Origin of the sequence: Nonomuraea sp. NPDC005650, assembly GCF_040605375.1 — a bacterium.
Lineage (GTDB): Bacteria > Actinomycetota > Actinomycetes > Streptosporangiales > Streptosporangiaceae > Nonomuraea.
Map to the genome: position 1 here is coordinate 226,122 of NZ_JBEXCR010000018.1, position 40,557 is coordinate 266,678.

General features: G+C 67.4%; 49 protein-coding genes (1 of these 49 cut by a window edge). 6 read left to right on the top strand and 43 right to left on the bottom strand.

Annotated elements, in window-relative coordinates:
* The 3 genes in view from ABZS69_RS30410 to ABZS69_RS30420 are tightly spaced (each overlapping or abutting the next) and all read left to right on the top strand, a layout consistent with a single transcriptional unit that may run on beyond the window.
* Nucleotides 1-343, top strand: the 3' end of a protein-coding gene (locus tag ABZS69_RS30410) for an ABC transporter permease (RefSeq protein ID WP_355378574.1). 515 nt of this gene lie to the left of the window's left edge; the window shows 343 of its 858 coding nt (coding positions 516-858); its start codon lies beyond the left edge, outside the window; it ends in the stop codon at nt 341-343.
* The gene (locus ABZS69_RS30415) at nt 340-1,254 is read left to right on the top strand and encodes an ABC transporter ATP-binding protein (RefSeq protein WP_355378576.1); all 915 of its coding nucleotides are present in this window, start codon (nt 340-342) and stop codon (nt 1,252-1,254) included. The genes ABZS69_RS30410 and ABZS69_RS30415 overlap by 4 nt, the downstream gene beginning before the upstream one ends.
* A complete protein-coding gene (locus ABZS69_RS30420) occupies nt 1,254-1,970 on the top strand; it encodes an ABC transporter permease subunit (RefSeq protein ID WP_355378577.1) in 717 nt (238 codons plus the stop codon). The genes ABZS69_RS30415 and ABZS69_RS30420 overlap by 1 nt, the downstream gene beginning before the upstream one ends.
* 47 nt (nt 1,971-2,017) lie before the next feature.
* Here the strand turns inward: ABZS69_RS30420 and glmM are convergent, their stop codons facing one another.
* From glmM to rplM, 3 genes are read right to left on the bottom strand one after another with little or no spacing between them, the layout of a single operon-like run.
* Nucleotides 2,018-3,370 carry a phosphoglucosamine mutase gene (gene glmM / locus ABZS69_RS30425; protein ID WP_355378579.1) on the bottom strand — a complete coding sequence of 451 codons (1,353 nt, stop codon included), beginning with the start codon at nt 3,368-3,370 and terminating at the stop codon, nt 2,018-2,020.
* A gap of 1 nt (nt 3,371) precedes the next feature.
* On the bottom strand, nt 3,372-3,896 hold the full coding sequence (rpsI, locus tag ABZS69_RS30430) for a 30S ribosomal protein S9 (RefSeq protein ID WP_355378581.1): 525 nt from the start codon (nt 3,894-3,896) through the stop codon (nt 3,372-3,374).
* A gap of 26 nt (nt 3,897-3,922) precedes the next feature.
* Nucleotides 3,923-4,366, bottom strand: a complete 444-nt coding sequence (gene rplM, locus ABZS69_RS30435) for a 50S ribosomal protein L13 (RefSeq protein WP_192789911.1) — start codon at nt 4,364-4,366, stop codon at nt 3,923-3,925.
* A 385-nt stretch (nt 4,367-4,751) separates the two neighbouring features.
* Between rplM and ABZS69_RS30440 the strand changes: the two genes are divergently transcribed.
* The 3 genes from ABZS69_RS30440 to ABZS69_RS30450 all read left to right on the top strand — a co-directional run bounded on the left by ABZS69_RS30440 (nt 4,752) and on the right by ABZS69_RS30450 (nt 8,860).
* Entirely contained in the window at nt 4,752-5,432 is a 681-nt protein-coding gene (locus ABZS69_RS30440) for a CAP domain-containing protein (RefSeq protein ID WP_355378582.1), read from the top strand.
* Nucleotides 5,433-5,456: 24 nt separating this feature from the next.
* A complete protein-coding gene (locus ABZS69_RS30445) occupies nt 5,457-6,719 on the top strand; it encodes a hypothetical protein (protein WP_355378585.1) in 1,263 nt (420 codons plus the stop codon).
* 104 nt (nt 6,720-6,823) lie between these two features.
* Nucleotides 6,824-8,860 (top strand): hypothetical protein, encoded by a 2,037-nt coding sequence (locus ABZS69_RS30450; protein ID WP_355378587.1) that lies wholly within the window; start codon nt 6,824-6,826, stop codon nt 8,858-8,860.
* Here the strand turns inward: ABZS69_RS30450 and truA are convergent.
* The 40 genes from truA to ABZS69_RS30650 all read right to left on the bottom strand — a co-directional run bounded on the left by truA (nt 8,825) and on the right by ABZS69_RS30650 (nt 40,433).
* Nucleotides 8,825-9,721 carry a tRNA pseudouridine(38-40) synthase TruA gene (gene truA, locus ABZS69_RS30455; RefSeq protein WP_355378590.1) on the bottom strand — a complete coding sequence of 299 codons (897 nt, stop codon included), beginning with the start codon at nt 9,719-9,721 and terminating at the stop codon, nt 8,825-8,827. The genes ABZS69_RS30450 and truA overlap by 36 nt on opposite strands.
* 73 nt (nt 9,722-9,794) lie before the next feature.
* A complete protein-coding gene (rplQ, locus tag ABZS69_RS30460; RefSeq protein ID WP_355378592.1) occupies nt 9,795-10,337 on the bottom strand; it encodes a 50S ribosomal protein L17 in 543 nt (180 codons plus the stop codon).
* A gap of 131 nt (nt 10,338-10,468) precedes the next feature.
* A complete protein-coding gene (locus tag ABZS69_RS30465; protein ID WP_103960866.1) occupies nt 10,469-11,485 on the bottom strand; it encodes a DNA-directed RNA polymerase subunit alpha in 1,017 nt (338 codons plus the stop codon).
* Between the two features lie 96 nt (nt 11,486-11,581).
* Entirely contained in the window at nt 11,582-12,208 is a 627-nt protein-coding gene (gene rpsD / locus ABZS69_RS30470) for a 30S ribosomal protein S4 (protein WP_355378595.1), read from the bottom strand.
* Between the two features lie 23 nt (nt 12,209-12,231).
* Entirely contained in the window at nt 12,232-12,636 is a 405-nt protein-coding gene (gene rpsK, locus ABZS69_RS30475; protein WP_020542285.1) for a 30S ribosomal protein S11, read from the bottom strand.
* A gap of 42 nt (nt 12,637-12,678) precedes the next feature.
* On the bottom strand, nt 12,679-13,059 hold the full coding sequence (gene rpsM / locus ABZS69_RS30480) for a 30S ribosomal protein S13 (protein ID WP_125644650.1): 381 nt from the start codon (nt 13,057-13,059) through the stop codon (nt 12,679-12,681).
* Nucleotides 13,060-13,281: 222 nt separating this feature from the next.
* Entirely contained in the window at nt 13,282-13,395 is a 114-nt protein-coding gene (rpmJ, locus tag ABZS69_RS30485; protein ID WP_003956441.1) for a 50S ribosomal protein L36, read from the bottom strand.
* A gap of 25 nt (nt 13,396-13,420) precedes the next feature.
* Entirely contained in the window at nt 13,421-13,642 is a 222-nt protein-coding gene (gene infA, locus ABZS69_RS30490; protein WP_012887858.1) for a translation initiation factor IF-1, read from the bottom strand.
* Nucleotides 13,643-13,934: 292 nt separating this feature from the next.
* Nucleotides 13,935-14,336, bottom strand: a complete 402-nt coding sequence (locus ABZS69_RS30495; RefSeq protein WP_355378598.1) for a hypothetical protein — start codon at nt 14,334-14,336, stop codon at nt 13,935-13,937.
* Nucleotides 14,337-14,439: 103 nt separating this feature from the next.
* A complete protein-coding gene (locus ABZS69_RS30500; protein WP_355378601.1) occupies nt 14,440-14,871 on the bottom strand; it encodes a DUF1707 domain-containing protein in 432 nt (143 codons plus the stop codon).
* 18 nt (nt 14,872-14,889) lie between these two features.
* The gene (gene map, locus ABZS69_RS30505; RefSeq protein ID WP_355378603.1) at nt 14,890-15,699 is read right to left on the bottom strand and encodes a type I methionyl aminopeptidase; all 810 of its coding nucleotides are present in this window, start codon (nt 15,697-15,699) and stop codon (nt 14,890-14,892) included.
* A gap of 112 nt (nt 15,700-15,811) precedes the next feature.
* Entirely contained in the window at nt 15,812-16,462 is a 651-nt protein-coding gene (locus tag ABZS69_RS30510; RefSeq protein WP_355378605.1) for an adenylate kinase, read from the bottom strand.
* A complete protein-coding gene (gene secY / locus ABZS69_RS30515; protein ID WP_355378607.1) occupies nt 16,462-17,766 on the bottom strand; it encodes a preprotein translocase subunit SecY in 1,305 nt (434 codons plus the stop codon). The genes ABZS69_RS30510 and secY overlap by 1 nt, the downstream gene beginning before the upstream one ends.
* 166 nt (nt 17,767-17,932) lie before the next feature.
* Entirely contained in the window at nt 17,933-18,388 is a 456-nt protein-coding gene (gene rplO / locus ABZS69_RS30520) for a 50S ribosomal protein L15 (protein ID WP_355378608.1), read from the bottom strand.
* A 2-nt stretch (nt 18,389-18,390) separates the two neighbouring features.
* Nucleotides 18,391-18,573, bottom strand: coding sequence for a 50S ribosomal protein L30 (gene rpmD, locus ABZS69_RS30525; protein ID WP_080043226.1), 183 nt, complete (start codon nt 18,571-18,573; stop codon nt 18,391-18,393).
* A 2-nt stretch (nt 18,574-18,575) separates the two neighbouring features.
* A complete protein-coding gene (rpsE, locus tag ABZS69_RS30530) occupies nt 18,576-19,205 on the bottom strand; it encodes a 30S ribosomal protein S5 (RefSeq protein WP_349446692.1) in 630 nt (209 codons plus the stop codon).
* Nucleotides 19,206-19,230: 25 nt separating this feature from the next.
* Nucleotides 19,231-19,614, bottom strand: a complete 384-nt coding sequence (rplR, locus tag ABZS69_RS30535) for a 50S ribosomal protein L18 (protein ID WP_350730991.1) — start codon at nt 19,612-19,614, stop codon at nt 19,231-19,233.
* A 2-nt stretch (nt 19,615-19,616) separates the two neighbouring features.
* Nucleotides 19,617-20,159, bottom strand: a complete 543-nt coding sequence (gene rplF / locus ABZS69_RS30540; RefSeq protein ID WP_355378609.1) for a 50S ribosomal protein L6 — start codon at nt 20,157-20,159, stop codon at nt 19,617-19,619.
* Between the two features lie 16 nt (nt 20,160-20,175).
* The gene (rpsH, locus tag ABZS69_RS30545; RefSeq protein ID WP_219467986.1) at nt 20,176-20,574 is read right to left on the bottom strand and encodes a 30S ribosomal protein S8; all 399 of its coding nucleotides are present in this window, start codon (nt 20,572-20,574) and stop codon (nt 20,176-20,178) included.
* Between the two features lie 154 nt (nt 20,575-20,728).
* Complete coding sequence (locus ABZS69_RS30550; RefSeq protein ID WP_090769707.1) at nt 20,729-20,914, bottom strand: type Z 30S ribosomal protein S14; 186 nt, start codon at nt 20,912-20,914, stop codon at nt 20,729-20,731.
* A gap of 4 nt (nt 20,915-20,918) precedes the next feature.
* Entirely contained in the window at nt 20,919-21,494 is a 576-nt protein-coding gene (gene rplE, locus ABZS69_RS30555) for a 50S ribosomal protein L5 (RefSeq protein WP_106253395.1), read from the bottom strand.
* Entirely contained in the window at nt 21,494-21,787 is a 294-nt protein-coding gene (gene rplX, locus ABZS69_RS30560; RefSeq protein ID WP_355378631.1) for a 50S ribosomal protein L24, read from the bottom strand. Before rplX ends, rplE begins: the two co-directional genes overlap by 1 nt.
* 11 nt (nt 21,788-21,798) lie before the next feature.
* Complete coding sequence (gene rplN, locus ABZS69_RS30565) at nt 21,799-22,170, bottom strand: 50S ribosomal protein L14 (RefSeq protein WP_106253399.1); 372 nt, start codon at nt 22,168-22,170, stop codon at nt 21,799-21,801.
* A gap of 197 nt (nt 22,171-22,367) precedes the next feature.
* Complete coding sequence (gene rpsQ / locus ABZS69_RS30570) at nt 22,368-22,652, bottom strand: 30S ribosomal protein S17 (protein WP_185070626.1); 285 nt, start codon at nt 22,650-22,652, stop codon at nt 22,368-22,370.
* Nucleotides 22,645-22,881: a 50S ribosomal protein L29 gene (gene rpmC, locus ABZS69_RS30575; protein ID WP_106253417.1), complete on the bottom strand. Its 237-nt coding sequence runs from the start codon at nt 22,879-22,881 to the stop codon at nt 22,645-22,647. The genes rpsQ and rpmC overlap by 8 nt, the downstream gene beginning before the upstream one ends.
* Entirely contained in the window at nt 22,881-23,300 is a 420-nt protein-coding gene (gene rplP / locus ABZS69_RS30580) for a 50S ribosomal protein L16 (RefSeq protein WP_355378611.1), read from the bottom strand. The genes rpmC and rplP overlap by 1 nt, the downstream gene beginning before the upstream one ends.
* 2 nt (nt 23,301-23,302) lie before the next feature.
* Nucleotides 23,303-24,151 carry a 30S ribosomal protein S3 gene (gene rpsC, locus ABZS69_RS30585; protein ID WP_355378612.1) on the bottom strand — a complete coding sequence of 283 codons (849 nt, stop codon included), beginning with the start codon at nt 24,149-24,151 and terminating at the stop codon, nt 23,303-23,305.
* Entirely contained in the window at nt 24,151-24,504 is a 354-nt protein-coding gene (rplV, locus tag ABZS69_RS30590; protein ID WP_020542306.1) for a 50S ribosomal protein L22, read from the bottom strand. The genes rpsC and rplV overlap by 1 nt, the downstream gene beginning before the upstream one ends.
* Nucleotides 24,505-24,528: 24 nt before the next feature.
* Nucleotides 24,529-24,807 (bottom strand): 30S ribosomal protein S19, encoded by a 279-nt coding sequence (gene rpsS / locus ABZS69_RS30595; protein ID WP_192789896.1) that lies wholly within the window; start codon nt 24,805-24,807, stop codon nt 24,529-24,531.
* A gap of 11 nt (nt 24,808-24,818) precedes the next feature.
* The gene (gene rplB, locus ABZS69_RS30600) at nt 24,819-25,655 is read right to left on the bottom strand and encodes a 50S ribosomal protein L2 (protein ID WP_355378614.1); all 837 of its coding nucleotides are present in this window, start codon (nt 25,653-25,655) and stop codon (nt 24,819-24,821) included.
* A gap of 108 nt (nt 25,656-25,763) precedes the next feature.
* Nucleotides 25,764-26,066, bottom strand: a complete 303-nt coding sequence (rplW, locus tag ABZS69_RS30605; RefSeq protein WP_350730984.1) for a 50S ribosomal protein L23 — start codon at nt 26,064-26,066, stop codon at nt 25,764-25,766.
* Nucleotides 26,066-26,716, bottom strand: coding sequence for a 50S ribosomal protein L4 (gene rplD, locus ABZS69_RS30610; RefSeq protein WP_355378615.1), 651 nt, complete (start codon nt 26,714-26,716; stop codon nt 26,066-26,068). Before rplD ends, rplW begins: the two co-directional genes overlap by 1 nt.
* A complete protein-coding gene (gene rplC, locus ABZS69_RS30615; protein ID WP_355378617.1) occupies nt 26,713-27,366 on the bottom strand; it encodes a 50S ribosomal protein L3 in 654 nt (217 codons plus the stop codon). Before rplC ends, rplD begins: the two co-directional genes overlap by 4 nt.
* A gap of 14 nt (nt 27,367-27,380) precedes the next feature.
* Complete coding sequence (rpsJ, locus tag ABZS69_RS30620; RefSeq protein ID WP_012887830.1) at nt 27,381-27,689, bottom strand: 30S ribosomal protein S10; 309 nt, start codon at nt 27,687-27,689, stop codon at nt 27,381-27,383.
* Between the two features lie 259 nt (nt 27,690-27,948).
* Nucleotides 27,949-29,142: an elongation factor Tu gene (gene tuf, locus ABZS69_RS30625; protein WP_355378619.1), complete on the bottom strand. Its 1,194-nt coding sequence runs from the start codon at nt 29,140-29,142 to the stop codon at nt 27,949-27,951.
* 181 nt (nt 29,143-29,323) lie between these two features.
* Nucleotides 29,324-31,423: an elongation factor G gene (gene fusA / locus ABZS69_RS30630; protein ID WP_355378620.1), complete on the bottom strand. Its 2,100-nt coding sequence runs from the start codon at nt 31,421-31,423 to the stop codon at nt 29,324-29,326.
* Between the two features lie 39 nt (nt 31,424-31,462).
* Nucleotides 31,463-31,933, bottom strand: coding sequence for a 30S ribosomal protein S7 (rpsG, locus tag ABZS69_RS30635; protein WP_020542314.1), 471 nt, complete (start codon nt 31,931-31,933; stop codon nt 31,463-31,465).
* A gap of 2 nt (nt 31,934-31,935) precedes the next feature.
* Nucleotides 31,936-32,310 carry a 30S ribosomal protein S12 gene (gene rpsL / locus ABZS69_RS30640; protein ID WP_020542315.1) on the bottom strand — a complete coding sequence of 125 codons (375 nt, stop codon included), beginning with the start codon at nt 32,308-32,310 and terminating at the stop codon, nt 31,936-31,938.
* Nucleotides 32,311-33,266: 956 nt separating this feature from the next.
* Nucleotides 33,267-33,449, bottom strand: coding sequence for a hypothetical protein (locus tag ABZS69_RS30645; RefSeq protein ID WP_355378623.1), 183 nt, complete (start codon nt 33,447-33,449; stop codon nt 33,267-33,269).
* Between the two features lie 3,108 nt (nt 33,450-36,557).
* Nucleotides 36,558-40,433 (bottom strand): DNA-directed RNA polymerase subunit beta', encoded by a 3,876-nt coding sequence (locus ABZS69_RS30650; RefSeq protein ID WP_355378624.1) that lies wholly within the window; start codon nt 40,431-40,433, stop codon nt 36,558-36,560.
* Nucleotides 40,434-40,557 lie beyond the last annotated feature (124 nt).

A 40,557-nucleotide genomic window follows, 5' to 3' on the forward strand; every position in this document is an offset into this window, starting at 1 on the left:
CGTGCTGCTGTCGTCGTTCGGGCTGGCGCTGGCCTCGTTCACGCCGCGGCGCGGGCTCGGGGTGGCCTCCGTGATCGCCGTCTACCTGCTGTCGTGGGCGTCGGTCCCGTTGATCTACGGGTCCCTCTACGCCTCGGGCAACGAGGCCGCCGCCTCCTGGGCCTGGCTGGCCAACCCGTTCTTTCTGGTGGACTCCGTACAGTCCTGGCTGTTCGACACCCCGCCGCATATCCCCGAAGGGGACTATCCGAGCGGCCCCGCCTCGGTCGCGATCTTCGTGGTGCTGGTGGCGCTCGCCCTGGGCGCCCTCGCGCTGCGCTACAGGAAGGCGGCCTCGCGGTGAAGATCGAGCTGTCTCAGGTTTCCCGCTGGTACGGCAACGTGGTGGCGGTCAACGACGTAACCATGACGATCGGCCCCGGCGTCACGGGCCTGCTCGGCCCCAACGGGGCGGGCAAGTCCACACTCCTGCACATGATGGCAGGCTTCCTGGCGCCGTCCAACGGCTCGGTCACGCTGGACGGCCAGCAGGTCTGGAAGAACCACCACATTTACCGAAATATCGGCCTAGTCCCGGAACGGGAGGGCGTGTATGGCTTCCTCACCGGCTGGCAGTTCGTCCTCTCGGCCGCCCGCCTCTACGGGCTGAGCGACCCGGTCGAGGCGGCCCGCAAGGCCCTGGCCACGGTCGAGATGGAGGAGCCCAAGGACCGGCGCGTGGAGACGTACTCCAAGGGCATGCGCCAGCGCGTCAAGGTGGCCGCGGCGCTCGTCCACGACCCGCCCGTGCTCCTGCTCGACGAGCCGTTCAACGGCATGGACCCCCGGCAGCGCCTCCATCTCATGGACCTGATCCGCACCATGGGCACGGCGGGCAAGACGATCCTGTTCAGCTCCCACATCCTGGAGGAGGTCGAACGGGTCGCCCAGCACATCGAGGTGCTGGTGGCGGGCCGGCACGCGGCGTCGGGCAACTTCCGCGAGATCCGGCGCCTGATGACCGACCGGCCGCACCTGTTCGTGATCCGTTCGAGCGACGACAGGAAGCTCGCCGCCGCCCTCATCCGCGACCACTCGACGGGCGGCATCACCCTCCGTCCCGACGGCCTGGAGGTCCAGGCCGCCGAGTTCCGCCGCTTCGCCTGGCTCCTCCCCCGGGTGGCCCAGGCGGAGGGCGTACACCTGCACCAGGTCTCCCCGGCGGACGAGGACCTGGAGAGCGTCTTCTCCTACCTCATCACCAGGAGCACCTGATGAACCCAGTTGTTGCCGGTATTACTTACCGCGCTCTGCTCGGCAGGCGGCGCATCATCCTGCTCCTGCTGCTGCCGCTCGCCCTGATCGGGCTGGCCGTGCTCTTCCGCGTGCTCGGCGGCGGCGACCAGCGCGGGGCCGTGGAGCTGATGCAGACGTTCGCCATCAGCACCATGCTCCCCCTGCTGGGCCTGATCGCCGGCACGGGCGTCATCGCCCCGGAGATCGACGACGGCACGATCATCCACCTGATGTCCAAGCCGATCTCCCGCCCGGTCATCATCCAGACGAAGTTCCTGGTGGCGGCCTCGCTGATGGCCCTGTTCGGCGCCGTGCCCACCTACGTGGCGGCCTGGATCCTGGCCGGCAACGAGGACGGCATCGCCCCGGGCTTCGCGCTGGGAGCCCTGGTGGCCGGCATCGCGTACGCCGCCGTCTTCCTCCTGCTGGGCGTCGTCACCCGGCACGCGGTCACGATCGGCATCATCTACGCCCTCGTCTGGGAGAGCGTGGTGGGCAACTTCATGCCGGGCGCCCGCAAGTTCTCGATCCAGCAGTGGGGTCAGACGATAGCCAAGCAGATCTCCGACTCGGCCTTCGTCAAGGCGGACGTCGCCCTGAGCTTCGCCGTACCCGCCCTGATCGTCGTCACGGTGGTCGGCGTCTTCTGGGCGGGGCAGCGGCTGCGGGTCTTCTCGCTCACCGGGGACGAATGAACGAACGGCCCGCGGGGGTCACCCCCGCGGGCCGTTCGAACAGTCGCTCAGACGCAGGCGGTGCGCACCACGCCGGCGAGGCGGTCCGCCACCTTGGTGGCGTGCTCCTCCGACGCGGCCTCGACCATGACCCGGATCATCGGCTCCGTGCCGCTCGGCCTGATCAGGACCCGGCCCGTCTCCCCCAGCTCGGCCTCCGCCTCGGCGACGGCGGCCAGCAGCTCGGGGGCGGCGGACTTGCCCTTGTCCACGTCCTTGACGTTGATCAGGATCTGCGGCAGCGGCGTCATCACCGATGCCAGCTCCTTCAGCGACACACCCGACTTGGCCACCACGCCCAGCAGATGGAGCGAGGTGAGCAGGCCGTCGCCGGTGGTGGCGTGGTCGAGCATGATGACGTGGCCCGACTGCTCCCCGCCCAGGTTGTAGCCGTCGGACTTCATCCGCTCCAGCACGTATCGGTCACCGACCGCGGTCTCCACCACGGTGATGCCCGCGTCGCGCATGGCCAGCTTGAAGCCCAGGTTGGACATCACGGTCGCCACCACGGTGTCCTTGGACAGCAGGCCCTCGCCGTGCATGGCGGCGGCGAGGATGGCCATGATGTGGTCGCCGTCGATCATCGCGCCCGTGTGGTCGATGGCCAGGCAGCGGTCGGCGTCGCCGTCGTAGGCCACGCCCAGGTCGGCCCCGCGCGACACGACCACCTGCTGGAGCTTCTCCAGGTGGGTGGAGCCGTGGCCGGCGTTGATGTTGAGGCCGTCGGGCCTGGCGCCGATGGCCTCGACCCTGGCGCCCGCCCGCACCAGCGCCTCCGGAGCCACCATGTGGGCGGCGCCGTGAGCGCAGTCGACCACGATGTTCAGCCCGTCGAGCGCGGCGTTCATCGTGGTCAGCAGGTGGGAGACGTACCGGTTGGCCTCACCGTACGCCTCACGCACCCGGCCGACGGCCGAGCCGACGGGAAAGCTCCAGTCCTCGCCCAGCCGCCGTTCGATCTCGTCCTCGACCGCGTCGGACAGCTTGAAGCCGCCGCGGGCCAGGAACTTGATGCCGTTGTCCGGCGCCGGGTTGTGCGAGGCCGAGAGCATGACGCCGAGATCGGCGCCGAGCGCGGCGGTGAGGTGGGCGACGGCCGGGGTGGGCAACACGCCGAGGCGCAGAACGTCCACACCGGACGCCGCGAGGCCGGCGACCACAGCGGCCTCGAGAAACTCTCCCGAGGCACGCGGGTCCCGGCCTACGACCGCCACCGGCCTGCTCTTGCGGCCGGCAGCGGCGAACGCGCCCGCATCGCCGAGGACGTGAGCCGCCGCGACCGAAAGGTCCATGGCGAGCTGCGCCGTGAGGTCGCGACCGGCGACCCCACGTACCCCGTCGGTGCCGAAAAGGCGCGCCAACTTAGCGCTTGCTGTACTGCGGAGCCTTGCGGGCCTTCTTGAGGCCGTACTTCTTCCGCTCCGTGGCGCGGGCGTCACGGGTGAGGAAGCCGGCCTTCTTCAGCGGCGGCCGGTTGACCTCGACGTCCAGGATCGCCAGGGCGCGGGACAGACCCATGCGCAGCGCGCCGGCCTGGCCGGTCACGCCGCCGCCGTCGATGCGCGCGATGACGTCGAACGCCTCCTCGGCGCCGAGCACCACGAAGGGCTCGTTGACGATCTGCTGGTGGACCTTGTTCGGGAAGTAAGCGTCCAGCGAACGACCGTTGATCGTCCACTTGCCAGTGCCGGGGACGATGCGCACGCGGGCGATCGCCTCCTTGCGGCGGCCGGTGCCGTACGAGTTGCCCGTGGTGACGGGCTTACGCACGGGGGCGTCGGCGCTGGCGGCGGACTCGGTGGTGTACTCGGACGGGAAGTCCTCGCTGGAGACTTCCTCCAGCTCGGCCTCGACGACGGCCGTCTCGACACCAGTGGGCTCAGCCACGGTTCTCCTCTAAATCTTTCGAACTACTACTGGGCGATCTGGGTGATCTCGAACGGCACCGGCTGCTGGGCCTGGTGCGGGTGCTCGGAACCCGCGTAGACCTTCAGCTTCTTCGCCATCTTCCGGCCGAGGGAGTTCTTCGGAAGCATGCCCTTGACGGCCTTCTCGACGGCCTTGTCCGGCCGCTTCTCCATGAGCTCGCCATAGCTGACGGAACGCAGACCGCCCGGGTAGCCCGAGTGGCGGTACGCCTTCTTCTGCTCAAGCTTGTTGCCACTGAGCGCGATCTTGTCCGCGTTGATGATGATGACGAAGTCACCGGTGTCGACGTGGGGAGCGAAGATCGGCTTGTGCTTGCCGCGGAGCAGGGTCGCGACGTGGCTGGCCAGCCGGCCCAGCACGACATCGGTCGCGTCGATGACGTACCACTGACGCTGGACGTCGGCGGGCTTCGGTGAGTACGTGCGCACGGTCGTAGCCTTCTTTATGCTCGCGTCTTCGGCGCTGTCGGATGTGACAGCTACATTTGGTCGGTCGGTGCGGGCACACGACGGCCCGGACCTTCCGTCTCCTCATCATGGGAGATGACGCCGGACGCGCCGCGCATTGGTCTCACGGACCTATGCACACAACGAACCTAAGCTACCCGCCCAAAGGCGCGCAGGTCAAAACGACCAATAGCCCGGAGCGAGTCTACCCGAACGCAGAACGGTTCGGTTTCGTTTCCCTGGGACCTCTTCATTCCCAGGACCAGACATCCCTATCGTTAGCGGCGGTATGCGGCAGAACTCTCACTCCCGGCCAACCCAGCGGGGCGCTCGGCGCCGGAATCACCTGGGGGTGCTGGCCTGCCTCATGAGCGTGCTGTTCACGGGAGTGTTGATCGGCCGGCTCACCGACGACGCCGAAACGGCCCCGCACGTCTACCTCAACGAGACCGCCCCGCCCGCGGCGGCCACCGGCAACCCCGCGCCGACGACGGCCAGGAAGGCGCAGCAGCAGGCCGAGATGATCCCCAGGGAGATCACGACCAAGAAGGTGCCCCGCGGCCGGGTCACCCCCAGGGCCACCAAGACGCCCGACGGGCAGATCGCCGGGTTCAACAGCCGGGACAACCCCGCGCTGCTCAGCGACGGCAGCGGCGGCGTGCAGATCATTCCCGGGATGGCGGCCAAGGTCGTCTCGCTGACCAACGCCGCCAGGGCCCGCCACGGCTGCGTGGCGCTCCGGGTGGACGCCGGCCTCTCCAGCTCCGCACGTACGCACGCGCTGGAGATGGCCCAGACCGGGCAGCTCGCGCACACCTCGCCCGACGGCTCGTCGCCGTGGGACCGGATGGAGCGCGCGGGCTACCGCTGGGGCGCCGCGGAGAACATCGGCGCCGGGTACAGCACCGCCGACGAGGCGGTACGCGGCTGGCTCGACAGCAGCGACCACCGCAAGAACATCCTCGACTGCGGCCTGAAGGCCATCGGCGTGGGCGTCGCGTCCGGCCCGGACGGGCCATGGTGGACCCAGGACTTCGGAACCCGATGACGCACATCACGGTAATGTCGCCGCATGGGTTTTCCCGAAGGACGTGAAAACAGCGCCCCCTATGGGATGGGGAGCGTCTTCCAGCCTGCGGGCAGACGCCGCGCTCCAAACGGTCCCGGCGCTCCGAACGGCCCCGGCGGCCCGGACGGGCCGGACGGCCCCGGCTTTTTCGGCGGCCCGACCAGCCCCGGAGGCCCTGGCGGTCCCGGTGGTCCTGGCGGTCCCGGTGGTCCCGGTGCTTTCGGCGGCCCTGGCCCCGGAGGCCCCGGCCCTGGCGGCCCCGGTGGGCCGAACGGACCTGGCGGACCGGGCGGTCCCGGCCCCGGCGGCCCCGGCTTCTTCGGCGGCCCGAGCGGCCCGAACGGTCCTGGTGGCCCCGGCGGACCGGGTGGTCCCGGCGGGCCCGGCGGTCCTGACGGCCCGGACGGCCCCGAGGACCCCGCTCCGCGCCGCTCCCGCCGCTCCCGCAAGGAGAAGGACAAGGACAAGGAGCGCGCCGCGGACGACTCCGAGCAGGAGATCAAGTCCGACAGGGCGCCCCAGAGCAGGGTCGGCTGGAGCCCCTACGACGAGGGCCCGCGCTCGCGCGCCCCGCTGTGGTTCGCCCTCGGCGGCGTGGCGGTGCTCGGCCTGCTCGGCGGCGGTCTCGCGATGATGTGGAACGCCGACAAGCCCGTCACGGCCCAGACCGCCGACACCCGCCCGACCTCGGCACCGCTCCCGTCGGCCCCGCCCGGCAAGTACGGCTTCGCGGCCGAACGGTCCACGGACCCCGAGCCGATCACGGTCAAGGAGATCTTCGGCAAGCAGAAGAAGATCTCCGTCTCGGGCCGCTCGTACGAGATGACGATCACCAGCAAGGACAAGAAGTGCGCCGACGGCGCCCTGGGCGACACCTTGAAGAAGGCGCTCAAGGACGGCAAGTGCAACCAGCTCGTGCGCGCCAGCTTCCGCGACAAGGCCGGCAAGATCATCGGCACGGTCGGCGTGGCCAACCTCAAGACCAGCAAGTGGGCGTCCAAGGTCGCCAAGTCCGGCAGCGTGAGCAACTACGTGAAGCCGCTCGCGGGCAAGGACAGTGTCACCAAACAGCTCGGCTCGGGCGCGGGCGGCGCCAGGATCTGGACGCACGGCCACTACGCGATCATGGTCTGGTTCCAGAACAAGGACGGCACGAAGCCGGACAAGAAGGGCTCCAAGCAGATCTTCGCCGCCATCAACGACATCACCAAGGCGACGGTCTTCAAGGCTCTGGACAACCGCACGCTCACCGGAAGTCCCCTCTAGCGAATCCGGCTTCATGCTCGATAAGCCCCCAAACGGGATCCCGGATCCCGCTGGGAACGCCCATACCGACATAACGATCTCGCTACTCTCGCTAGGCTCGACCTATGCGTGGCCAGGAACCCGGGTCTGAGCACGATCGCAGGGAAGCCGACGGATCGGCCGCACCAGCGACGCCACCGCCGAGCTTCGGCCAGACCAGCGGGCGAGACGTACCACCGGCGTTCGCCCCCGCCGACGAGGCGGTGAGCGGCTCTGCCGACGACGCGGCGCACAGCCCGTCCGACGACGTGGAGCCCGCCTCACCCGACGACGTGCCGCCCGCCCCACCGGGCGCGGCGGCGGACGCCGGGCAACCCGTTGTCCCCGTCCTCCGGGCGGCGCCCGAGCCCGACGAGCCGCCGGGCGCCCAGCCCTGGGAGGTGGCGGACGCCGGGGCGCGGCCCGTGGTCCCCGTCTTCCGGGCGGCGGCGCCCGAGCCCGACCAGCCGCCCGGCGCCCAGCCCTGGGAGGTGGCGGGCGACGACGCCGCGCCGTACGACTGGTACGACGACGAGTCCGAGCCGACCCGGCCGGGCGGCCTGCGGCCGCCGGCCGCCGACGCCACCCGCTCCGGCCACCCGCAGGGCGAGCCGGACGACCCCGACCGCACGATCGCCGACCGGCTGCGCACGCGGGGCGAGCAGGCGCGGGCCGAGCAGGTCCGGGCCGTGCGCCCCTGGGACTGGGACGAGCCGGAGCATGAGCTCGGCTCCTGGCCCGCCGAGCCGGTGGTGCCCGGCGCCCCGTCGTGGGAGCCGCCACCGGCGTTCACGGCCGCCGCGGCGGACATGCCGGTGTGGCCCGCGCCCCAAGGCGGCCCGCACGCCATGCCGCCCTGGCCCGCCGCCACGGGCGAGCTGGTGGCCGAGCCCGACAACGACGAGCCGGGCTCCCCCTTCGACCCCAACGCCACCAGCCCGGACGGCCTCACCCGCCCGGCCCACTACTTCGACCCGGAGGCGGCCCGCAGGGAGGCCGCCCAGCAGGCGGAGGCCAGGGCCCAGCACCCGTCCCCCGCCGACGAGGAAACCCCGCCGGACGGCTTCCTGCCGGCCCCGACCGCCGCGCCGGAGGAGGACGTCACCCGACCGGCGCTCCCCTCCTTCGGCCCCATGCCCGCCGAGCACGGCGCCCCGCCGCTCTCGCTCTCCGACCCGGCCAACCCGTCGGCCCACCCGCCGGAGCCCGGTGACGTGCCCGTCTGGCCCCCGACCCCCGCATCCGAGGCCAAGCTGCCCGATCTGCCGTTCCCCAGGGACACCTGGGGTCAGAAGCCCACCGCCCCGCTCAGCCGGCCCTCGGGAGGCAGCCCCGCGTTCCCGCCTGGAGCGTTCAAACAGGCCCCGTTCCAGACCCCGCCCCCGCCGCCGGCCCCGCCGGGCAAGAGCAGGCGGGCCCTGCTCGTCACGCTCGGCGCGCTGGCCCTGGCCGGAGTGGCGACCGGCGGCTTCTTCGCCTACCAGGCGGTCAGCTCCCCCACGCCCACCACGGCCGCCGCCCTGCCCAGCACGTCGGTCGAACCCAGCACGCAGGCTCCCGCCGCCGCCCCCTCCGACGCCCCCGACGGCACGTCCATCCTCAACTCCGAGCAGACCGACCCGCAGAAGCTGTCGCTGTCCGAGGCGTTCCCGAAGAAGAAGGTCAGCGCCGCGGGCACCACGTTCACCAGGGTCAAGGCGGCCATGGAGTCGAGCTGCGACAAGGCCGCCACAGGGGAGTTCGCGGACGCGCTGAAAGAGCAGAAGTGCGGCCGCGTGCTCAGGGCCACGTACGTCGACAGCAAGCACCGCTACGCGGTCACCACGGGCATAGCGGTCCTGCCGGACAAGGACGCGGCCATCATCGCCGACCAGTCCAAGGACCTGTCACACAACGTCTGGTTCCGCCCGCTCCCCGGCGCCGAGGGCTCGGGCGGCGAGCGCGTGAACATCGCCGGCGGCTACGCGGCGGGCATGTTGTGGGGCCGCTACATCGTCTTCAGCTACGCCACCTACGCCGACGGCCACACCCCCGAATCCAAGGACAAGGCCCTGCCCAAGGTCAGCGGGGCGTTCCGGGACCAGACCTCACTCGTCCTCGAGCGCCGCGTCACCAAGGGCTGACGGAGCCTGGTGGAGGGCGGCGGTACGCACCCGCCGGGTGGCCAGGGCCCGCGCGGCGAGCTCCGGCTCCGCCGGGTAGCCCACCTCCTCCAGGCACAGCCCGTGCGCGGGCGCGACGTGCACCCCTGAGTCCCGTACGGCCCGCGCCAGCACCTGGCCGGGCCACTCCACCGGCCGACTGCCGTCGCCGGCCGCCAGCAGCGAGCCGACCAGCGCCCGCACCATCGAGTGGCAGAACGCGTCCGCCACCACGGTCGCCACCAGCACCCCGTCGGGCTCGCGGGCCCAGTCCAGCCGCTGCAGCTCCCTGATCGTGGTGGCGCCCTCGCGCTTCTTGCAGAAGGCCGCGAAGTCGTGCTCCCCCAGCAGCCGCGCCGCCGCCGCGTTGAGCGCGCCGACGTCGAGCGACCGGTTGTGCCAGACCACCTCGCGCCGCCGCAGCGGGTCGACGCCGCCCACCGCGTCGCTCACCCGGTACGCGTACCGCCGGAACATCGCCGAGAAACGCGCGTCGAAGCCCTCAGGAGCCACGGAGACCCGATGAACCCGCACATCCGGGGTCAGGATCCCACCCAGCCGCCTGACGAGCGCAGCGAGCCGCTCGTGGACGTCCAGGGGCCCTCTGTTGCCGTCGAGCTCGGCCAGCGACTCGCCGGGCACGTCCACGTGGGCGACCTGCCCGCGCGCGTGCACCCCGGCGTCGGTACGCCCGGCCACGGTCAGCGCCGCAGGCCCGCCGAGGCGCAGGATCCTGCCGAGCGCCTGCTCGATCTCGCCCTGGACCGTGCGGCGTCCCGGCTGCCTGGCCCATCCGGAGAAGTCGGTCCCGTCGTACGCGAGGTCGAGGCGGAGCCGTACCACGATGATCCTCCTTCAATGGAAAACGGGCCCGCACCCCGCAGGGGTCCGGGCCCGTCTCGTCCGACCTGAAAGATCAGGCCTCGTCCTTCTTCGCCTCGGCGGCCGGGGCCTCCTCAGCCGCGGTCTCCGCGGCGGGGGTCTCCTCGGCGGCGGCCTCGGGGGCCTCGCTCTCCTCGGCCTTGGGGGCCTCGGTCTCCTCCGCGGCGGGCGCCGGAGCCGCGGCGGCGGCCTCGGTGCGGCGGGTCGTGACGGCGTTCAGCGGCTCGGCCACCAGCTCGATGACCGCCATCGGGGCGTTGTCGCCCTTGCGCGGACCGATCTTGGTGATCCGGGTGTAGCCACCGGGACGCTCGGCGAACGTCGTCGCGATCTCGGTGAAGAGGTGGTGCACGACGCCCTTGTCCTTGACCACGGTCAGGACCTGACGACGGTTGTGGATGTCGCCCTTCTTCGCCTTGGTGATCAGGCGCTCCGCCAGCGGGCGCAGGCGCTTGGCCTTCGTGACCGTCGTGCGGATCTTGCCGTGGCGGAACAGATCGGTGGCCAGGTTGGCCAGGATCAGCCGCTCGTGCGCCGGGCTGCCGCCAAGACGTGCACCCTTGGTGGGCTTGGGCATGGTCTTTCTCCTCTTGGATTAACCCGCCCCGGCCGTACCAGGTACCGGAGTCGGGCCGGATCGCAGTCGCTCATGCGATCCGTTGCTGTGGCCCCGCGCCATGACACCGCGCGGGGCCTTCGAAAAGCGGATCAGTACTGCTCGGTCTCGACGTACGCGCTGTCGTCGTCGTCGTAGCCGCCGCCGGCCACCGCGCTCGGGTCGAACCCGGGCGGGGAGTCCTTGAGCGCCAGCGACATCTCGTGCAGCTTCTGCTTGACCTCTTCGATCGACTTGGCGCCGAAGTTCCGGATGTCCAGCAGGTCCTGCTCGCTGCGCGCGACGAGCTCGCCCACGGTGTGGATGCCCTCGCGCTTGAGGCAGTTGTAGGAGCGAACGGTGAGGTTCAGCTCCTCGATCGGCAGCGCCAGGTCCGCGGCCAGGGCCGCGTCGGTCGGCGACGGGCCGATGTCGATGCCCTCGGCCTCGACGTTGAGCTCGCGGGCCAGGCCGAAGAGCTCGACGAGGGTCTTACCGGCGGAGGCCACCGCATCGCGGGGCTTCATGGCCGGCTTGGTCTCGACGTCGAGGATGAGACGGTCGAAGTCGGTACGCTGCTCGACTCGGGTCGCCTCGACCTTGTAGGTGACCTTGAGCACCGGGGAGTAGATCGAGTCGATCGGGATGCGACCGATCTCCTGGCCCGGCTGCTTGTTCTGGGCGGCGGAGACATAACCGCGACCGCGCTCGACGGTCAGCTCCATCTCCAGCTTCGCCTTGCCGTTGAGCGTGGCGATGCGGAGCTCGGGGTTGTGCACCTCGACACCGGCCGGCGGCGCGATGTCGGCGGCGGTGACCTCACCCGGGCCCTGCTTGCGCAGGTACATCACGACCGGCTCGTCGTGCTCGGAGGAGACGACCAGTTCCTTGAGGTTGAGGATGATGTCGGTGACGTCTTCCTTGACCCCGGGAACGGTCGAGAACTCGTGCAGGACGCCCTCGATCCGGATGCTCGTCACGGCCGCGCCCGGAATGGACGACAGCAGCGTGCGGCGGAGCGAGTTGCCGATGGTGTAGCCGAAGCCCGGCTCCAGCGGCTCGATGACGAACCGGGACCGGGTGTCGTCGATCGACTCTTCGAGAAGAGTCGGGCGCTGAGCGATCAGCATGTGGGGTCTCCCCTTTTTCGTGTGGCGCCCGCCATATGACGCCACTCCGATTAAAAAGCGTAGTCGAGGTGCGGAAATCCGCACCTCGACTCATGCTCACTTCGAGTAGTACTCGACGATGAGCTGCTCCTGGACCTGGGTGTCGATCTGCTGGCGAACCGGCAGCTGGTGAACCAGGACGCGGAGCTTCTCGGGCACGACGCCGAGCCACGCGGGAACGGTGCGCTCGCCCGCGGTCGCACGGGCGACCTCGTAGGGCAGAAGGTTGCGCTTGTTCTCGCGGACCTCGATGATGTCGTGCTCGCGAATGCGGTAGGACGGGATGTCGACCTTCTTGCCGTTCACCAGGATGTGGCCGTGGCGCACCTGCTGGCGGGCGGCGTCGCGCGACTGGGCGAAACCGGCGCGGTAGATCACATTGTCGAGACGGCTCTCCAGGATCTGGAGCAGCGCCTCACCGGTCTTGCCCGTCTTGCGGGTGGCTTCCTCGTAGTAGTTGTGGAACTGCTTCTCGAGGACGCCGTAGATGCGGCGGGTCTTCTGCTTCTCACGAAGCTGAAGCTGGTACTCGGACTCCTTGGGACGTCCGCGGCCGTGCTCACCCGGCGGGTAAGGACGGATCTCGATGGGGCACTTCGCGGACTCGCACTTGCTGCCCTTGAGGAAGAGCTTGGTCTTCTCCCGGCGGCAGAGCTTGCAGTCCGCGCCCGTGTAACGAGCCATTTGTCAGTATCTCCTGGGCGTATTCAGACGCGGCGGCGCTTCGGCGGCCGGCAACCGTTGTGCGGAACCGGGGTGACGTCCTGGATCGAGCCCACCTCGAGGCCGGTGGCCTGAAGCGAGCGGATCGCGGTCTCACGGCCGGAGCCGGGACCCTTGACGAAGACGTCGACCTTGCGCATGCCGTGCTCCATGGCGCGGCGAGCGGCGTTCTCCGCGGCCATCTGGGCGGCGAACGGGGTGGACTTACGGGAGCCCTTGAAACCCACGTGGCCGGCGCTGGCCCAGGAGATCACGTTCCCGTTGGGGTCCGTGATCGAGACGATCGTGTTGTTAAACGTGCTCTTGATGTGGGCGTGCCCGTGAGCGACGTTCTTCTTTTCCTTGCGGCGCACCTTCTTCGGCGCGCCCTGGCGGCTCTTAGGAGGCATTGTTTGCCATTACTCCTGAGGTCTTCGGTCCGCGGCTGTGGACTACTTCTTACCGGGCTTCTTCTTACCGGCCACGGTCTTCTTCTTGCCCTTGCGGGTGCGCGCGTTGGTCTGCGTGCGCTGACCGTGGACGGGCAGGCCCTTGCGGTGCCGGATGCCCTGGTAACAACCGATTTCGATCTTGCGACGGATGTCGGCCTGGACCTCGCGGCGCAGGTCACCCTCGATCTTGAAGTTCGCCTCGATGTAGTCACGCATCGGGACGAGCTCGGTGTCGGAGAGCTGGTGCACGCGGAGGTCGCCGCTGACACCGGTGGCCTGGAGGATCTCCTGGGCGCGGGTGCGGCCGATTCCGTAGATGTAGGTGAGAGCGATCTCCAGCCGCTTCTCGCGGGGGAGGTCGACGCCAACCAGGCGAGCCATGGTCGGGCATTCTCCTTCTTTGTGGCGGAGGTCTTGCGCCGCACTACCCCTCCCCAATGCCCGGGGTGAGGGCCCCGGCCTCCGACCGGGGGTCTCCAGAGCGGTTCGAGCCTTTCGAAAAAGGCCCGCCTGCTCAGGTGTGAGACGCGATTACTGACTCAGGCTCCTCATGCGTCGAGCCCGCTCCCTCAATCGGGGCGGACTCGGGGAGCCTTGCGGCGACTAGCCCTGGCGCTGCTTGTGGCGCAGGTTGTCGCAGATCACCATGACGCGACCGTGCCGGCGGATCACCTTGCACTTGTCGCAGATCTTCTTGACGCTCGGCTTTACCTTCATTGTCCTTCGTGATTCCTCAGACGTCTTACTTGTATCGGTAGACGATCCGCCCACGACTCAGGTCGTAGGGGCTCAGTTCAACGACTACCCTGTCGTCCGGCAGAATCCGGATGTAGTGCATCCGCATTCGCCCGCTGATATGGGCCAGGACCTTATGGCCGTTGTCGAGCTGCACCCGGAACATGGCGTTCGGGAGCGACTCGACCACAGTGCCCTCGATCTCGATGGCGCCGTCTTTCTTGGCCAAGATTCCTCGCGTTTCACTGATCGATCGTCTGAGGCTCCGGTTCACTAAGCAGCCGCGACCTCACGCTTCGAAGAGAGCGGCGACCGGCAACGATCGCCGACGCGTGATAGTCATAGTGAGCCGACTAAGGAGTGTACGACACCTGAGCCTAAAACGCGAAACGCGTGCCAGGTGTCCTGACACAACCAGAGAAGAGTCTACCCCACATTCATCGGCCTTCGAGCCATCCCCGAATGCGGAAGGCCCGCCGAGGGAGAGATCCCGGCGGGCCCTGTTCCAGTGGGTCGAGGTCCTAGTAGATGCGGTGCTCCGGACCGCAGTACTTGAACGCGCCGCCCCAGCAGGTGTAGGTGTACAGCTTCTTGATGCCGAACTTCGACCAGGTCGCCTGGTACGAGCCGTCCCAGGCCTGGACGAACTTGTGCCACTGGCCGCCGGAGTAGTACTTGAACCACACGTACCCCTTCTTCGGCGTGAACTCCTTGCCGTACCAGTGGGTGTAGACCTTGCCGTTCTGCTTCCAGGTCTTGCCGTACGTGTAGGCCTTGTGGTTGCTCGAGTAGTACTTGCCCCAGCTGCTGATCGACGTGACCGTCGACTGGGTGGCGGTGGCCGCCTGGGCGGCGGGGGCGACGGCGAGGCCGGTGACGGCGATCGAGCCGGCGAGGGTGGCGGCCGCAAGCATCTTGCGCATTTGGGTTCCTCCGTGAGTCGTGCTTCCCGACACAGCTCACGTTAGGAATCCAGACATATCCGTACTGCGCACGAATGCACACAGTGCACTAGTGCACACAGCCCTACTTGTGCTTCTTCTGCTGGTCTCCGAAGACGGTGCTGACCAGCAGGATGACCCCCCACGGGCCCATGACCCACAGCGGCCAGGGGTAGATCAGGTCTCCCGACGTGATGCTCACGATCAGCCAGATCACCCAGTTGATGCCGCTGGCCGCGGCCCAGGCGCTCCAGGCCGCCCGGATGCCGGGATGCGCGCCGGCGCGCTTGGCGGGGCTGTTCTGCGGCACCACGGCGGGCCGGTTGCGCAGGTCGACGTCGGGCAGGTCGACCGTCAGCCTGGCCAGCTCTCCGTACGTCTTGCTCTTGTACAGCTCTTCGAGCCGCTCGTTGAACTCGTCCATCGTGATGCGGCCCTGCGCGGTGTGCTCACGGAGGATGGCGGCGACGCGGTCACGATCACCGTCGGAGGCTCGCATCTCGGGGCTGTTCGCCATCCCACCCACTCCCGGGGGTCAGTTCTGCGGTTGGGCCAGGCGCTCTTTGCCACCGTCCAGGGCGGTCAGCACCCAAGGACCATTATGTGTCACGGCGACGCTGTGTTCGAAGTGTGCGGACTGCTTGCCGTCGATCGTCACCACGGTCCACTCGTCGGCCAGCACGCGGGTCCGCTCGGTGCCCAGGTTGACCATGGGCTCGATGGCCAGGCACATGCCCTCTTCCAGCACCGGGCCGCGGCCGGGCCGGCCGTGGTTGGCGATCCAGGGGTCCATGTGCATCTCGGTGCCGATGCCGTGCCCACCGTACTCCGGGGGGATGCCGAAGCGGCCCTGCGACTTGACGTACCGCTCCACCTCGTAGCCGATGTCGGACAGGTGGCGGCCGACCCGCAGCGCCGCGATGCCGCGCCACATGGCCTCCTCGGTGATCCGCATCAGCTCGGTGAGCTTCGGGTCCACCTCGCCGATCGGGACCGTGACGGCCGAGTCGCCGTGCCAGCCGTCCAGGATCGCGCCGCAGTCGATGGAGATGACGTCGCCCTCGCGCAGCTTCCTGGCGTCGGTCGGGATGCCGTGCACCACCTCGTCGTTCACCGACGCGCAGATCGTCGCGGGGAAACCCTGATAGCCCTTGAACGACGGGATCGCGCCCTCGTCCCTGATCGCCTTCTCGGCGATGACGTCGAGGTCGAGCGGCGTCATGCCGGGCTCGACCGAGCGCTTGAGCAGGTCGAGCGTGCGCCCGACCACCAGGCCCGCCGCCCGCATCTTCTCCAGCTGCTCTGGCGACTTGATCTGAATGCCGTGTCTGTTCCTTTTGAACATCTTCTGCCCCCCTGGGTCTCAACGGGCCACTATGGGGGCCCAATTCCCCCCACAATAGCCGCGAGGTGGCACGGAAACCCGTGCCACCTCCGCAAATCGCTCGTAGCCGGAGCTAACCCATGTACGGGCGGATCGCATCCATGGCCCGCTGGGTGACCTCCTCGACCGGGCCCGTGGCGTCGACCCCCACGAGGATGTCCTCGTCGGCGTAGTAGGAGACCAGCGGTGCCGTCTGCTCCTGGTAGACCTCCAGGCGGTGCCGGACGGTCTCCTCCTTGTCGTCGTCACGCTGGAAGAGCGCGCCCCCGCACGCGTCGCATTTGTCGTCCTTCTTGTCGTCGAACTCGACGTGCCAGATGCGGCCGCACTGGCTGCAGGTGCGCCGGCCGGCCAGCCGCCTGACCACCTCGTCGTCGTCGACGACGAGCTCGAGTACGAGGTCGAGCGCCTGGCCCCAGTCCTTGAGCATGTCGCGCAGGATCTCCGCCTGCGCGACGTTCCTCGGGAAGCCGTCGAGCAGGAACCCGTCCTGCGCGTCGTCCTCGGACAGACGGTCACGGACCATGGCGATGGTGACCTCGTCGGGCACCAGGTCACCACGGTCCATGTACGTCTTGGCCAGCTTGCCAAGATCCGTGCCTCCCGAAACGTTGGCACGGAAGATGTCACCTGTCGAGATCTTCGGGATGGACAGGTTCGATGCGATGTACTGGGCCTGTGTCCCCTTACCCGCTCCGGGGGGCCCGACCAGAACGAGACGCACTACCGCAGGAAACCTTCGTAGTTACGCTGCTGGAGCTGGCTCTCGATCTGCTTAACGGTGTCAAGGCCGACGCCTACCATGATCAGAATGCTCGTCCCTCCGAACGGGAAGTTCTGGCTCGCACCGGACACCGCAAGCGCGACGATCGGGACCATGGCGATCAGACCCAGATAGAGCGAGCCCGGCGCGGTCAGACGAGTGAGCACGAAGTTCAGGTATTCAGCCGTCGGCCTGCCAGGACGGATGCCCGGAATGAAACCACCGTACTTCTTCATGTTGTCGGCGACTTCAGTGGGGTTGAACGTGATGGACACGTAGAAGTACGTGAAGAAGATGATCAGCAGGAAGAACGTGGTCATGTAGATCGGCGTGTCGCCCGTGGCCAGGTTCTGCGAGATCCAGCGGATGAACGCGTTGTCCGTGCTCTGGAAGAGCGACGTCAGCAGCTGCGGCAGGTAGAGCAGCGAGGAGGCGAAGATGACCGGGATGATGCCGGCCTGGTTGACCTTCAGCGGGATGTAGGTGGACGTGCCGCCGTACATCCGGCGCCCGACCATCCGCTTGGCGTACTGGACCGGGATGCGCCGCTGTGCCTGCTCGACGAAGACCACCGCGGCGATCATGAAGATGCCGACGACCATGACGACCGTGAAGGTGAACTTGTTCGCCTGGAAGATGTTGGCCAGCTCGGACGGGAAGACCGCGACGACCTGGGTGAAGATCAGGATGGACATGCCGTTGCCGACGCCGCGGTCGGTGATGAGCTCACCGAGCCACATGATCACGGACGTACCGGCGGTCATGATGACCACCATCGTCACGATCTGGAAGATGTTGTCGGGGTCGAGCAGCACGTCCTGCTGGCAGTTCGGGAACAGCTGCCCGGTGCGGGCCAGCGCGATGAAGGCGGTGGACTGCAGGATGGCAAGACCGATGGTCAGATAACGCGTATACTGCGTGATCTTGGTCTGGCCTGCCTGTCCCTCCTTCTTCAGCGCCTCAAGTCGCGGAATGACGACGACGAGCAGCTGGAGAATGATGCTCGCGGTGATGTACGGCATGATGCCCAGCGCGAACACCGAAAGTTTCAGGAGCGCACCACCACTGAACAGCTGCACCATCCCGTAGATGTTGCCGGCGGCTCCGTTACGGGCCTGCTCGAAACAGGCCGCGAGGTTCTGGACGTGAACTCCCGGAGTCGGAAGAACCGAGCCGAGACGGAAAAGCGCGATGATGCCCAGGGTGAAGAGCAACTTCTTGCGCAGGTCCGGTGTCCGGAACGCCCGGGTAAACGCGGTCAGCACGGTCCCTCCTGCGCGCCTTTACGGCGGTGTGAGTATGCGATGGTGCAGGGATCTGACATCTGTGTCTTAGGTCAAACGAGTCGGTCAGAAGCCTGCCGTCTCGCGAACTCTAACGCACTACGGGCGTGGGGGCATTTGTCAAAGCCCCCACGCCTCGTAATAGCTCTTACAGCTCGGTAACGGAGCCACCCGCAGCGGCGATCTTCTCCTTCGCGGTGGACGAGAAGGCGTGAGCCTGAACGTTCACCGAGACGGAGATCTCGCCGGTGCCGAGCACCTTCACGAGCTGGTTCTTGCGGACGGCGCCCTTGGCGACCAGCGCCTCGACGGTGACCTCGCCACCCTCGGGGAACAGCTCACCGAGCTTGTCCAGGTTGACGACCTGGTAGGTCGTCTTGAACAGGGCGTTGGAGAAGCCCTTGAGCTTCGGCAGACGCCTCTGCAGCGGCACCTGGCCACCCTCGAAGCCGAGGGGGACCGTCGTACGGGCGTGGCTGCCCTTGGTGCCGCGACCGGAGGTCTTGCCCTTCGACGCCTCGCCGCGACCCTTGCGGATCTTGGCCTTGTTGGCGCCGGGGGCGGGACGCAGGTCGTGAATCTTGAGCGGAGCCTTGTCAGTCATGACTAGTCGACCTCTTCCACCTCGACGAGGTGCGTCACCACGGAGACCATCCCGCGAATCTCGGGCCGGTCCTCCTTGACGACGACGTCGCCGATTCGCTTCAGGCCAAGCGAACGCAGCGAGTCACGCTGGTTCTGCTTGCCACCGATCTTCGAGCGAACCTGAGTGATCTTCAGGCGTGCCATGACTAGCTCACCGCCTTCGCGGCCGCCGCCTCGGCGAGACCCTCACGCTGAGCCTTCAGCATGCGGGCCGGAGCGACGTCCTCGATCGGCAGGCCACGGCGGGCGGCGATCTCCTCGGGGCGCGAGAGGCCCTTCAGAGCCGCCACGGTGGCGTGCACGATGTTGATCGGGTTGTCGGAGCCGAGCGACTTCGACAGCACGTCGTGGATGCCCGCGCACTCCAGCACCGCGCGCACCGGGCCGCCGGCGATGACGCCGGTACCGGCCGAGGCCGGACGCAGGAAGACGACGCCGGCCGCCTCCTCGCCCTGCACGGTGTGCGGGATGGTGCCCTGGATCCGAGGCACCTTGAAGAAGTGCTTCTTGGCCTCTTCGACGCCCTTGGCGATGGCCGCGGGCACTTCCTTGGCCTTGCCGTAGCCGACGCCGACCAGGCCGTTGCCGTCACCGACGATGACGAGGGCGGTGAAGCTGAAGCGACGACCACCCTTCACGACCTTGGCCACTCGGTTGATCTTCACTACGCGCTCGATGTACGAGACGCCCTTGTCGGCGGCGCCACCGCGGCGATCGTCACGACGGTCCCGCCGCTCGCCACCGGTGCCGCCACCGCGACGCGGAGCTGCAGCCATCAGTGGTTCCTCTTCTCAGTTGCCATCAGAATTCGAGCCCGCCTTCGCGGGCGCTGTCCGCCAGAGCCGCGATGCGGCCGGCGTAGCGGTTGCCACCGCGGTCGAACACGACAGCGGTGATCCCGGCTTCCTTGGCCCGCTGAGCGAGGAGCTCGCCGACCTTCTTCGCCTTCTCGGTCTTGTCCGCCTCGAGCACGCGCAGCGAGGGGTCCATGGTGGACGCGCTCACCAGCGTGTGGCCGACGGTGTCGTCCACGATCTGGACGAACATGTGACGGGTCGAACGGTTGACGACCAGGCGCGGACGCGCGGTCGTGCCGACGACGTTCTTGCGGACGCGGCGGTGACGGCGGGCCCGCGAGACGGTGCGGGCAGCCGTGTGCTTGCTGAACGCAGTCTTCGGAGCCATGCCTACTTACCAGCCTTTCCGACCTTGCGGCGGATCTGTTCGCCCTGGTAGCGCACGCCCTTGCCCTTGTACGGGTCAGGCTTGCGCAGCTTGCGGATGTTGGCCGCGACCTCGCCGACCTTCTGCTTGTCGATGCCGTCCACGTGGAACACGGTCGGCTTCTCGACGCGGAAGGTGACGCCCTCGGGGGCGTCGACGATGACCGGGTGACTGAAGCCCAGCGAGAACTCCAGCTGCGTCGGACCCTTGGCCAAGACGCGGTAACCGACGCCGACGATCTCCAGGGACTTGGAGTAACCCTGGGTGACACCCTGCACCATGTTGGCGATGAGCGTCCTCGACAGGCCGTGCAGCGCACGGACCTTGTTCTCGTCGTTGGGCCGGGAGACGGCGACGGAGCCGTCTTCGTCGCGAGCGACCGTGATGGGCTCGGCGACCTTGTGACTGAGCGTGCCCTTCGGGCCCTTTACCTGGACTTCCTGGCCGGTGATCGTGATGTCCACGCCGCTGGGCACAGGGATGGGCAGCCGTCCGATTCTCGACATGCTGTGTTCCTCCCCTCTACCAGACGTAGGCGAGGACTTCCCCGCCCACGCCACGCTTGCCGGCCTGCTTGTCGGTCATGAGGCCGTGGGACGTCGAGATGATCGCGACGCCCAGTCCGCCCAGGACCCGAGGCAGGTTGTCCTTCTTTGCATAAACCCGCAGACCGGGCTTCGACACCCGGCGCACGCCCGCGAGCGACCGCTCACGAGTCGGCCCGAACTTGAGCTCCACCACGAGGTTCTTGCCAACCTTGGCGTCCTCGACGGTCCAAGCCTGGATGTAACCCTCCTGCTGGAGGATCTCGGCGATGTGCGCCTTGATCTTGGAGTACGGCATCGACACGCTGTCGTGGTACGCCGAATTCGCGTTTCGCAGACGCGTCAGCATGTCTGCGATCGGGTCGGTCATCGTCATGGCCAGTGGCCTTCCTCGCCGCGGTTTCCAGTCGGCCAAGCAGCGCTCTGCCGGTGGACCTTCGGCGCGGTCATGGACGCTCTTTGAGAGCGCCCTGGTCTTCTTCTGAAAATATGATCACCCAGGGGCGGCACGAGGCCGCCCCTAAGGTTATCTACCAGCTCGACTTGGTGATGCCGGGCAGCTCGCCCCGGTGCGCCATCTCGCGGAAGCACACGCGGCAGAGCCCGAACTTGCGGTAGACGGCGCGCGGCCGGCCACAACGCGTGCAACGGGTGTACGCCCGGACCTCGAACTTCTGCTTGCGCCCCGCCTTGGCGATCAGCGACTTCTTCGCCATTGGATCAGGCCTCCTTGAACGGGAAGCCGAGGAGCTTCAGCAGCGCCCGGCCCTGGTCGTCGTTCTTCGCGGTGGTCACGATCGTGATGTCCATGCCCCGCGGCCGGTCGACCTTGTCCTGGTCGACCTCGTGGAACATGACCTGCTCGGTCAGACCGAAGGTGTAGTTGCCGTTGCCGTCGAACTGCTTGGGCGACAGGCCCCGGAAGTCCCGGATACGGGGCAGGGCCAGCGCCAGCAGCCGGTCGAGGAACTCCCACATACGGTCGCCGCGCAGCGTGACGTGCGCGCCGATCGGCATGCCCTCGCGCAGCTTGAACTGGGCGATGGACTTGCGCGCCCGGACGACGGCCGGCTTCTGGCCGGTGATCACGGTGAGGTCGCGGACGGCGCCCTCGATGAGCTTCGAGTCGCGAGCCGCCTCGCCGACACCCATGTTGACCTTGATCTTGGTCAGCGCCGGGATCTGCATGACGTTCTCGATGCCGAACTGCTCGCGAAGCTGGGCCGCGATCTCCTCGCGGTACTTCGTCTTGAGTCGCGGCGTCGGGCGCTCGGTCTCAGTGGTCGTGGCAGTCATCAGCTGTCCTCACCCGTCTCGTCGGCCTTCTTCTCGTCGGCCTTCTTCTCGGCGGGCTTGTCGTCCTTGAGCTTCTTCACGTTCGAGACGTGGATGGGGCCCTCCATGGTCTGCACGCCGCCCGTCTTGGCGCCGCGCGGACCCTGGTGGGTCTCCTTGGAGTGCTTCTTGATCATGTTGATGCCCTCGACCACCACGCGGTCCTCGCGCGGGAACGTGGCGATCACGTGACCCTTGGCACCCTTGTCCTTGCCGGCGATGACCTGGACCAGGTCACCCTTCTTCACATGCAGCGACTTCGGCATCACAGCACCTCCGGGGCGAGCGAGATGATCCGCATGAACTTCTTGTCACGCAGCTCGCGGCCGACCGGGCCGAAGATACGAGTGCCGCGAGGGTCACCGCTGTCCTTGATGATGACGGCGGCGTTCTCGTCGAAGCGGATGTAGGAGCCGTCGGGCCGGCGGCGCTCCTTGACCGTGCGGACGATGACGGCCTTGACCACGTCGCCCTTCTTGACGCCCGTGCTGCCCGGCAGCGCGTCCTTGACAGTGGCGACGATGATGTCGCCGATACCGGCGTAGCGTCGGCCCGAGCCACCGAGCACACGGATGCAAAGGATTTCCTTCGCCCCCGTGTTGTCGGCGACCTTGAGCCGCGACTCCTGCTGGATCACTTTGAACTCCTGTTAGTCGCGCCGGTTCTCATCTCTGAGCCTGGCGGAACCGTTGTTGTCTTGTTCCCACGGCCACAACGCCCGTAGGCGCCGCACCGCAGGCGACGCGAGACCACGTGTGGCCCCGCGTCCTTGGACGCCGTCATGGGGGCTCTCAGAGCCCCCACGAGGCGCGGTATATGTCGGGAAGGCTGTTGTTACTTGGCCTTCTCGAGGATCTCCACGACCCTCCACCGCTTGGTGGCGGAGAGGGGGCGGGTCTCCATGAGCAGCACGCGGTCGCCGACGCCGCAGGCGTTGGCCTCGTCGTGTGCCTTGTACTTGGTCGTACGGCGGATGACCTTGCCGTACAGACGGTGCTTGACGCGGTCCTCGACGGCGACGACGACGGTCTTGTCCATCTTGTCGCTCACGACAAGGCCCTCGCGGACCTTGCGGAAGTTCCGCTGCTCGTTCGTCTCAGTGGTCTCGGTCTCAGCCATCGCTCGTCTCCTTCTCGACCGTGACGATGCCGAGCTCCCGCTCGCGCATCACGGTGTAGATACGGGCGATCTCGCGGCGGACGGCGCGCAGCCGCCCGTGGCTCTCCAACTGACCGGTCGCCGCCTGGAAGCGGAGGTTGAACAGCTCCTCCTTCGCCTCCTTCAGCTTCTGGACGAGGGTGTCCTCGTCCTCGAGCCGCAGCTCGCCGGCGGTCAGGCCCTTAGCCATCACGCCTCACCCACTTCACGCTTAACGATCTTGCACTTCATCGGCAGCTTGTGGATCGCCCTGGTGAGCGCCTCACGTGCGACCGACTCCGCCACGCCGGACAGCTCGAACATCACGCGTCCGGGCTTGACGTTGGCGATCCACCACTCCGGCGAACCCTTACCGGAACCCATGCGGGTCTCAGCGGGCTTCTTCGTGAGCGGACGGTCGGGGTAGATGTTGATCCACACCTTGCCGCCACGGCGGATGTGACGGGTCATGGCGATACGAGCCGACTCGATCTGACGGTTGGTCACGTAGGAGTGCTCAACCGCCTGAATGCCGAACTCGCCGAACGTGACCCTGGTGCCGCCCTTGGCGGCTCCGCTGCGGTCAGGCCGGTGCTGCTTGCGGTGCTTGACCCTGCGCGGGATCAGCATGGTCAGCTCCCTTCAGCACCCGGCTGCGCAGCCGGGCCGGTCTCGGGGGCGGCCTGCGAGGCCGCCTCAGTGCGGGGGGCGCGGTCGCCACGGCCACCGCCACCGCGACGGGGGCGGTCGCCGCCACCACGACGCGGACGGTCGCCGCCACCACCACGACGGTCGTCACGCTCGCGACGCTGGCCGGCACGAGCGCCGGCGGCAGCCGCCTCACGCTCGGCGCGGCTGGTCGGAGCCTCGCCCTTGTAGATCCAGACCTTCACGCCGATGCGGCCGAAGGTCGTGCGGGCCTCGTAGAAGCCGTAGTCGATGTCCGCGCGGAGGGTGTGCAGCGGCACGCGGCCCTCGCGGTAGAACTCCGACCGCGACATCTCGGCGCCGCCCAGACGACCGGCGCACTGGACACGGATGCCCTTGGCGCCGGACTTCATGGCCGACTGCATCGCCTTGCGCATGGCGCGACGGAACGACACACGGCTGGACAGCTGCTCGGCCACGCCCTGCGCGACGAGCTGCGCGTCGATCTCCGGGTTCTTGACCTCGAGGATGTTGAGCTGGACCTGCTTCTTGGTCAGCTTCTCCAGGTCGCCACGGATACGGTCCGCCTCGGCGCCGCGGCGGCCGATCACGATGCCCGGACGCGCGGTGTGGATGTCCACCTGAACGCGGTCCGTCGTGCGCTCGATCTCGACCTTGGAGATGCCGGCCCGCTCCATGCCCTTCTGCAGCATGCGGCGGATCGCCACGTCCTCGGCGACGTACGACTTGTACAGCTTGTCGGCGTACCACCGGCTCTTGAAGTCGGTCGTGATGCCGAGGCGGAACCCGTGCGGGTTAACCTTCTGGCCCACTATCGGGTCCTTCCCTTCGGCTCGCGGGACTCCACGATCACAGTGATGTGGCTCGTCCGCTTGTTGATCCGATAGGCACGACCCTGTGCACGCGGGCGAAACCGCTTCAGCGTCGGGCCCTCGTCGACCCACGCCCGGCTGACGACGAGCGTCTGCGGGTCGAGGTCGAAGTTGTGCTCCGCGTTCGCCATAGCGCTGCTGAGCACCTTGTAGATCGGTTCGCTCGCCGACTGGGGAGCGAACTGCAGCACGGCCTGCGCCTCCGAAGCGGGCAGCCCGCGAATGAGGTCCACCACACGGCGGGCCTTCTGGGGCGTGACACGGACGAACCGCGCCTGAGCCCTGGCTTCCATCGCTTTCTCCTACTTCCGGGACGCTTACCGCCGGCTGCGGCGGTCTTCCTTGACGTGGCTGCGGAAGGTCCGCGTGGGGGCGAACTCTCCCAGCTTGTGGCCGATCATCGACTCGGTCACGAAGACCGGGACGTGCTTGCGGCCGTCGTGCACGGCGATCGTGTGCCCGAGCATGTCGGGAACGATCATGGAGCGCCGCGACCACGTCTTGATGACGTTCTTGGTGCCCTTCTCGTTCTGGACGTCGACCTTCTTCTGAAGGTGACCGTCCACGAAGGGACCCTTCTTAAGGCTACGTGGCATTTCGGCTGCTCCTACCGCTTCTTCCTCTTGCTCCGGCGACGGATGATCAACCGGTCGCTGGCCTTGTTGGCCTGACGGGTGCGGCCCTCGGGCTTGCCCTTCGGGTTCACCGGGTGGCGACCACCGGAGGTCTTGCCCTCACCACCACCGTGCGGGTGGTCGACGGGGTTCATCGCGACACCGCGGACGGTGGGGCGCTTGCCCTTCCACCGCATACGGCCGGCCTTGCCCCAGTTGATGTTGGCCTGCTCGGCGTTGCCGACCTGGCCGACCGTCGCCCGGCAGCGCACGTCGACCATGCGCATTTCACCGGACGGCATACGCAGGGTCGCGTACTGGCCTTCCTTGGCGAGCAGCTGGATCTGGGCGCCCGCGGAACGGCCGAGCTTGGCGCCGCCGCCCGGACGGAGCTCCACCGCGTGGATGAAGGTACCGGTCGGGATGTTGCGCAGCGGCAGGCAGTTGCCCGGCTTGATGTCGGCAGTGGGGCCGTTCTCGATACGGTCGCCCTGCTTGATGCCGGTCGGCGCGATGATGTAGCGCTTCTCGCCGTCGGCGTAGTGGAGCAGAGCGATGTTGGCGGTGCGGTTGGGGTCGTACTCGATGTGAGCGACCTTGGCCGGAATGCCGTCCTTGTCATGCCTACGGAAGTCAATGATCCGGTAGGCGCGCTTGTGACCGCCGCCCTGGTGGCGGGCGGTCACCCGGCCGTGTACGTTACGGCCGCCCTTGCTGTGAAGGGGCGCAAGCAGCGACTTCTCGGGCGTGCTGCGGGTGATCTCGGAGAAGTCCGAGACACTCGACCCGCGGCGACCCGGGGTCGTCGGCTTGTACTTACGGATGCCCATCTTTTTCGTTCATCCTTCGTCGGTTACATGGGTGAGCCCGCCGCGCGGAAGCGCGACGGTCTCAGCCCCGCGTGGGCCATGCGGCCCGCGCTCACTTCTATGGCGCTGCTAGCCGATCTGACCGAAGATGTCGATCCGATCGCCCTCGACCAGGCTCACGATCGCGCGCTTGGTGTCGGGACGCTTGCCGAAACCGGTACGGGTGCGCTTGCGCTTGCCCTGCCGGTTGATCGTGTTCACGCTGGTGACCTTGACCCCGAAGATCTGCTCAACCGCGATCTTGACCTGGGTCTTGTTGGCGGTGTTCTTCACCAGGAACGTGTACTTGTTGTTCTCATCGATCAGGCCGTAGCTCTTCTCAGAGACGACCGGCTTGATGATGATGTCGCGCGGGTCGGCGATCTTCTCCATCAGGCCTCTTCCTTCCCGCTGTCGCTCAGGCGGGCGACGACCTGGTCGTACGCCTCCTGCGTGAAGACCACGTCGTCCGCCACGAGCACGTCGTACGTGTTGAGCTGCCCCGCGTCCAGCAGGTGGACCTCGGGAGCGTTACGCAGGCTCAGCCACGTCAGCTCGTCGGCCTCGTCGACCACGACGAGAACGCGCGGAGCCTGGGTGATCTTGCGCAGCGCCTCCAGGGCGGCCTTGGTCTTGGGCGTCTCGCCCGCGACCAGCGTGCTGACCACGTGGACGCGGCCGCCGCCAGCCCGGTCGGAGAGGGCGCCACGCAGGGCGGCGGCCTTCATCTTCTTGGGCGTGCGCTGCGAGTAGTCGCGCGGCACGGGACCGTGGACGACGCCACCGCCGGCGAACTGCGGCGCGCGGGTCGAGCCCTGACGGGCGCGGCCGGTGCCCTTCTGGCGGTACGGCTTCTTGCCGCCGCCGGAGACCTCACCACGGGTCTTGGCCTTGTGGGTGCCCTGCCGGCGAGCGGCGAGCTGGGCCACGACCACCTGGTGGATCAGCGGCACGTTGACCTTGGCGCCGAAGATGTCTTCGGGCAGGTCGACCGTGCCGGCCTTGGCGCCGCTGGCGTCGAGGACGTCAATAGTGGTGCTCACTTGGCAGCCCCCTTCTTGGCAGCGGTACGGACGAGGACCAGGCTTCCGTTGGCGCCGGGGATCGCACCCTTGATCAGGATGAGACCCTTCTCGGCGTCCACGGAGTGAACCTTCAGGCTCTGCACAGTGGTGCGGACGTTACCCATCCGACCAGCCATGCGCAGACCCTTGAAAACGCGGCCCGGGGTGGCGCAGCCACCGATGGAACCCGGCGAGCGGTGCTTGCGCTGCGTACCGTGCGACGCGCCCAGACCACTGAAGCCGTGCCGCTTCATGACACCGGCGAAGCCCTTGCCCTTGCTCTTGCCCGTCACGTCGACGAACTGGCCGGCCTCGAAGGTGTCGGCCAGCAGCTCCTGGCCCAGGTTGTAGTCGCTCGCGTCGTCGGTGCGGATCTCCGCGAAGTAACGGCGCGGGGTGATGTCGTGCTTACGCAGGTAGTCGCCGAGCGGCTTGTTGACCTTCCTGGGGTCGACCTGCCCGAAGCCGAGCTGGATGGCGGAGTAGCCGTCCTTCTCTGCGGTGCGGACCCGGGTCACCACGCACGGACCGGCCTCGACCACGGTCACCGGCACCAGCCGGTTGTCCGCGTCGAAGACCTGGGTCATGCCGAGCTTCTTGCCCAGGACGCCCTTGATCGTCTTAGCCATGTCAGTGCGTTCCCTCAGAGCTTGATCGAAATGTCGACACCCGCGGGAAGGTCGAGACGCATGAGCGAGTCAACCGTCTTGGGGGTCGGGTCGATGATGTCAATCAGCCGCTTGTGCGTGCGCATCTCGAAGTGCTCGCGGCTGTCCTTGTACTTGTGCGGCGAGCGGATGACGCAGTACACGTTCTTCTCGGTCGGCAGCGGCACCGGGCCCGCGACCTTCGCGCCAGTCCGCGTCACCGTCTCGACGATCTTCTTGGCCGAGCTGTCGATGACCTCGTGGTCATAGGCCTTAAGCCGGATGCGGATCTTCTGTCCCGCCATAGTGGCCTCGGTGTCCTTCGCTGTCGTCTGAAAAAGTATCGTGCGGCCTGTTGCCGCTGTATTGGTGCAGGTCGAACCTGCCAGACCCCACGAGGCAGACGCAGTGGATCTGCCTTTTCTTCCGTGATCCGGCAGTGACTTCGGTCATATGTCCGCGGCCGAAGCGACTGCTGGATCACGGCCTCTTACATGAGGTCCCTGACGTGGTTCGGCGGTCGGTCCCAGAAGTCCGGGGCCGACCGCCGCCCCGACGGTCTAGCTACTTGATGATCTTCACGACCCGGCCGGCGCCGACGGTGCGGCCACCCTCACGGATCGCGAACTTGAGGCCTTCCTCCATGGCGATGGGCTGGATCAGCTCAACGCGCATTTCGGTGTTGTCGCCCGGCATGACCATCTCCGTGCCCTCGGGGAGGTTCACGACACCGGTCACGTCAGTCGTACGGAAGTAGAACTGCGGGCGGTAGTTGTTGAAGAACGGCGTGTGGCGGCCGCCCTCGTCCTTGGACAGGATGTAGACCTGGCCGTTGAACTCGGTGTGCGGGGTGGTCGTGCCCGGCTTGATGATGCACTGGCCGCGCTCGACGTCGTCGCGCTTGATGCCACGGAGCAGCAGGGCGGCGTTGTCACCCGCGTGACCCTCGTCGAGCATCTTGTTGAACATCTCGATGCTGGTGACGGTGGTGGTGGTCTTCTCGGTCTTGATGCCGATGATGTCGACCTGCTCGTTGATCTTGACGACACCACGCTCGATACGGCCGGTGACGACCGTACCGCGACCGGTGATCGAGAAGACGTCCTCGACCGGCATGAGGAACGGCTTGTCCGTCTCACGCGGCGGCTCGGGCACGTTCTCGTCGACGGCGTTCATCAGCTCGATGATGCTGTCGGCCCACTTCTGGTCGCCCTCGAGAGCCTTGAGAGCGGAGACGCGGACGACGGGCAGGTCGTCGCCGGGGAACTCCTGAGCGGACAGGAGCTCACGGACCTCAAGCTCGACGAGCTCGAGGATCTCCTCGTCGTCGACCATGTCGGCCTTGTTGAGGGCCACGACGATGTAGGGGACGCCGACCTGGCGGGCCAGGAGGACGTGCTCCTTCGTCTGCGGCATCGGGCCGTCGGTGGCGGCGACCACGAGGATCGCACCGTCCATCTGAGCGGCACCGGTGATCATGTTCTTCACGTAGTCGGCGTGACCAGGGCAGTCAACGTGAGCGTAGTGACGCTTCTCCGTCTGGTACTCGACGTGCGCGATGGAGATCGTAATGCCGCGAGCCTTCTCCTCGGGCGCCTTGTCGATCTTGTCGAACGGGGTCGCCTTGTTCAGCTCGGGGAAACGGTCGTGAAGCACCTTGGTGATCGCCGCGGTCAGCGTGGTCTTGCCGTGGTCGATGTGTCCAATGGTGCCGATGTTCATGTGCGGCTTAGTCCGCTCGAACTTGGCCTTGCCCACTGGTTCTCTCCTTGAGAATCTGACTGACTTTCGTCTACACACTCGGGCCCGGGAACACCCGAACCCCTTGGCGGTGGGGTGGCTCTCGCCACCCCACCAGGGACCAGGACTTCATTCGCCCCGGGTCCCTTGGCAGCGGGGCGACGATCTCCACCAACCCCGGCCACCTCAGGACCTGGAACTATTCGCCCCGGGCCTTCGCGACGATCTCCTTGGCGATGCCCGGGGGCACCTCCGAGTAGGAGTCGAACTGCATGCTGTAGCTCGCACGCCCCTGCGTCTTGCTACGCAGGTCACCCACGTAGCCGAACATCTCAGACAGCGGCACGAGCGCCGTGACGAGACGGGCGCCGGCCCGCTCGTCCATAGACTGGATCTGTCCGCGGCGACCGTTGAGGTCACCGATGACATCACCCATGTAGTCCTCGGGCGTGGTGACCTCGACGGCCATCATCGGCTCGAGAAGCACTGCGTCCGCCTTGCGCGCGGCCTCCTTGAAGGCCATCGAGCCGGCGATCTTGAACGCCATTTCCGAGGAGTCGACGTCGTGCGCGGCACCGTCGACGAGCGTCACCTTCACGCCCACCATCGGGTAGCCGGCCAGCACGCCGAACTCGGCGGCCTCCTGGGCGCCCGCGTCGACCGACGGGATGTACTCCCTCGGGACACGACCACCCGTGACCTTGTTCTCGAACTCGTAGCCGTCGTTGCCCTCACCCAGCGGCTCGAGGTTGATGATCACCCGAGCGAACTGACCGGAACCACCGGTCTGCTTCTTGTGGGTGTAGTCGAGCTTCTCCACCTTGCGGCGGATGGTCTCGCGGTAGGCCACCTGCGGGCGGCCGACGTTGGCCTCGACCTTGAACTCGCGACGCATACGGTCGACGAGGATCTCCAGGTGAAGCTCGCCCATGCCCCAGATGACCGTCTGACCGGTCTCCTCGTCGCGGCGAACCTGGAAGGACGGGTCCTCCTCGGCCAGCCGCTGGATGGCGGTCGACAGCTTCTCCTGGTCGCCCTTGGTCTTGGGCTCGATGGCGACGTTGATGACCGGAGCCGGGAACGTCATCGACTCGAGCACGACCTGGTGGGTCGGGTCGGACAGGGTGTCGCCGGTCGTGGTGTCCTTCAGACCCATGACCGCGACGATCTGGCCGGCGATCGCCGTCGGGCGCTCCTCGCGCTTGTTGGCGTGCATCTGGTAGATCTTGCCGATCCGCTCCTTCTTACCCTTCACAGAGTTGACGACCTGTGAACCGGTCTCGAGCGTGCCCGAGTAGATGCGGATGTAGGTGAGCTTGCCCAGGTGCGGGTCGCTCGCGATCTTGAAGGCCAGAGCGGAGAACGGCTCGGTCGGGTCGGCGTGACGCTCGATGACCTTGTCCTCGTGGCCGACCGCGTGGCCCTTGAAGGCCGGGATGTCGGTCGGCGCGGGGAGGAAGGCGACGATCGCGTCGAGCAGGGGCTGCACGCCCTTGTTCTTGAACGCGGTGCCGCAGAGCACCGGGTTGATGGCGCTGGCCAGCGTCGCGCGGCGGATGGCCGCGACCAGCTGCTCCTCGGTGGGCTCGACGCCCTCGAGGAAGAGCTCCATCAGCTCGTCGTCGTTCTCGGCGACCGTCTCGATGAGGCGGTCACGCCACTCGCGAGCGGCCTCGGCGTGGTCGGCCGGGATGTCGACGGTGTCGTACATCTCGCCCTTGGCCGCCTCGGCGCTCCAGAGGTAACCCTTCATCTTGATGAGGTCGATGACGCCCTTGAAGTCGGCCTCAACGCCCCAAGGAAGCTGGATGACAGCCGGGGTCGCGCCCAGACGGCTGATCATCATGTCGACGCAGCGGTGGAACTCCGCGCCGACACGGTCCATCTTGTTGACGAAGCAGATCCGGGGGACGTCGTAGCGGTCAGCCTGGCGCCACACCGTCTCCGACTGCGGCTCGACACCCGCGACGCCGTCGAACACGGCGACGGCACCGTCGAGGACGCGGAGCGAGCGCTCCACCTCGATGGTGAAGTCGACGTGACCCGGGGTGTCGATGATGTTGATGGTGTGACCGATCCACTCACAGGTGGTCGCGGCAGACGTGATCGTGATGCCGCGCTCCTGCTCCTGCTCCATCCAGTCCATCGTGGCAGCGCCCTCGTGGACCTCACCGATCTTGTAGTTGATACCGGTGTAGAACAGGATGCGCTCGGTCGTGGTGGTCTTGCCCGCGTCGATATGGGCCATGATCCCGATGTTTCGGACCTTGGCCAGGTCAAGAGCGGTCGTGGTGGCCACTTCTCTCGCGTCCTCGTCGTCTCGTCGAACCCGCCGGGGTTACCAGCGGTAGTGGGCGAAGGCCTTGTTGGACTCGGCCATCTTGTGGGTGTCCTCGCGCTTCTTGACACTCGCCCCAAGGCCGTTGCTGGCGTCGAGGAGCTCGTTCATGAGGCGCTCGGTCATGGTCTTCTCGCGGCGGGCGCGGGAGTACTGCACCAGCCAGCGCAGGGCCAGGGTGGTGCTGCGCGCGGCGCGCACCTCGACCGGCACCTGGTACGTGGCGCCACCGACGCGGCGGCTGCGGACCTCGAGGGTCGGCTTGACGTTGTCGAGCGCGCGCTTCAGGGTGACGACCGGGTCGTTGCCGGTCTTCTCCCTGCAGCCCTCGAGGGCGCCGTACACGATCGACTGCGCGATGGAGCGCTTGCCGTCGAGAAGCACCTTGTTGATCAGGGCGGTCACCAGGGGCGAGCTGTAAACCGGGTCAGCCATGAGCTGACGACGGCCAGGAGAACCCTTGCGAGGCATTGTTAGCTCTTCTCCTTCTTCGCGCCGTAGCGGCTGCGGGCCTGCTTGCGGTTGCGGACACCCTGGGTGTCGAGCGAACCGCGGATGATCTTGTAGCGAACACCGGGCAGGTCCTTCACACGACCGCCACGCACGAGCACGATGGAGTGCTCCTGCAGGTTGTGGCCCACACCCGGGATGTAGGCCGTGACCTCGATGCCGTTCGTGAGTCGAACGCGGGCCACCTTGCGCAGTGCCGAGTTGGGCTTCTTCGGGGTCGTGGTGTACACGCGCTGGCACACGCCGCGCCGCTGCGGACTCCCCTTGAGGGCAGGAGTCTTGGTCTTGGAGACCTTGTCCTGCCGGCCCTTGCGGACCAACTGCTGAATAGTGGGCACTGCCACTCCGTTTCGTGCCTTGGCCGGTGTTACGTCAGTTGTGATGCATTTCGCAGGTACTGCCGGTGTCATGACCTGCTGATTTTTCCCCGTCTCGGTGCCCCCGCGCTCGGGCGTGTCGCGCTGTTCACGCAGACGTCCCGCGAGGTTTACGAGCCTGGAAGCCGTCCCGCGCCCGCAATTGAGCGCACGGTCGAGAGCCCGCTAGAGACGGGCACGAAGCTCAAGACTACCCAGGCCTCTGCGACACGTCAAAGCGGCACGGCAAAGCGGACAAGCCTTGCCACTCCAGGACGCCGAGACCGTTTTCATCAGTACCCGGCTACTGCTCCGGACCCATGATATCGGGACGGAGGGGCGAACTGTGACGGGTTCGCAAGTACTGCCAGGACACCCGTTTGCACGACGGTGACCCCTACCCCCAGCCCGGGCGCGGGGTCGGGACGGAAAGTCCCGCTATACGAGGAACATCCGACCAGGCCGGGCACCCTCACCAGTAGACGGAGACGCCCGCTGAGGTAGAGACGCGTCTCGGGGGCAACGGCGCCCGCGTACCAGCAGGCGGAGAGCACACCGTAGAGGAAGAAGTCCTCCCAGGCTGAGCCACCCGCTACCGACGGGCCCGGGGCGGCGACGTCCGCGCGGGCATGGCGGACGAGGCCGGTGGCAGCGAGGTCGCTCACACCACGCGGATGAGGACCGTGACAGCGGGGCCGCTCACGCCAGGCGGACGAGAGCGGGCGGCAGGGGGCCGTTCACGGTGGGCAGACGAGAGCGGGTGGCAGGAGACCCTTCACGGTGGGCGGACAAGGGAGGGCGGCAGGAGACCGCTCACGGTGGGCAGACGAGGGGGCGGCAGTCAGGTCGTTCACACCCAACGGCACCCTGGGCACCACGGCGACACCGGCTATCGCCGCCCCCTTCCACCAGTCGCGCGACGCGAGCGACGGCCCGGATCACCGTGTCCTCCGCGTCATGCCCTTGACCGTGATCTCCATCCCCGCCTCAACGTGGGTGGGGACGGGGATCACGTTCACGCGCTCGCTCGCGTACAGCGTCCCCACGGTGACCACGGCCTGCTCAAAGGCCGTCTGATCGATCCGGTGCACCACGCGCGCCAACCACGCTGACCAGATCACGCCCCACACCCTCACCAGGCGCCGCCCCATCCGACGTGCCACCCCAACCTGAGGCGCCACGCCTCGCCAACGCCCCCAACTGCGCCGACGCGACCGGCTGCACCACGCCAGAGACCCCGAACTGCTCGCACAGGCCGTCGGCCGGCATCGCAGCGCCACCCGCCACCGTCTCCTCCGCAGGCTGGCCAACCACCAGAACGACACCTCACCACTCGTCGGAAGCTGCCGGCCGCCGAGCGGCGCCGACCAGGCAGGCCAGGTGAAGGCCGTGGCCACAGACGTGGGCCACCGAGACCGTCCCACCGTCGACCGTCGTCGCGACGGTGCTTACGCACAACAGGCCAGCCGCCTCCTTGGCCGGCGCGCGTGTCCATCTCAGCCCTGAGAGCCCTGAGCATGACCGCACGCCCGCCACCACGGCGCAGCCTCCCCGCGCCCCCTGTCCGCAGACCCGGTCGCGACCTCATACACAGCGGCGGCCAGTCACTCCACCAAACGATCCGTCGTCCCGGCCTCCCACCCGGAGAGCCTGGGGTGGGGACGCAGCTCGGCCCGAAAGATCGCCAGACCACACAGATCGGCGATCACGGAAAGCGGCCCCAGCTGCGTGATGGACAGCGCAGGCGGCGTTAGGGACAGCCCAGACGGCGAGGGAGGCGGTTCAGCGCTCATGGGAAAGAGTGCGAGGTCGGAGTTCAGGTCGGCGTGGGTTAGGGGCACGTCACAGTGGCCAAGCCAGCACGGCGCCCCCAGCGGCGGGTCAGGCCGCGCACCCTCCAGTTGCCCGGCGATCACCAGGCCGCCGCGCGTCTATCAGACAAGGGGCTTGATGCCATGAGCGCTCCCCAGCCTCGAGCAGCCCCTCAGCAGCGGCTGCCCCTACCAACAGCACCACGAACCGCGACCCCGCTAGAAGCAACATCACCAGCAGCAACGGTGCCGTCGACTGCGGTGGTGAACCACCAGCAGCACCGCCCGCACCATGAGCGGTGCGTTCCCGCGAGTGGCGCTCTCCACAGGCGAAGCGTGCTTGGCGGCAGTCTCACCTGAGGTGGCGGTCCCGGTACCGTCGCGACAACCCTCTACGATGGCGATCGGCTGCCCAAGTTCGTGCCGGAACGCGGCCGAGTCGGTGGCGCGTTTCGCACGGCGGATCCGTCCGGCAGGGCCTGAGGAGAGTCGTCTGACCGGGTTTCCAGGAGCCACTTCCGTCAGTTCGGCCGCCGACTCGCCCCTGACCAGCGTCAGCCCCCTGAGGAACGTGGGATCGGCCTCGGCGGCGCACAGCCGTTCCTCCTTCTCCAGAGACTCCCGCACGACGACCCCGGGCAGGCCAGCTCGTAACCCGGGCGCACTCGTTCACACGCCGTACCCAATTCCTCCGCCTCACCCCTTAGCTCGCACGGCAGCACCACTCTGACCTTGGGCCCCACTCCCGCCCAGAGAGAACGCGCCTGATGTGCAGCGCCCGTCGCAACCCCCACGAGCACGCGCCGAGCTCGCCGATGACGTGATCGAGCACCGCGGCCAGCCTCCGCCCAGGCGGTCTCTGCGAGCAGCCGGTTCACCTGCGCATAGGACTCGGCCCACTCGCAGGGACTCCAGTTCCAGGGCCACGACCCCGCGCGTGCGAGCAGCGGCCGGATGGCCGTCGTTTGCCCGCTCGATAACCGTCACCACATGGGCCCCATTCGCCTTATCGGCACCCAAAAGAACAAACACGGACACCGCCGTGGCGGCGCTCGCGCTCCACGGACAAGCGCTCGAGTAGGAGCAGCAGATGTAGCAGAAGCAGTTACCGAGGCATCCAGTTCAGTCGCTCCTCAACCAGCAGCAGGGGCCTCGACCGCAACTTCGTCATCGGCGAGTTCGACCACGACCACGGGCAGATCGTTGAGGAGGTAAACGCCTCATCGGCACTCCAGACAAACGCATCACACCGAGATCATCGCCTGATACAGGAACACCCATGCAACGTTTCCAATGCCAGGCGTACATACGAATCACGGCCAGAAATCCAAACCAGCCGACCATACTTGAAAATCAGCCAGTCAGCCAGAGAGGGAACACTTTTAATATCGTCGATATCTACAGCTCTGACACGCCCAGAACTCACTCGATCACGATCCCGGCCAAATGCGTACCAGCCCCTACAGGGAAGGAGCCAACCAGCCCTAGCGCCGCCTCGACCCGCAGCACGGGCACCAGGAACAGCGACGATCGCACGAGCCGGGCGCTGTACGCCACCAGGAGACCGCTCCTGCACTCCGGCTACAAGCGGGCGACGGACAGACGTCGACAAAGGTATGATTTATCTCAATTGCGACACGAAAGACGATCCCACAAGAACGCTCGTCAACCACAAAATTACCGAAGGCCGTTAAAAATCTTCACGTCCCGCAGCTCCCGAAATTCTCGCGGAAATCATATACACCCGCGTTCAATTATCCACTTTTCCAAGCGCTCCACACCTGTGATAAGAAGACACTTGGAGGAGCTTGATGCATTCCTCAGATCGAATTCCAGCGCTATTGCTTCACCTCGAAACATGTTGTCGGACATGGTGCCGCAGATCGCCGAACCCCAGCGGACGGGGCAAACCTCCATCGGCGGAAGGCGACCGTGCCGTGGACGGAGCGCGCGTAAGACAGCGGAGCCTGACGCAACGCGTGTGGCTGGTCCACCACACCACGCCCCAGCGGGCGAAATGGATCCCTTACCGGCGGAATGCCAGTGCGGCGAGCCAGGGGACAGCAGAAGACGACACGCGGAAGGCGACACGTGCGACGCCAGTACGGCGGGGACTGGGGCGGCGGTGGCGGTTCGTGCGCTGGGTGCGGTGCTAGTGCACGCAGCCGCGGAGCGTGTGGTCGCGGAGCCGCCGGTGGGTGAGGGTGGAGCCGTCGGGCTGGTCAGAGGGCGCCGTAGCGGTGGCGGGCCAGTGGAGGGGCAGCGGGCGGCTTCTGGAGGGTTGGCAGGCCGTACGGCGGGTGGTGCTCGCCGTGCTTCGCCGTAACAGATCCGCCGTGACGAAAGGGCCCGGAACGCAGCGCGCCCGGGCTCCCAAGAGCGGGAGCCCGGGCGCGTCACCCAGCGACTAGAAGAACATCACCGGTTGTACTGACCGAAGTCGTACTCCTCCAGCGGGACAGCCTCGCCGCTGCCGGTCCCGAAGGTGTAGTCGGCGGCGGAGCCGTCGTAGCCGCCCACGGTGTACATGGCGGCCTTGGCCTCCTCGGTGGGCTCCACCCGGATGTTCCGGTACTGGGGCATGCCCGTGCCGGCCGGGATGAGCTTACCGATGATGACGTTCTCCTTCAGGCCCAGCAGCGAGTCGGACTTGGCGTGAATCGCCGCGTCCGTCAGCACCCTGGTCGTCTCCTGGAAGGAGGCCGCCGACAGCCACGACTCGGTGGCCAGCGACGCCTTGGTGATGCCCATGAGGACCGGACGGCCGGCGGCCGGCGAGCCGCCCTCCGCCACCGTCTCGCGGTTCATCAGCTCGAAGCGCGGGCGCTCCACGAGCTCGCCGGGCAGCAGGTCGGTGTCACCGGACTCGAGCACGTTCACGCGCTTGAGCATCTGCCGCACGATGATCTCGATGTGCTTGTCGTGGATCGACACACCCTGCGACCGGTAGACCTGCTGGACCTCCGCCACCAGGTGCAGCTGCACGGCCCGCGGGCCGAGGATGCGCAGCACCTCGTTGGGGTTGACCGCGCCGGCGACGAGCTGCTGCCCGACCGTGATCCGCTGACCGTCCTGCACGAGCAGGCGCGAGCGCATCGACACCGGGTAGGCGATCTCTTCCGAGCCGTCGTCCGGAGTGATGACGATCTTCCTGGTCTTGTCGGTCTCGTCGATGCGAGCCCGGCCCTCGGCCTCGGAGATCGGGGCGACACCCTTGGGGATGCGCGCCTCGAACAGCTCCGTGACACGGGGCAGACCGTGGGTGATGTCGGCGCCGGCCACACCACCGGTGTGGAACGTACGCATGGTCAGCTGCGTGCCCGGCTCACCGATCGACTGGGCGGCGATGATGCCGACCGCCTCGCCGACGTCCACGAGCTTGCCGGTGGCCAGCGAGCGGCCGTAGCAGGTCGCGCAGACACCGATCTTGGCCTCGCAGACGAGCGCGCTGCGGGTGCGGACGGTCTCGATGCCGGCCTGGACCAGCGCGGTGACGTGGATGTCGTTGATGTCGACACCCGCCGCCGCGATGACCTTGCCGTCGACCTCGACGTCCTCGGCCAGGATGCGGCCGTGCACGTTGGACTCGGCGTTCTCGGCCTTGACGAGGTTGCCCGACGCGTCGCGCTCGCCGACGTGCAGCGGGACGGCGCGGTCGGTGCCGCAGTCGATCTCGCGCACGATGACGTCCTGCGCCACGTCCACCAGACGACGGGTCAGGTAACCCGAGTCGGCGGTACGCAGGGCGGTGTCGGCCAGACCCTTCCGCTGACCGTGGGTGGAGATGAAGTACTCCAGCACCGACAGGCCCTCGCGGAACGAGGCCTTGATCGGCCGCGGGATCGTCTCACCCTTGGTGTTGGACACCAGGCCGCGGATGCCGGCGATCTGCCGGACCTGCATCTTGTTACCACGGGCGCCGGAGTTGACCATCATCCAGACCGGGTTGGTCGCCGGGAAGGCGTTGACCATGTCGGTCTCGACGTCGGCCGTCGCGTGCGTCCAGATCTCGATGAGCTCCTGACGGCGCTCCTCGTCGGTGATCAGACCGCGCTCGTACTCCCGCTGGACCTTGTCGGCCCGGCGCTCGTAGTTTTCCATGATGTCGGTCTTGTTCGGCGGCGCGACGACGTCCTCGATCGAGATCGTGACCCCGGAGCGCGTCGCCCAGCGGAAGCCGGCGTCCTTGAGCGCGTCGAGCGAAGCGGCGACCTCGATCTTGGGGTAGGTCTCCGCCAGCTCGTTCACGATCGTGGACAGCTGCTTCTTGCCGACCTGGAAGTCGACGAACGGGTAGCTCTCGGGCAGCGTCTGGTTGAACAGGCACCGGCCGAACGTGGTCTCCAGCCGGATCGGGTCACCCTGCTCCCAGCCCTCGGGCGCAACCCACTCGCGCGGCGGCAGGACGTCCTTCAGCCGGATCTGGATCTTCGCCTGAATCTCCAGCTCGCGACGGTCGAAGGCCATCTGCGCCTCGGCGATCGAGCCGAACACGCGGCCCTCGCCCGCTGCGCCGTCCTTGTGGGTGGTCAGCCAGTAGAGGCCGATGACCATGTCCTGGGTGGGCATCGTCACGGGCTTGCCGTCGGCCGGCTTGAGGATGTTGTTGGTCGAGAGCATCAGGATGCGTGCCTCGGCCTGGGCCTCAGCCGACAGCGGCAGGTGCACGGCCATCTGGTCGCCGTCGAAGTCCGCGTTGAACGCGGTGCAGACGAGCGGGTGGATCTGGATGGCCTTGCCCTCGACCAGCTGCGGCTCGAACGCCTGGATGCCCAGGCGGTGGAGCGTCGGAGCGCGGTTGAGCAGCACGGGGTGCTCGGTGATGACCTCTTCGAGCACGTCCCACACCACGGGGCGGGCGCGCTCGACCATCCGCTTGGCCGACTTGATGTTCTGGGCGTGGTTGAGGTCAACCAGCCGCTTCATCACGAACGGCTTGAACAGCTCCAGCGCCATCTGCTTGGGCAGACCGCACTGGTGCAGCTTGAGCTGCGGGCCGACGACGATGACCGAACGGCCGGAGTAGTCGACTCGCTTGCCCAGCAGGTTCTGGCGGAAACGACCCTGCTTACCCTTGAGCATGTCGCTCAGGGACTTCAGCGGCCTGTTGCCGGGGCCGGTGACCGGGCGACCGCGACGGCCGTTGTCGAACAGCGCGTCGACGGCCTCCTGCAGCATCCGCTTCTCGTTGTTCACGATGATCTCGGGTGCGCCGAGGTCGAGAAGCCGCTTGAGGCGGTTGTTGCGGTTGATGACCCGGCGGTAGAGGTCGTTCAGGTCGGAGGTGGCGAACCGGCCACCGTCGAGCTGCACCATCGGGCGCAGGTCCGGCGGGATGACCGGGATGCAGTCGAGCACCATGCCGCGCGGCGAGTTGGTCGTGTTCAGGAACGCCGACACGACCTTGAGCCGCTTGAGCGCGCGGGCCTTCTTCTGGCCCTTGCCGCTGCGGATGGTCTCGCGCAGGTTTTCGGCCTCGGCATCGAGGTCGAAGCTGATCAGGCGGTCCTGGATCGCCTGCGCGCCCATGCCGCCCTTGAAGTAGCGGCCGAAGCGGTCGCGCATCTCGCGGTAGAGCAGCTCGTCGCCCTCGAGGTCCTGGACCTTGAGGTTCTTGAAGCGGCTCCAGACCTCCTCGAGCCGGTCCAGCTCGCGCTGGGCCCGGTCGCGGAGCTGGCGCATCTCGCGCTCGGCGCCCTCGCGGACCTTACGGCGCTGGTCGCCCTTGGCGCCGGCGGCCTCGAGCTCGGCCAGGTCGGCCTCGAGCTTCTTCTGCCGGGCCTCGACGTCGGCGTCGCGGCGCTGCTCGACGTGCTGCCGCTCGACGGAGATCTTCGCCTCCAGCGAGGGCAGGTCACGCTCACGCATCTCGGTGTCGACATGCGTGATCATGTACGCCGCGAAGTAGATGACCTTCTCCAGGTCCTTCGGGGCCAGGTCGAGCAGGTAGCCGAGGCGCGACGGGACGCCCTTGAAGTACCAGATGTGCGTGACCGGCGCGGCCAGCTCGATGTGGCCCATCCGCTCACGACGCACCTTGGCGCGAGTCACCTCGACGCCACAGCGCTCACAGATGATGCCCTTGAACCGGACCCGCTTGTACTTGCCGCAGTAGCACTCCCAGTCGCGGGTCGGACCGAAGATCTTCTCGCAGAAGAGCCCGTCCTTTTCCGGCTTGAGGGTGCGGTAGTTGATGGTCTCGGGCTTCTTGACCTCGCCGTGCGACCACTGACGGATGTCGTCGGCCGTCGCGAGGCCGATCCTGAGCTCGTCGAAGAAGTTGACGTCCAGCATTTGTGCGATCTCCCCCTCAGACTTCTTCCACGCTGCTCGGCTCACGCCGGGACAGATCGATGCCGAGCTCTTCCGCCGCGCGGAAGACGTCCTCGTCGGTGTCGCGCATCTCGATGGACATGCC

Coding starts and splice junctions, on each gene's coding strand:
- ABZS69_RS30420 (WP_355378577.1), top strand. CDS start 1,254: ATGAACCCAGTTGTTGCCGGTATTACTTACCGCGCTCTGCTCGGCAGG.
- ABZS69_RS30440 (WP_355378582.1), top strand. CDS start 4,752: ATGAGCGTGCTGTTCACGGGAGTGTTGATCGGCCGGCTCACCGACGAC.
- ABZS69_RS30445 (WP_355378585.1), top strand. CDS start 5,457: ATGGGTTTTCCCGAAGGACGTGAAAACAGCGCCCCCTATGGGATGGGG.
- ABZS69_RS30450 (WP_355378587.1), top strand. CDS start 6,824: ATGCGTGGCCAGGAACCCGGGTCTGAGCACGATCGCAGGGAAGCCGAC.
- rplQ (WP_355378592.1), bottom strand. CDS start 10,337: ATGCCCAAGCCCACCAAGGGTGCACGTCTTGGCGGCAGCCCGGCGCAC.
- ABZS69_RS30465 (WP_103960866.1), bottom strand. CDS start 11,485: ATGCTGATCGCTCAGCGCCCGACTCTTCTCGAAGAGTCGATCGACGAC.
- rpsD (WP_355378595.1), bottom strand. CDS start 12,208: ATGGCTCGTTACACGGGCGCGGACTGCAAGCTCTGCCGCCGGGAGAAG.
- rpsK (WP_020542285.1), bottom strand. CDS start 12,636: ATGCCTCCTAAGAGCCGCCAGGGCGCGCCGAAGAAGGTGCGCCGCAAG.
- rpsM (WP_125644650.1), bottom strand. CDS start 13,059: ATGGCTCGCCTGGTTGGCGTCGACCTCCCCCGCGAGAAGCGGCTGGAG.
- rpmJ (WP_003956441.1), bottom strand. CDS start 13,395: ATGAAGGTAAAGCCGAGCGTCAAGAAGATCTGCGACAAGTGCAAGGTG.
- ABZS69_RS30495 (WP_355378598.1), bottom strand. CDS start 14,336: ATGCGCAAGATGCTTGCGGCCGCCACCCTCGCCGGCTCGATCGCCGTC.
- ABZS69_RS30500 (WP_355378601.1), bottom strand. CDS start 14,871: ATGGCGAACAGCCCCGAGATGCGAGCCTCCGACGGTGATCGTGACCGC.
- map (WP_355378603.1), bottom strand. CDS start 15,699: ATGTTCAAAAGGAACAGACACGGCATTCAGATCAAGTCGCCAGAGCAG.
- rplO (WP_355378608.1), bottom strand. CDS start 18,388: ATGACTGACAAGGCTCCGCTCAAGATTCACGACCTGCGTCCCGCCCCC.
- rpmD (WP_080043226.1), bottom strand. CDS start 18,573: ATGGCACGCCTGAAGATCACTCAGGTTCGCTCGAAGATCGGTGGCAAG.
- rpsE (WP_349446692.1), bottom strand. CDS start 19,205: ATGGCTGCAGCTCCGCGTCGCGGTGGCGGCACCGGTGGCGAGCGGCGG.
- rplR (WP_350730991.1), bottom strand. CDS start 19,614: ATGGCTCCGAAGACTGCGTTCAGCAAGCACACGGCTGCCCGCACCGTC.
- rplF (WP_355378609.1), bottom strand. CDS start 20,159: ATGTCGAGAATCGGACGGCTGCCCATCCCTGTGCCCAGCGGCGTGGAC.
- rpsH (WP_219467986.1), bottom strand. CDS start 20,574: ATGACGATGACCGACCCGATCGCAGACATGCTGACGCGTCTGCGAAAC.
- ABZS69_RS30550 (WP_090769707.1), bottom strand. CDS start 20,914: ATGGCGAAGAAGTCGCTGATCGCCAAGGCGGGGCGCAAGCAGAAGTTC.
- rplE (WP_106253395.1), bottom strand. CDS start 21,494: ATGACTGCCACGACCACTGAGACCGAGCGCCCGACGCCGCGACTCAAG.
- rpsQ (WP_185070626.1), bottom strand. CDS start 22,652: ATGGCTGAGACCGAGACCACTGAGACGAACGAGCAGCGGAACTTCCGC.
- rpmC (WP_106253417.1), bottom strand. CDS start 22,881: ATGGCTAAGGGCCTGACCGCCGGCGAGCTGCGGCTCGAGGACGAGGAC.
- rplP (WP_355378611.1), bottom strand. CDS start 23,300: ATGCTGATCCCGCGCAGGGTCAAGCACCGCAAGCAGCACCGGCCTGAC.
- rplV (WP_020542306.1), bottom strand. CDS start 24,504: ATGGAAGCCAGGGCTCAGGCGCGGTTCGTCCGTGTCACGCCCCAGAAG.
- rpsS (WP_192789896.1), bottom strand. CDS start 24,807: ATGCCACGTAGCCTTAAGAAGGGTCCCTTCGTGGACGGTCACCTTCAG.
- rplB (WP_355378614.1), bottom strand. CDS start 25,655: ATGGGCATCCGTAAGTACAAGCCGACGACCCCGGGTCGCCGCGGGTCG.
- rplW (WP_350730984.1), bottom strand. CDS start 26,066: ATGGAGAAGATCGCCGACCCGCGCGACATCATCATCAAGCCGGTCGTC.
- rplC (WP_355378617.1), bottom strand. CDS start 27,366: ATGGCTAAGACGATCAAGGGCGTCCTGGGCAAGAAGCTCGGCATGACC.
- rpsJ (WP_012887830.1), bottom strand. CDS start 27,689: ATGGCGGGACAGAAGATCCGCATCCGGCTTAAGGCCTATGACCACGAG.
- rpsG (WP_020542314.1), bottom strand. CDS start 31,933: ATGCCTCGCAAGGGTTCTCCTGGCCGTCGTCAGCTCATGGCTGACCCG.
- ABZS69_RS30650 (WP_355378624.1), bottom strand. CDS start 40,433: ATGCTGGACGTCAACTTCTTCGACGAGCTCAGGATCGGCCTCGCGACG.